Origin of the sequence: Cryobacterium sp. TMB3-10 (assembly GCF_004402305.1) — a bacterium.
GTDB classification, from domain to species: Bacteria; Actinomycetota; Actinomycetes; order Actinomycetales; family Microbacteriaceae; genus Cryobacterium; species Cryobacterium zongtaii.
In genome coordinates this window covers 1-55274 of sequence record NZ_SOGH01000024.1, presented here as the reverse complement: position 1 = coordinate 55274, position 55274 = coordinate 1, and the positions used below count along the sequence as shown (strand labels likewise).

Sequence of the window (55274 nt, the reverse complement as noted above, 5' to 3'; positions counted from 1 at the left end):
CAAGGAATACGACGACAAGCTCACCCCGATGCTGAACGGCGAATAGCCGGCAGCCTGTCGAACCAGACGAATCGAACAACGAAAGGAGGGTCGGCGTGACCACGCAGAACCTCGTGCTCGGCCAGGCCGATCCGCCGCGGCCGGCCAGGCCCCGAAAAAGGGGCAGATCAACGCCGTACCTGCTGGTCATCCCGGCCTGCGCCATCCTGATCCTGGCGCTCGGCTATCCGCTGGTCTGGCAGTTCATCACCTCGATGCAGAGGTTCGGACTCTCCCAGCAGTTCGGCCAACCCCCGGAATTCGTCTGGTTCGACAACTACGTGACCCTGTTCACGGACCCGTACATGTGGACCGTGGTGGCTCGGTCGCTGGCCTTCTGCCTGGTCACCGCCGCGGTCACCATGGCCATCGGCACCCTGATGGCGCTGCTGATGAACGCCGTGCACACCAGCGTGCGCATCACCCTGCAGATCTCGTTGCTGCTGGCCTGGGCGATGCCCGTCGTCGCGGCGATGACGGTCTGGAACTGGCTCATCGACTGGCGCCGGGGGGTGCTGAACTCGGTTCTGACCGGTATGGGCCTGGACTTCCAGAACCACAACTGGCTGGCCAACCCGCTGTCGTTCTTTTTCGTGGCGATGGTCATCGTGGTCTGGATGAGCGTGCCGTTCGTGGCGTTCTCCATCTACGCCGGCCTCACCCAGGTGTCCACAGAGGTGCTCGAGGCCGCCCAGCTGGACGGCGCCACGCTGGCCCAGCGGCTCCGGTACATCATCGTGCCGATCATCCGGCCGGTGCTCGCGATCATCCTGCTGCTGCAGGTGATCTGGGACCTGCGGGTGTTCACCCAGATCCGCCTGCTGCAGGACGTCGGGTCGATCGCCTCGGAGACCAACCTGCTCGGCACCTACATCTACCAACTCGGCGTCGGCTCCAGCGACTTCGCGATGGCCAGCGCCGTCTCGATCTTCGTGCTCGTGCTGACCGTGGCCCTGAGCTGGTTCTACGTACGCAGCATGCTCAAGGAGGACGAATCATGACCTCGACGGTCCAATCCACCGGCGCATCCGCCCCGCCGGCCGGCTCGCGGCCCCGGCCCGACCTCCCGCCGACCGGCCGGAAGGGCGGCGGCGGCAACCGGCGCATCCGCCCTGGCCGGATCGCGCTGGGCGTGATCGGCATCGTGGTCTCCCTGATCTGGGTGTTCCCGGTCTACTGGATGCTCAACTCGTCGCTGCTGCCCAACGTGGTGCTGCAGAGCACCACCCCGACCTGGCTCCCGTTCGGCGGCTCCCTCGACAACTTCGTCGCGGTCTTTTCGGGCGGCACCTTCCTGCCCGCCCTGGGCATGAGCACGGCCATCGCCCTCATCACCGTGGTGTTCTGCCTGCTCTTCGCTTTCCTCGGGGCATTGGCGATCAGCCGGTTCAGATTCCGCGGGCGCAAGGCGTTCGTCCTGGCCGTGCTGCTGATCCAGATGCTCCCAGCCGAGGGGCTCTTCATCGCTCAGTACAAGCTGATGGGCAGCCTGAACATGCTCAATTCGATCGTGGGCGTGAGCATCATCTACATCGCCGCGGTCGTGCCCTTCACGATCTGGATGCTGCGCGGCTTCGTCGCCGGCGTCCCCGCCGACCTCGAGGAGGCGGGCATGATCGACGGCCTGAGCCGCACCCAGGCGTTCATGCGCATCACCTTCCCCCTCCTCGCCCCCGGCCTGGTGGCCTCGGGCGTCTACGCGTTCCTGCAGGCCTGGAACGAGTTCACCGTGGCCCTGGTGCTGTTGCAGGACAACTCCAGCCAGACGCTTCCGCTCTGGCTGCGCGGCTTCATCCAGGCCAGCGCAAGCCGGGCCACCGACTGGGGCCAGGTGATGGCGGCGTCCACCATGGTGGCCATTCCGGTGATCATCTTCTTCCTCTTCGTGCAGGGCAGAATGACCAGCGGACTGGTCAGCGGGGCGGTCAAGGGATGACCGGCGGCCACGGCGACGACTCCCCGGTGCGCAGGAACATCCGGGCGACCCTGATGCCGGGCTTCGTGGGCACCGTGCTGCCGGACTGGTTGCGCCTGCGCCTGCAGGACGGACTCGGAGCCGTGTGCCTGTTCGGGCAGAACATCGTCTCGATCGCCCAGCTGCGGGCGCTGACCGACTCGATCCGCGCCGCGAATCCGCTCGCGGTCATCGCGATCGACGAGGAGGGCGGCGACGTCACCCGGCTCTACTTCTCCTCGGGCTCGCCGTATCCGGGCAACGCCATCCTCGGCCGGATCGACGACCTCGGCTACACCGAGGAAGTCGGCCGGCAGGTCGGCTGGGAGCTGCGGAAGGCCGGCTGCACCCTCACCTTCGCGCCGGACACCGACGTCAACTCCAACCCCGACAACCCGGTGATCGGCGTGCGCAGTTTCGGCGTCGACCCGGTGCGGGTGGGCCTGCACTCCGCCGCCTGGGTGCGCGGGTTGCAGTCCACCGGGGTCGCCGCCTGCCCCAAGCATTTCCCGGGCCACGGTGACACCGCCCTCGACTCCCACCTGGCCATGCCCGTCGTCGACCTGCCGCCGTCGACCCTGCGCGAGCGGGAGCTGGTGCCCTTCAACGCCGCGATCACCGCCGGCGCGAAGACCATCATGACCTCGCACATCCTGCTGCCCCAAATCGATCCGGAGAACCCCGCAACACTCTCGACGCGGGTGCTCGGCGGCCTGCTGCGCACCGAACTGGGCTTCACCGGCGTCATCGTCAGCGACGCCCTGGATATGAAGGGTGCCAGCGGCATCCTGGGCATCCCGGGGGCCGCCGCCGCCGCCCTCGCCGCCGGCTGCGACCTGCTCTGCATCGGCACCGAGAACACCGCCGAGCAGCTCGACCAGATCGAGGCCGCCATCCTGGCCGCCGTCGACGCCGGAACCCTCACCGAGGCCCGTCTCGCCGAGGCGGCCGGCCGGGTGCACCGCCTCGCGGCCGGAATCCGCGACGACACCCTGGACATCCAGCTCCCGGCTGCCGCGCTGACGATGCCGGAACCCAGCTTCGATACCGGGCGGATCCGTGCCTCCTTCGCGATCAACGACCACGCGAAGCGGTGGCTCGCGGCGGTTCCGGAGACCTTCCCCGTGGTTCGCCTCGACACCGTCACGAACATCGCCGTGGGCTTGGCGCCCTGGGGGCCGTTCGCCGAGGTGGCCGCGCATCCGGAGTCGGACCTCGCGACCGTGTGGCTGGCCAGGCCTCTCCTCGCACGCAGCGCAGAGGACAGCGGGGCGCTGGAGCTCTCGGCCGACTCTGCCGTGGTCGTGATCGGCAAGGACAACCACCGGCATCCGTTCATTCGTGACCTGGTGGATACGCTGCGCGCCGACCGCCGTGATGTTCTCGTGGTCGACATGGGCTGGCCGTCGGACGACCTGCGCTACGCCGACATCGCCACCTTCGGTGCGTCGAGGCTGGCCGGGCGGGCGCTGCTGGAGCTGCTGGCGGCGGTGCCCCCGACCGCGGTGCCCCTGACCGCCGAGCCGGTGACCGCCGAGCCGGTCTAGCTCACCAGGTCGCGCGCCCGCAGCGCGCCGCCGAGCAGGCCGGCGTTCTCGCCGATCGACGCCGGTAGGATCACCGGACGCCGGTGGAAGCTGAGCAGGGCGCTCACCCTCTCACGCAGCGGCACGAACAGCTGGTCGCCCGCCTGCGCCAGGCCGCCCCCGATCACGATCGCTTCCGGGGCGAGGATCGCGGCCAGCTGGGCGATGCTCAGGGCGAGCGCATCCAGTGCCTCGCTCCAGATCAGCGCCGCCGCGGGGTCGCCGGTGCGGGCCAGGGCCAGAGCCTCGCGGGCCCCGCTCAACCGGATGCCGGTGACCTCTTCGTAGCGGCGCACTATCGCGCCGGCCGAGGCCACGGTCTCCAGGCAGCCCCGGGAGCCGCAGCCGCAGAGCGGACCGGACGGGTGCACTATCGAGTGGCCGATTTCGCCCGCGTAGCCGCCGCCGGTGTGCGCCCGGCCGTTGATGAACAGCGACCCGGCGATCCCGGTGCCGATGACCAACACCACCACGTTGCGATAGGGGCGGGCGGCGCCGAGCCTGAACTCGGCCTCACCGGCGGCCCGCACATCGTGCGAGAAAGTGGTGGGCAGGTGGATGAGTTCTTCGGTGAGTTGTTTGAAGGGCACGTTGGACCAGTGCAGGTTGGTGGAGAGCACGCCGATGCCCGCGTCGTCGTCGACGAGGCCGGGGGCGAGCAGGCCCACCGCCCGGGGCCGCACCGCGGGAAAATCCGCGGCGAACTGCAGCGTGAGCTCCTGCACCCGGGCGATCACCGAGAAGGCCGTGCGCTCGCCGTCCAGCGGTGTCGGCGTGCGGCTGAGTCCGAGCATCCGGCCGGAGGTGTCGAAGAGCGCGGCCTTGGTGTCGGTGCCGCCCACATCCACGGCGATCACCGGCTCGCCGGCGCCGAGCGGGAGGGCCTGGGCGAGAACCGAAGTGAGGGTCACGGCGGTCATGGCTGGGGCTCCTCAGCGGTCGGCGAGTGTCGCGGGGCAAGAAACCGGCCACGAGGGTGCTCATGCTGTATCAACTGCCTGTGAGGACATTGTCCCACGCGCCGACTCTGTTTGTAAAGGATGGTAACAATTAGCGGGGAGCGGGTGAACAGCCGCGCAGGTTAGGTTTGAAGGACGCGTGCGCGCAAGCGGCGCATTGACAGACATATAGAGGTAGGAACCGAGCAGTGGCTGAAGCAACCGTGACCCCGGGCACCGAGGTGTCCCCGAAAGAGGTCGAGGCTCAGGCCGTGCGCCGGCGTACCTTCGCCGTCATCTCGCACCCCGACGCGGGCAAGTCCACGCTCACCGAGGCGCTGCTGTTGCACGCGCGGGCCATCACCACCGCCGGCGCCACGCACGGCAAGGCCGGCCGGCGCGGCACCGTCTCCGACTGGATGACCATGGAACAGGAGCGTGGCATCTCGATCACCTCCGCCGCCATCCAGTTCGAGTACCGCGACAGCGTGATCAACCTCGTCGACACCCCCGGCCACGCCGACTTCTCCGAGGACACCTTCAGGGTGCTCTCCGCGGTGGATGCCGCCGTGATGCTCGTCGACGCCAGCAAGGGCCTCGAGGTGCAGACCATGAAGCTCTTCGAGGTCTGCAAGCAGCGGGGCCTGCCCGTCATCACCGTGATCAACAAGTGGGACCGGCCGGGCTCCGCCGCCCTCGACCTGATGGACGAGATCCGCACCCGCACCGGCCTGATCCCCACCCCGCTGACCTGGCCGGTGGGCATCGCGGGCGACTTCCGCGGTGTGATCGAGCGGGACAGCAGCGACTTCATCCGCTTCAACCGCACCGCCGGCGGCGCCACCCGCGCCGACTCCGAGCGCACCACCGCCGAAGAGGCCGCCGCAGTCGAGGGTGACGCCTGGGTCGCCGCCGCCGAGGAGTCCGAACTGCTCACCGAGGAAGGCCAGAACCACGACGAGGAACTGTTCCTCGACGGCGTGACCACCCCGGTGCTGTTCTCCGCCGCGGTGCTCAACTTCGGTGTGCAGCACATCCTGGACACCCTGGTGGACTTCGCCCCGCCTGCCGAGGCGCGCCTGGACGCCGACGGCGGCCACCGCCCGGTGACCAGCCCGTTCTCCGGCTTCGTGTTCAAGGTGCAGTCCGGCATGAACTCCTCGCACCGCGACTACGTCGCATTCGTGCGGGTCTGCTCCGGCCAGTTCCGCCGTGGCATGGTCGTCACCCACTCCGCCACCGGCCGGCCGTTCGCCACCAAGTACGCCCAGCAGCTGTTCGGCAAGGACCGCGAAGTGGCCGAGGAGGCCTGGCCCGGCGACATCGTCGGCCTGGTCAACGCCTCCGCTTTGCGGGTCGGCGACTCCATCCACGAGGGCAGCCCCGCGGTCACCTTCCCGCCGCTGCCGATGTTCGCCCCCGCGCACTTCCGCGCCGTGCGCCCCGCCGACACCAGTAAGCACAAGCAGTTCCGCCGCGGTATCGACCAGCTCGACCACGAGGGTGTCATCCAGGTGATGCGCTCGGACCTCCGCGGCGACCAGGCCCCGGTGCTCGGCGCCGTCGGCCCGATGCAGTTCGAGGTCGTCGAAGAGCGGATGTCGCACGACTTCGGCGCCGCCATCCGCAGCGACGTGCTGCCGTACCAGCTGGCCCGGCGCACCGACAAGGAAAGCGCGCTGATCCTGGGCCACGACCGCCAGGTGGAGGTGCTCCGCCGCAGCGACGGCACCTTGCTGGCCCTGTTCAGCACCCCGTGGCGGCTGCGCAACACCGTGCGCGACCACCCCGAGCTGTTGCTCGAGGACCTCGCCGGCGGCGGCCCCATCGACGAGGTGCGGTACTAGCCCAATCCGCACATCACGTCGCGCCGAACTACACTCGGAAGCCTCAGTGACCAGGGAATCGCCCCGGTGGCAGCAACGACAGGGGAAAACGTCATGAAGTCATTCGCGTGCGGAGATGTGGTGCCAGGGTGCACGGCGAGTTGGGTCAGTTCCACCGATGACGAAATTCTCGTTCTCGTCGCCCAGCACGCGAGCGCGGTGCACGGCATCAGCACCGTGAGCCCCGAGCTGGTCCAGAGCGTCACGGACCGGATCGTGGTCGTCTCCTGACGACACCGCTCCCCGCCACCGAGTGGGCCGCCCTGCTGGACGCTGTCAGCGCCGGAACGGGCGTAACGGCGGCGTTCCAGCCGATCGTGGACACCGCCCGCGGGATCGTGGTGGGGTTCGAGGGCCTGGCCCGCTTCGAAATGCCGGCGGGGATCAGCGTCGAGGACCTGTTTGCCCAGGCCCGCGCCGCGAACCGGTCCGCGGAGATCGAGGCGCGCTGTCTGCGGGTCATCCTCGCCGAGCGCGGCTCGGTGCCGACCAACTGCTTCATCACCGTGAACGTGTCACCGCACGTGCTCGGCCATGACGCGATCCGGCAGGTCTGGCGGGACCAGGCCGACCTCACCGGGGTGTTCGTCGAGCTCACCGAACAGTCCGCCATCGACTCCGCGGCCGACCTCGAGCCCGAGCTCGACGCCATCCGTGCTGCCGGCGGCCTGATCGCCGTTGACGACCTCGGCTCGGGCTACGCCGGTCTCAGCCGCCTGCTGGCGCTCAAACCCGCACTGATCAAACTCGACAGGGAACTCATCCAGGGCATCGACACCGACGAGGCGAAACGCGCGCTGGTCGAGATGATCGGCACCTTCGCCAACCGCATCGACTCCTGGGTGCTGGCCGAGGGCATCGAAACAGCGGCGGAGTACGACACCATCACCGCCCTCGGGGTGCCGCTCGCGCAGGGCTACTACCTCGCCCGGCCCGGTCCCGCCTGGCCCGACCTGGCCAGGCCGGTGGTGCCCAGTGCGGAGCGGCAGCCCGTTCCCGTCGTGCGCGATCTGCTCGACATCGCCCCCGGCGCGGAGTCGGTGGCCGCCGCAGCCCGGATCTTCACCGATCACGCGGAGGTGCGCACCGTGGTGCTCATCGACCACCATGGCCGGCCCGTCTCGGTTCTCGACAGTGAGAGCGCCCACCTCGGGGTCACGACCGGCGCCGTGCGGGTGAACCTGGACACCCCGGTTCGGGATGCCCTGCTGCGCGCGATCACCCGTGACAGCACGCATCGCTACGATCCCCTGATCGTCACCGACAACGCCGGCCGCTACGCCGGCATCGTGCGCCTGGAACGCCTCATCACCACCGCTGTTCGGTAGGCCGGTCAGTCGCATCGCCACGACACCAGCGCGCCTGCCCCGTGCCGGTGCGTGCGGGCTCAGGGGTCGAGAAGTTCACGCAGCCGCTCGAGGTCGACGCCGTCGCTGGTGTCGAGGAAGAACGCGCCCTGCCACGCCTGGGTGCGGATGGCCTGGGCGTTGCTGGTGCGCGACCACGGTGGATAGACCCTGAAGCCGCGTTTGCCGCCCTGGCCCGCCACCGACACGATGCCGTGACGCTGCAGCGCGGAGCGCGGGAATACGAACTGACCGGAGTGCAGCCCCTCCCGGGTGAGGATGACCAGGTGGTCGACGTCGTCGACCGGGAAAGGTTCGGTCGAACCGGTGGGCGATCGCTGCCAGACGGCGACGAACAGGCCGACCTTGCGGGGCGTCACCCGGCCTACCCGGAACCGCAGGCGTCGAGTTCCGATCCGGGCAACGGCGCCGCCGTAGTCCACGTTGTCGATGTCGTTCTCGGCGGCCGCAGTCTCCGAATGACCGCACAACGACCCGAACAGGGCCATGGCCCCTGACACGTCCGGGTGGATCACGACGACGTGGTCCGGTCGGAGGGCACGGTGGGGTACAGCGTGGCGGCGGCCGTCGCAAACGAGAACCAGACCGGGGAGCCCACGGCGGCGTCGAGCTGCGCGGCCTCCTTCGGGCTGACGTCCGCGGCCAGCACGGCGCTCCGTGCCCGAACAAAGTCGCCCCGGGGCTCGAGGTCGATCAGTTCGGCTCGCACGCTGCTGAGCTGCGAATCGGCCGGCGGGTCGATCGACACCGACACTGCGCCCGGACGGACCGCCAAAGACAGCGGTGCCCCGTCGGCCACGCCCGGCTCGGGGATGTTCGCGACTGGGGCCGCGGCATCCGCCGTGATCAGGTTGGTGCCCCGGCGCACACCGGTGAGCAGGTTCAGGCCCGCCAGACCGGCCGCGAAGGCGCTGCGCGGCCGGTCGAAGACCTCGGCCGGGGTGCCCTGGTCGACGATCCGGCCGCCCTCGACGATCACCACGCGGTCGGCCAGGGTGTAGGCGTCGAGCACATCGTGGGTCACGATCAGCGCGCTGCGGCCGGCCAGCACGCGGCGCAGCATCCGCCGCACCGCCGGCGCCACCGAGATGTCCAGGGCGGCCAACGGTTCGTCGAGCAGCAACAGGCCGGGGTCGGATGCGAGGGCCCGCGCCACCGCGATCCGCTGAGCTTGCCCGCCGGAGAGCTCGGCCGGGCGCCGGGCGGCCAGCTGTTCGGCATCCACTTCGCGGAGCCAGTGGGTCGCGATCTGGCGAGCCCGGCCCGAGGGCGCTCCCGCGCTGCGGGGGCCGAAGGCGACGTTGTCGAGCACGCTCAGATGCGGGAACAGCAGCGCCTCCTGGGCGAGCAGGGAGACACCGCGCTGGTGTGGGGGCCGCCAGGTGCGGGGGCGACGCCCGGCGCCCGGCAGGTCGAACAAGACGGTGCCGTTCAGCTCGCAACGCCCGGAGTCGGGGGTGACCAGCCCGGCGATGGTGCCCAGCAGGGTGGACTTGCCGGCGCCGTTGGGCCCCAGGATCGCGACGGTCTCGCCGGCCGCCACGTCCAGGTGCAGGCTGACGTCGCGGTCGGCGACGTGCAGGTCGAGGGAGAAGGTCACGAGAGCGCCCGTGCCCGACGGCGGGAGGGCTCACCGGTGCGATGGGCGAGGCTGACGATGATGACGGCCACGACCACCAGCACCAGTGACAGCGCCACGGCGGTGTCCGGGTCGGTCTCCCGCTGCAGGTAGATCTCCAGCGGCAGGGTGCGGGTGGTGCCCTGCAGGCTGCCGGCAAAGGTGAGGGTGGCGCCGAACTCGCCCAGTGCCCTGGCGAACGACAGCACGGCGCCCGACAGCACGGCCGGCAGCACCAGGGGCAGGGTGATGCGGCGCAGCACCGTGGTGGGGCTGGCGCCGAGGGTGGCGCCGACGGCTTCGTACCGGCTGCCCACCGTGCGCAGGGCGCCCTCCAGGCTCAGCACCAGGAACGGCAGGGCGACGAAGGTCTGCGCGATCACGACGGCGGTGGTGGAGAAGGCGATCTCGATGCCCAGGAGTTCGAAGGTCTTGCCCAACAGTCCCCGGCGGCCGAAGGTGTAGAGCAGCGCGATGCCGCCGACGACCGGGGGGAGCACGAGGGGGAGCAACACCAGCGAGCGGAGCACCTTCTGCCCCCAGAAGTCGGTGCGGGCCAGGACCAACGCCATCGGCACGCCGAAGACTACACACAACGCGGTCGCCGCCAGCGAGGTGCGCAGACTGAGAAGCAGCGCGGCGACCGAGGACTCCGAGCTGATCAGCGGAACGAACTCGGTCCAGTTCACCCTGAGCACCATCGCCACGAGCGGCAGTAGCACGAAGACCGCGCCGAGGCCGGCCACGGCGAAGACCCAACGGGGAACCGTCATGAGATCACGCCGCCCCGAAGCCCGCGGCGCGCAGCACGGCGGCGCCGGCGCTGCCGGTGACGTAGTCGACGAACGCCCGGGCCACGTCAACGGATGCCGAGCCGGTCACGGGCACGATCGGGTAGGTGTTGACGGCGCTGGCGGCCTCGGCGAACTCGATGCCCTCGACCGCGGCGCCCGCGGCGGCGACGTCGGTGACGTAGACCAGGCCGGCGTCCGCTTCACCCGAGGTGACCTTGCCGAGCACATCGGTGACGGATGATTCTTCGCTCACCGGGCTGAGCGTGACCCCCGCGCTCGCGGCCACGGTCTCGGCCGCGGCGCCGCAGGGTACCTCGGGGGCGCAGGCGACGAGCCTGACGTCGGGTCTGGTCAGGTCGGTGAGGTCGGTGATACCCGCGGGGTTGCCCGGCGGCACCGCGATGGTCAGGACGTTGGTGGCGAAGTCCACGGGCTCGCCGTCGCCCAGCGCCGCATCCGTGAGCCTGGCCATGTTATCGGTGTCTGCCGAGGCGAAAACGTCGGCCGGGGCGCCCTCGATGATCTGGGTGACGAGGGCGGAGGAGCCGGCGAAGTTCAGCACCACCGTGGTGCCCGGGTTGGCGGCTTCGAAGGACGCGGCCAGCTCGGTGAAGGTGCCCTGCAGCGACGCGGCGGCGTAGACCGTGATGTCGCCCCCGAGCGCGGCGGCGGAGCCGGTCGGTGACGGGGTCGCGGACCCGCATCCGGTGAGGGTCAGGCTGATCACGACTGCGGTCGCGAGGCTGCGGGTGACGCGGGCCACGGTCAGACTCGCCCCTGGGGTGTTTCGACGATGACCGTCGTGGCCTTGACCACGGCGATGGCGACCGAGCCGAGTTCCAGGCCGAGTTCGCGTACGGCTTCACTGCTCATCAGCGAGACCACGCGGTGCGGGCCGCACTGGATCTCAACCTGGGCCATCACGGTGTCCATCACGATGTCGGTCACGAGGCCCACGAACCGGTTGCGGGCGGACCGGCCGATTCCGGACGGATCCTCCGGGAGCACCGCGTTAGTGCGCGCCAGCTGGGCCAGCGCCAGGCCGTCGACCACGGTGCGGGACGAGGCGTCCTTCGAGCTGGGCAGCACGCCGTTGTCGATCCACCGGCGCACGGTATCGTCGCTGACACTCAAGAACGCGGCCGCGTCTTTGATGCGTATCTGAGGCATGAAAAACACTCTAGCTCCGATTTCGCGGAGTGACGTGCGGCTGTGACCCGCATCCGCAATTCGGTGGGGACTAGACGATTCGGCGCGGGGCTGCTGCCTAGTTGGAGCGACGCGGGCGGCGGCGGCGAAAACGCGGCTTCCTGCGGGGCTGGGCGGCGGACGGCTCGTCCCCGCCCGGGCGCGGAAGCAGGACGGGCAGGTGCGCCACCGACGATGTCGCGGAGCCGGGGCCGATGTTCAGCGCGTCGACGATCACCAGAGCCGTTTTGAGGGTCGCCTGGACGATCCTCCGCGCGACGCGGACTGCCACGGCGGTGACGGAGCCGCGGGCACGATTCCCGGTCATGGTCGTGCCGATCTAGCGACCACATCGTAGATGGCCGGCTCGAGTTCAGGCCAGGCAAACCGGTATCCGGCGGCGACCAGGCGTTCCGGTTCCACCCAGCGGCTCTTGAGCACCAGCTCGGGTTCGGTGCGCAGCAGCCACATGGCCGGTTCCAGCATCCAACGGAACGCCGGCAAGCCGAGCCTGGCGCCCACCCGGCGGCGTAGCGTCGCCATGAGCGTGCGGTTGTCGCTGGGGTGCGGCGCGGCCAGGTTGACCGGCCCGGCGAGTCCGTCGTGGGCGACGATGAACCGAATGGATGCCATGACATCGTCGATGTGGATCCAGCTGAAGCGCTGCCGCCCGCGGGAGTGATGGGTCGGCGCCGTGCCGTCTCCGCTCGGCTGAGTGCCGATGCCGCGGTAGCGCCGGTGCGGGAACCACCACCCGTCGACCTGCGGCCCACCCAGCCCGAGGCGTGCCAGGCGCGCGAGAATCGCGGTGGCGGGACCGTCACCGAGCACGATGGCCATCCGCAGCGCCACCCGGCGGGTGCCGGGCAGGACACCGGCGAAGAGCTCGTCCTCCCAGTTGCGGGCGATGTCCGCCGAGAAGCCGGAGCCGATCTCGCCGTGGGTCTCGGTCATCGGGCGGTCCATCGCGTATCTGTAGATGGTGGCGGTGCTCGCGTTCAGCCACACCCGCGGCGGCCGCGCGCTCGTCTGGATGGCCTCGCGGAGCTGCCGGGTGGTGTTGACCCTGGAGTGCAGGATCTCGGTGCGGTTGCGGTCGGTGTACCGGCAGTCGACACTCTTGCCGGCCAGGTTGATGACCAGGGCGGAACCGTCGATCAGCTCCCGCACGGCGGTGTCGTCGTCCCAGCGCCCGTCGGGCCCGGTGCGGCCGATGCGGGCGACCTCGTAGCCCTGGTCGCGGAGCTCGCGAACGAGTCTCTGGCCGATGAACCCGGATGCCCCGGCTACCACTGCGCGTTCTCTGGTGTCCCCCACGGGTTCAGCCTACGAGGTGCGGGTGCGGGCCGGTCGCCACGATCTGCGGGTGCCGCGCCGGTATGCGGGTGGCGCGCCACCCGCATACCGGCGCCTGCCTCGCATAGTTCGGTGGGCACCCGCACGGACCGGTGCGCAAGCCGCGGTGGGTACGATTGCGGCATGACCGAGACCCGTATCCCATCCGTTCTGTTCGTCTGCCAGAAGAACGGTGGGAAGTCGCAGATGGCGGCCGCACTGATGAGGGCAGCGGCGGGGGACGGTGTCGAGGTGTTCTCGGCGGGAACGAAGCCCGCGGCGGCCCTGAACGCTCAGTCCGTGGAGTCACTGGCCGAGCTGGGAATCCGCGTCGGAGACGAGCAGCCGAAGGCCATCACCGCGTCCATGGTGGCTGCTGCCGACGTCGTCGTGATCGTCGGGTCTGAGGCGCAGGTCGATGAGGTGGCCGGAACGAGGTTCGAGACGTGGATCACGGACGAGCCCTCCGAGCGCGGCATCGAGGGCATGGAGCGCATGCGACTGGTCCGTGACGACATCCGCGCCCGCGTCGACGAGCTCCGCGCCCGCCTCTAGCCCTGCGCGTCGGCCTTGGCGAGCAGGACGTCACGTTCCCGCGTGTTCGCGGTGAGGGCGGCGGCCGTGAGGAACTCGGCCCGGGCCTCCTGGGCGCGGCCGAGCCGGGCCAGTAGTTCGCCGCGCACACTCGGCAGCAGGGCCGAACCACGCAGGGCGCCGTCGTCGGCGAGGTCGTCGACGATGCGCAGTGCGGATGCGGGACCGGTCGCCATGGCCACCGCTACCGCCCGGTTGAGCTCAACCACCGGGTTCGGCGCGATCCGGCCGAGTGCCTCGTAGAGCAACACGATCCGGTCCCAGTCGGTGTCCGCCACGCTGGGGGCCCTCGCGTGGCACTGGGCGATCGCGGCCTGCAGGGCGTAGCTGCCCCGGCTGCGGCCCAGCGCGTCGGCGCGGGCGAGGGCGGCCTGCCCACGGGCGATCTGGCCGTGGTCCCAGCGGCGGCGGTCCTGATCGGCCAACAGGATGGGCGTGCCGTCGGCGCGCACCCTGGCGCCGAACCTGGAGGCCTGCAGCTCCATCAGGGCCACCAGCGCGTGCGCCTCGGGCTCCCGCGGGGTGAGACCGGCGAGTACCCGAGCAAGCCGCAGCGCCTCGTTCGCGAGGTCGGCGCGCAGCCAATGGTCGCCGGACGTGGCCGCGTAACCCTCGGTGAAGATCAGGTAGACCACCCCGAGCACGGCGCCGAGCCTGGACCGCCACTCGCTCGGGTCGGGCACCTCGAAAGGCACCCCCGCCGCGGCGAGGGTCTTCTTGGCCCGCAGGATGCGCTGCTGGATGGTAGCCACCGGCACCAGGAACAGCCGGGCGATCTCCTCGGTGGTGAGGCCGCCGATCAGCCGCAGCGTCAGCGCGACCTGAGCCTCGCGGGCGAGCACCGGGTGGCAGGCGATGAATACCAGCCGCAGCACGTCGTCATCGATCGGTTCCCCAGCATCCGCGGCGGTGCCGATGCCCACCAGATCATGGGCCATCGCCCGGTACCTCTCATCGAGGCGTTCGCGTCGCCGCCAGGTGTCGATGGCCTTGCGCTTGGCGACGGCCGTGAGCCAGGCCCCGGGGTTCCGGGGGATGCCCGCCTCCGGCCATTGCCTGAGCGCGTCGACCACCGCTTCCTGGGCGAGATCCTCGGCCAGCACCACATCGTTGGTCATCTTCGCGAGCGTGGCGACGATCCTGGCGCCCTCGATGCGCCAGACCGCGTCCACGGTGCGCCGCGGATCGGCCATGACCCCAGCCTGCCGGCCGAAGCCCGCTAGACCTGGCCGCTCTCGGCGCGCCAGAGCTCCTGCTGCGCAAGGATCGGGTTGTCGGCCGCCTCACCGAAATCGCTCATCTCGGTGACCCGGCGTACCTCGAGCTTCGACCCCGGTCCGAGCGGGCACCGGCTCGCCCACTCGATGGCCTCCTCCTTCGACGCGACCTGGATCATCCAGAAGCCGCTGAACAGCTCGTGGGTTTCGCCGTAGGGGCCGTCGGTCACGATGGGTGGGTCTGCGGCGAAGTCGACCACAAAATTGTCGGCCATCGAGTCGGCCAGACCGTCGCCGGCGAGCATTACGCCGGCCTTGACCAGGGCCTCGTTGTATGCACCCATCTTCTCGATGATCTGATTGATGTCCGCCGTGTCGTAGTCCTGACGGGCCGCTTCGGTTGCTCGCATGATCAGCATGTACTTCATCGGGTTCTCCTCACTCGTGGAGGGCGCCGAGTGCGTCCCTCTACATGATGCGTCGAACGGGGCGGGCCTGGATCGACAGGACGGGAAAGAAATTCAGCTCGACAGCACCTGCCGGGTGATTGAGTGCAGCAGTTCCTCCCCGGCCAGGATGCCCCGCCGGGCGGTCACGGCCAGGTTGTGCCTGGTGAAGGCCGCGTCATGCAGCTCGCCGTGCGCCGGCCGGAAGGCGAAGTGCGCCTCCTCCAGCATCCGCTGGTCGAGGAGCGAGTCGCCGGCGGCCAGCACCGTGGGGGCGCCGAGCCGGCGGTGTACCTCGGCTACGGCGGCGCTCTTGTTCACGGCTTCCGGCACACAGTAAAGCTTGCGTCCCTGCACGGAGACGGTCCAGCCGAGCGCCCGGCACCGCACGTGCAGCCCGGCGATCCAGTCCGCGGGCATCGCCTCCCGATCGATGATCGCGTAGGTGAACAGGTCCTCCGCGGTGTGCACCCGCACAATCCACTCCCCGGCGGCCGGATCCTCGAGCAGGGCCCTGACCTCGGCCAACGGAGCCGCTTCCGCGCCCAACCGGGCCTGCAGTGTGTGCGACCACGCCGGATCGACCTCACCGTCGACCAGGATCGTGCCGCCGTTAGTGGTGATGGCGAAGCGCGGCACCGACCCCGGCAGCTGCACCCGGCTGTACTGGGCGACGGTGCGGGTGGTGACCGGCACGAACGTGGCGGTCGCGGCGAGGTCGAGCAGAAGCTGCTCGGCGGCGCGCGTCATGAACGAGATCGGCACGCCCTGATAGACCTCGGAGACGACGATCGGTGGAGCCTGGGCGTCGGTCGTCTCGAGCCAGAAGGCGCGCGATGAGTAGATGAGGGTGCGGTCGAGATCGCAGGCGACCAGGGGCATGCCGGTCACTGTGCACCCGCAATCCCGCGACCGGGCCGAATGAGCCCGACACAGCTGTACGGCAGGTCGGGAACGACCTCGATCGGGACGCCGCGCTGCTCGGCCAGCAGCAGCACGTGCGCGACATCCGCCACGGCATCCGCCCGCACCAGCACCTTCCAGGGCACCCGGCGCAGCAGGACCCGGGTGGTCTCGCCGACTCCCGGCTTGACCAGGTTCACATCGTTGATGCCGTACTCGGTGCTGATCTTCTCGACAGCCTTCCAGCCGACCCACGACGGGGTGCGGTCCTCGCCGCTCGCCGCCGCGACTCCGGCGGCGACGTCGGCGGCGACATCGGTGAAGTAGCCGCAGACGGTGTCGAGAAAGTCGCCCGAGACGTCGTTGGGGCTCAGCTCGGCGTAGAACTTGGCGCCGTGGAACTCGTCCTCGCCGATCAGATCCCGGTTGAAGACGGTGCGGGACACGAGCCCGGACACCGTGGAGTTCAAGCAGGCGGACGGGATCAGGTAGTCCTCGCGGGTGCCGTGGATGGTGACGCAGTGTCCTGGGTCGGCCAGCACTGCCAGGTCGTCCCTGAAGAACACACCGTCGGTCCGGCCGAACAGGGCGATCGCCGCGGACAGCTCCCGCGCGATGGCGCCCTTGCCGGTCCAGCCGTCGACGAAGATGATCTGCTCCGGATCGTGGTGGGCGGCGAGGTAGCGCAGGGCGGTCTGGTCCAGCCCCACGCCGCGCACGATGCTCATCGTGTAGTGCGGCACGTCGATCCCGCGCGCCTGCTGGGCCCAGCGCCGCATCAGGATGCCGATCGGGGTGCCGGCCCGGGCGAGGGAGACGAACACCGGCCGGTCACCGCGGGCGGCGAGGGCCAGGTCGGTGACGACGCCGACGGCTACAGCGAGCCGGCGGCCGGAACGCTGAAGCGCCTCCCGGTAGAGCGCCTCGTATTCCGGCGACGGCAGGTACTCGATGGGTAACGACTCGGCGTAGTTCGCCGCCCCGGTCTGGATGGCGTGCTCGCGTTCCTCGGCCGGTGCCTCGAGGGCAACGCCCTGCAGGTCCTGCAGCAGCCAGCTCACGTCCTCGGCGGCGTATGAGCCGAAGGCGGGGCCGCTGAGCGGATGCGGCAGCACGGCCGCCGGCGGGAGAGGGCTGGTGGTCACGGGGTGGGTATCCCATCGGTGGGGGCTGAAGCGGTCAGGAGCACGACCACGATGCGGTCGCTCACGCGGCGGAGGGCGTCGATCACGCCGTCGGCACCGGTCAGCCGGGCGGGGTCGGTGCCGGGTTCCGGTATGAACACCACGGTGCCGAACCGGCGATGGCCGGCGGTGAGGTTGTAGGCGAATCGCACGCCGTCGCCGTCGGAGGTGGTGTCGTGGCTGCGGAAACTGATGGCGCTTCTGATCGGGTAGTCGGCCGCATCGAGGGCGGCGATCGGCGATCGGGTGCTGGTGGAGAACCTGACGAACAGCGGCGTGGCGGCGCGTCCGAGCTCGTCCGCGGTCAGCATCGGCAGGGCGATGAACTCTTCCGAGCCCAGGACCAGGACCCCGCGGTCGTCCGCGGTCGCCTCCCCGGCGGGGAGCAGGGCGGCCACACGATCGGCGACCGCCGCGGCGAGGGCGGCGTCCGCGGGCGCCATGGTGCCGAATCGGGCGCTTCGCAGCGGGGCGAGGTCGGTGCAGTCGAGCAGGTGCACCTCGCCGGCAGCGGCGGGCGCCGGGGTGATGACGGGCATCGACTCGATCATCCGGCCGGCACGGGGAAGCACGTCGGCGGGGAGCCCGATCGAGCCGGCGGCCAGGCAGACCACGGAGATGCGGGTGCCGAGCGTGGTCGCCAGCTCGTCGAAACGGCCGAGGTCGGCGGGGGACCGCAGGTCGATCAGCGAGGCGATCACCCAGTGCGATTGCGGGATGAGGGCATGCAGCGCCGTGATCGTGTTGATCACCGTGGTGCCGGTGCTCAGTTCGTCGTCGACCAGAATCGTCGTGCCGCCCGCGCGCAGCCAGTGCGGGTCTGTCGGCAGCAGGGCATGGTCGGTGGCGTGGGAGTGTTCCTCGGCGAAGCCGGCGAACGGGGTCGCCCCGGCCGGCGCGTGCCGGGTCGAGTGCAGGTAGTAGGCGCCGAGGGCGTCCGCGACGAGCTGGCCGAGGCCGGTGGCTGTCTCGGCGTAGCCGAACGTCACGACGTCCGGTTGCGGCGCCGTCGCGGCGCGGATGTCGCGGCGGAGGTCCGTCAGATTGCGGTGGGCCTGGGCCAGGGATTCGGCATCCGTCGACTCGGCCTTCTCGGCCAGCCGGGCCACCAGAACAGCGAATCGGTCGCCCAACTCGTTCGCGGCCGGAGGGTAGCCGCCGGTGATGACCGCGGAGACGAGCAACCCGAGCAGTTCCCCGGCCGCCAGGGCGATGCCGGGCACCGTCGGCACGTGTTTGGCGAGCACCGTGGAGACGAGCAGGTGGGCGCGCTTGGGGTTGTGGCGGAGGGCGATGCCGACGAGTTCGTCGACGCCGAGGATGCTCCGGGTGTGGTCGGTGGCCACGTGGATGTCGAGGGCCGTTGCCACCGTCACCGCATGCTCGCTTCGAGGAGGTCGACGAAGGTGGTGGACTCCGAGGCCACCCCGAAGGCGTCGGCGCGCAGCATCGTCTTGTGCGCCCACGCGGAGTGCGGCTTGGCCTCGTTCATCTTGTTGCCGTACGGGGACGCGCTGGCTCCGCCGCCCACGTTGTCGAGAATGACCGCGGCGTCGAGGAACTCCTCGTGGCTCACGACAGACAGGGCGTGCACGACCGACACGTGGGTGGGGTGGATCACGGTTTTACCGAGGAGCCCGTTGGCCTGGTCGAGGGAGATCTCGCGGATCAGCCCGTCCAGGCCGCCCAGCATCAGCCGGTGCCGGAGTTCTCTCTCGTTGGCTTCGACGAACGGGGTCATACGCAGCTGCGGTCGGAGGATGCGCTCGGTCTCATAGTGCTCCCACACCGTGCCGGTGATCACAAAACTGTCGTCTGACCGGCCCAGCACGTTCACGATGTCGGAGATCATCGAGGCGACCACCTTGACGTCGTACACCGTGAGGTCGCGCGAGCGGCGCAGCCCGAAGGCGCTGGACAGGTCGGTCGCGCCGATGCGCGCGGCCAGCACGTCCTCGCGGTTGTCGTGCAGAATCGTGCGGATCGACGCGAGCGCCGAGGTACGCGTCTCGCTGTGGATCATGTTCGGAGACTCGAGAATGGGCATCAGTCGCAGCCGTTGGCCGCCCCGCGAGCCGTCGGCGCCGCTCTGCCGCTGGATCTCGCGGAGCGCAACAAAGAAGCCCTCGGCATAGCCGGTTTCGTTCTCGAACTTGGGGACCACGAATCCGCTGAGCAGAGCCAGGCCCGCACCGCAGGACTCGGCCACCCGCAACATCTGTTCCGGGGTGCGCACCCGCACGAAGAGCAGGGGGAGGGCGGTATCAGGCTTGTCCGTCGCGGTGCGGTGCAGGGCTCTGATCGCTTCGGCGACGTTGATTTCCGCGGCATCCACTGCGCTGTCGGCAATCGAGTCCTCGAGGCAGAGCACCATGCTGACGCAGCCGCGAGAGGCCTGTTTGATGACGTCGTCGGCGATAGCGGGACGGTCGCCGGGGCAGTAGAGCGTGGCGCCGAGGAACGCGGCGAGCAGCGGGGCGGGCGAGTCGACCGAGATTTCCTGGGGCCGCCGGTGGAACAGCTGGTCGGTCTGGGAGTCATCGAGGAAGGCGAAGTGGCGCATGGGGGATTATCGGCTCCGGGACTCTCGAGTAGCGACGTGGGGGGTGAGGGTGAAACCGAACTGGCTCAGAATCGCTTCGTCAGACGCCGTGCGGTCCACGGGTTCCGCCCGCAATTCGATGAGGTTACCGACCCTCAGCAAACAGAGGATGAACATCCGTGAGTCGTCACCCCGAGCGGTCGTGACCGTGGAGCCGTCGAAGATCTGCACGCCGAGGGTGTGCGGTCCGCGTGCGATGAACAGGGCGCGTCGCAGCCTCTGCAAGTGGCGCAGGGAGACGATCGCATCGGCCTCGTCGAATCCCACCAGCGGCCGATTGCCGGCTGTCGTCACGGGAGTGCCGGCGGTGTCGCCTGCAGCGCTCTCCGAGCCGGTCACCCGGTCGGCGTCCTCCCACGCGGCGAGGTCGGCGCCGCTCACGATGAGGCTGCCCACAGCGGACTCGCGGGCGTTGAGCCGGAGTACCGGCTCGTTCTCGCCCAGCTCGCGAACCTCGTCGATCGAGGGGGCCGGGAAGGGAAGCGAGTCCGGCGAGACGGTGGCCGGCGCCGTCGCGACGGATCCCGGGCGGGCCGGTGAAGCTGCTGTGCCGGTCGTCGCGGGGGCGAGAGACAACCCGGCGGATGCGGCCCGACGAGGTTCCGGCTCGGTGGCGGCGGCATCGCGCGCGACGGCGGTCGGCGCTGCGGGCTTGACGCGGCGGCGCAGGAACCCAATGTCGGTGCGGACCGGGGAGCTGTTCAGTGCCACCGGTCAGAGGTCGATCCGGAAATCGGCGGCGACCCCGCGCAGGCCCGTCGAATAGCCCTGGCCGAGGGCACGGAACTTCCAGTCGTCACGGTGGCGGTAGAGCTCGCCGAACATCAGCACGTCCACGGTGCGGTACTCGCCGGCCGGGAGAACAAAACGCACCAGCTCGCGGTTGTCGCGGGTGGCCACCCGGACGTACGCGGAACGGACCGAGGAGAAGTTGCCGGCGCCCCGCACGTCGGGGTCCACGTAGACGACGAACACGATCTTCGCGACCTCGGCGGGCACCCTGGCGAGGTCGACGTCGATCTCTTCGGTGTCCAGGTCGTCGCGGAAACCGACGGAGCCGTCCTGGCTGACGATCTGGTTGAAGAACACGAGATGGTCGTTGGAGAGCGACTTGCCCTGGGCGTCACACAGGATGGCCAGGGGCACGAGCTCGGACTGCGGACCGCGGCTGGGGATGATCTCCCATCCGAAGCCGATCATCAGCTCGGTGAGCCCCGGGTTCTCGGCGGTCAGGGCGGCGTTGGCCCCCGGAATCAGTGAGGTCATCGTCCGTCCAGCGTGAGGGTGGGAGCCGCGAACTTGTCGGCCAGGAAACGCCCGTGGGTGGAGAGCTCCGCGATGGCGCCGATGCGAATCTGGTTGAGCAGGTCGCCGATGGTTTCTTCGAGGATCCCGAGTTGGGCCGAGAACTGCAGGGTGGCAGCGGAGGTGTTGGTGCGTTCGGGCTCTGGCAGGGCGAGGTAGGCCCGCAGCGGGGTCGGCAGGTAGTCCCGGATCATCGCATCGAGCAACACGCGCTGCTCGGTCGAGGCGTTCTGGGCGGCGACCATTTCGATGACGCGACGGAGCAGGTCGTCGATCTGGGCGAGCCTGGAGGTGAGCAGGGTGGGCAGTTCGCCTCCGGAGCTCCGAACGGCTGCGCGCAGCTGGTCGAGGGCGCGCCGTGTCGCTTCATCCTCGGATTCCACGACGCCGGCCGGCTCCACGGCCGCGGAGGGGGCATCCGTCGTCGCCGGACCCTTGAACAGAGAGTCTACGAACTTGCCGAACGCCATGCCCTCACCGTCCTCGTTACGTTGCCCGATTGTCTAGCGTAGCTCGCGCTGTTCCCCCTGCTTGCTGCGTTCCAGGTACGGCTTCGCCTTCTGCAGTCCTGTTTCGAGAGCCGAGACCGTGCCCTCCATGTTTTTGGCGGCAGCGGCGCGGAAGGTGTCGATCGCGTCCATGGTGGCGAACACGTTGTCGAAGGCCTTCTGCAGCGTCTCGACACTCACTCCGGAGTTCGACGCCTGCTCGTGGATGCGCACGGTCTGGTCCTTGAGCATCTCGCTGGTCTTGAGGATCATGTTGTTGGTGGTGGTGTTGATCGCGTCGATCTGGTCGAGCACCATCTTCTGGTTGGCCAGGGCCTGCGCCACGATGACGGCCGTGCGGAGCGCCGCGATGGTCGTCGTGCGCGCCCGGTCGACACCCTTGATGAGTTCCAGGTTGTTCTTGCGGATGAGGTCCATCGCCAAGTAGCCCTGCACCGACACGGCGAGCTGGGTGAGGATGTCCTGGTGCCGCTGGCGGATCGGGAAGAGCACGTCGGCCTCGAGCTTCTGTGCTTCGTCGATGCGACCGGCGGACCGCGAGGCGTCGATCTTCTCGACGGTGGCGTTGTCCAGGGCTTTGGCGAAGACCGCGTACTCGCTCAGCGTCTGCATGGTCTCCCAGAGCTGTACCTTCTCACCGGCCAGCGACGCGTTGTCCTTGAGGAGTTCGTCCTGCCCGCTCATCAGCGACTTGATGATCGCGTCGAGCTGGGTCTGCGCTGACTCGTACTTCTGGAAGTACTTCGCCAGCTTGTTCCCGCCGGGGATGAAGCCCAGGATCTTGCGTCCCATTCCGAGGTCGGCGTCGTTGGGCGTGAGGTCCTCAACGGTCGAGCGCAGCTCACCGAGAGTGTTCGCCACGGTGATCTGCGCGCTGTTGCCGGTGCGCTTGGCGCCGGCGACCGAAGTCGACGAGCGCTCGAGCATGCGGGTGGAGTAGCCGCTGGACTGCACCATCTCGGCGCTCGCGAGGCCGGAGATGCCCTCGATCTTCGCGCTGAACTCGGGGGTCCGCGGATCCAGGGACGAGACATCCGCCACGAACTCCCGCGCCTGGCGGGCGATCTCCTGCTGCCGCTCGGCCGGAACCGGCACCATGCCGGGCGCGTCGTCCGCCACCACGATGTCCGGTGCATCCGGCGCTTTCAGCACCAGGGCCAGCTCGGAGGCGTCCGGGGGAGAGAGGGGTGAACTCATGCGTGGTCCTGTCTGATTCTGGTGCGGCGGGCGGCGACGAGCGTGGGCCGGTTAGTCGAGGGAGATGCCGAAGTCGGTGGCGATGCCCGCGAGTCCGGTGGTGTAGCCCTGGCCGACGGCCTTGAACTTCCAGTCGGTGCCGTTGCGGTAGACCTCGGCGAACAGCATGGCGGTCTCGGGTGCCGCGTCCTCGCTCAGGTCGAACCGCACGATTTCCTGATCGTCCTGGTCGACGATGCGGCAGTACGCCCCGCGCACCTGGCCGAAGTTCTGGCGGCGTGCGTCGGCCTGGTCGATCGAGACCACGATCACCACGCGGGAGACGTCGCTGGCCACCTGACGCAGGTCGATGTTGATCTGCTCGTCGTCGCCGTCCCCGGCTCCCGACCGGTTGTCACCGAGGTGCACAACCGACTTGTCTGCCGAGGCAGGCTGGTTGTAGAAGATGAAGTCGGCGGAGGAACGCACCTTGCCGTTGTCGCCGATGAGGAGCGCGGAGGCGTCCAGGTCGAAGGCTTCGCCGCTGGTGGTGCGCGGGTCCCAACCCAGGCCGACAGTCGCGACGGTGAGTCCGGGGCTGACCTTGGTCAGCGAGAGGTTGTTGCCTTTTGCGAGTGTCAGACCTGCCATGGGAATTTTCTCCTTGTGTGTATGGGGTGGGTGAACGGCCGTGCGGTGGCGCGGTTAGAGGACCTTCGCCGCCGCGGTGAGCAGGTCCATGGCCGAACGGCCGGTGGCGCGCTCGCCGATGGCCTTGAAGGTCCAGCCGGTGCCGTCGCGGGAGACCTTCGACATGATCATGGCGGTGTGCGGGCCGCTGTCGGTCAGCTGGTAGCGGGCGACCTCGGGGGTGCCGGCGGACGAGTCGTCGACGAGGCGGCTGAACGCGTTCTCGACGAGGTCGAAGGTCTGCTGGCTGTAGCTGCTGATGACGAACACGATCTGCGAGACCGCCGCGGACACCTGGGCGAGGTCGACGAGGATGGTTTCGTCATCGCCGTCGCCGGCCCCGGTCAGGTTGTCGCCGGTGTGGCGGGTCGAGCCGTCCTTGCTGCTGAGCTGCTGGAACCAGACGGTGTCGAGGACCTTGCCGGCGGCGTCGAAGAAGATCGCCGATGCGTCGAGGTCGACCTCTGCGGCCTTGCCGCGACCGAACAGACCGCGCTTGACGGGGGCGGCGCTGTCCCAGCCGAGGCCCATGCGGACCTTCGAGAGGCTGCCGCCATCCGCCTTGGTCAGCGAGAGCGACTGGCCCTTTGACAAGCTCAAACCCATTGTGTACTCCTTCGTATGACGTTTTGTGTTGGTCAGCGCCAGTGCGCGCCCAGTCTAGAGGCCGCCGGCACGGAAAATCCTGTATGGAGCGGGCGGCGAGGCGGCGACAACCGCGCGTCGCCGCCCGCTCCGGGGGTGGTGCTACTGCGCGACGCCGGCGTGGGCGTTGTGCGCCTCGGCCAGCAGCGCCTGCAGCTCTTCGTCTTCGGCGGCACGAGCCCGGTGCTTGGGGGTGAGCAGGCCCAGGGCGCGTTCGTGGGCGACGACGAGAGCGTAGGTTTCGTCGCGCGTCTCACCCTTGCCGCTGAAGTCGCCGGTCAGGTACTTCTTGGCCGAAGCCTTGCTGAGCGCGATCGCGCTGTGCGCGCGGCCGGCCGGGCTGACGAGCGAAGCGATGACCGTGACCGTGAGAACACCGATGATCACGGCGAGCGAGACGCCGGTGCTGATCTCGAAGACCGGGACGTGCTCGCCGCCGTTGATGAACGGCAGTGTGTTCTCGTGCAGGGCGTGCAGCACGAGCTTGATGCCGATGAAGCCGAGGATCGCGGCCAGGCCGTAGCTGAGGTAGATCAGGCGGTCGAGCAGGCCGTCGATGAGGAAGTAGAGCTGGCGGAGGCCCATGAGCGAGAACGCCGTCGCGGTGAAGACGATGTAGACGTTCTGGGTGAGGCCGAAGATCGCGGGCACGGAGTCCAGCGCGAACAGGAGGTCGGTGCCACCGATGGCGACCATGACGAGAAGCATCGGCGTCATGACCTTCTTGCCGTTCTCCATGGTGAAGAGCTTGTCGCCGTCGTACCGCTCGGTGGTGTGGAACAGGCGCTTCGCCAGCCGGATGATGAAGTTGTCGGCCTCGTCGCTCTCGGCTTCGGGCTTCAGCAGCTTGACCGCGGTGTAGATGAGGAATGCGCCGAACAGGTAGAACAGCCAGGCGAACGAGTTGATCAGCGCCGCGCCGAGGAAGATGAACCCGGTGCGGGCGATCAGCGCGAAGACGATGCCGAAAAGGAGCACCTTCTGCTGGTCGGCGCGAGGCACCTTGAAGCTGGCCATGATGATGAGGAAGACGAAGAGGTTGTCGACCGACAGCGCCTTCTCGGTGATGTAACCCGCGAAGTACTCGGTACCGAGCGTGGCGCCGCCGAAGAAGAGAACACCGAGCCCGAAGACGATAGCGATGCCCACATAGATGGCGGACCACTTGGCGGCCTCGGGGAGGGTCGGCTCGTGAGCCTTGCGCACGTGGAAGAAGAAGTCGAAGGTGAGCAGGGCGACGATGCCGAGGATCGTGAGGAGCCAGACGTAGCCGGGTATGTCCATGGGTGGTGTTCTCCGCGGGGGTAGTGGTGTGATTAAGTTGGGGTCGCCCAACCATTCGCATCCCAACCGAAAGGTAAGGTAGCTCCACTATGTTAGTTGGATCCGTCCAACTATTCGCACAGCCTCCGAAAAGTCAGGAAACTTTCAGCCATGGTGTACAGCCGGGAAACCGCTCCAACGGTCGGTGAGGCTCTGGAATCGGCCCTGTCGACCATCCTCCGCTGGTCGACGCGCGCCGACAATAAACGGATGCTGCACGATTCGAGCGGTGCCGCCCTCTCCAGCACGGACTCCTGGTTGCTGGAACGCGTCGTCGTCGCCGGGCCGCTGCGGATGTCGAAGCTCGCGGGCTGGATGGCGGTGGACAAGTCCACCATGACCACCGAGATCCGGCGGCTGGAGAAATCCGGACTGGTGAGTCGGCGATCCGATCCGACCGATCGGCGGGGCGTGCTCATCACCGCGACGGAAGAGGGGCGTACCGCCATCGTCCGGCACCGCCAGCTCGCCCAGGACGTGTACGGAACCCTGGTCGGCAAGTGGACTGAAGAGGACCGCACAGAGTTGGCCCGGTTGCTCGGTCGTTTCGTCGACGAGCTCTCCTGGGTGACCGATGCGGTCGCCAGGCACAACGAGTCGATCTGACCTCGCGCTGGGCTACCCGCCCAGGCCCAGCCAGAGGCCCAGGAAGGCGCAGCCCACCGCGAGCGCGAGCATCCCGAGCCCGTTGACCAGCGCCGGAAGGGACCGCCGGTCCTGCGCCAGCCGCACGTTCTCGTAGCTGGCGGTGCTGAAGGTGGTGAAACCGCCCAGCAGGCCGCCGCCGAGTACCAGGTGCCAGGCCTCCGGCAACCACAGCGCCAGGGTGAGGCCGGTGATGAGTCCAAGCAGCAGGGAGCCGACCACGTTGATGAGCAGGGTGCCGACCGGCAGCGTGGTGCGCACCCTGGACTTCACGACGCCGTCGACGACCAGCCGCAGGGTCGCGCCGAGACCTCCGGCCAGCGCCACGGCGACAAAGAGCAGCGGGGTCATCGGGCCGCCGTCCCGCTAGGATTCGGCCGCCGGCCGTGCAGGGCCCCGGCCGCGCCGATCCCGGCCCACGAGGCGGCCGCGCCGATCAGAACCGTGCCCAGCGCGTAGAGCAGGGCGGCGCCGAGTCGACTGTCGGCCAGCAACAGGCCGGTGTCGGTGGCCAGGGCGCTGTAGGTGGTGAAGCCGCCGAGCACGCCGGTGCCCAGCAGCAGCCGCAGCTGCCGGCGTCGGCCTTCGTCTGGGCCGCGGCGGGCCAGGGTCTCCAGCAGCAGCCCGAGCACGAAGGCGCCGACGATGTTGATGCCCACGATCACGACAGCCACCCCCGCGACCGGCGGCACCGAGATCGCCAAGAGCTCGCGCAGCGCGGTGCCGACGGTACCGCCGGCGAAGACGAGGGCGAGGTGCGGCCAGCGCAGGTGTACGGGGCGCGACGCGCCGGTCGGGACTGCCATCAGGTGCCGCCGTCGAGGGTGAGGGCGAGCGCGGCCGCCTCGGCACGTGGGGCATCGAGGTACCGCCGGCCGCCGGCCTGGTAGACCAGCGGATGCCCGGTGGGCAGATTGAGTCGGTGGATGGCCGATTTGTCGAGGGTCTCGAGCACGGCGCAATACGCGCGGAGGGAGTTGCCGTGCGCCACGACCAGCACGGTGCGCTCATCCGCCAGGAGCGGCAGCACCCGCTCGGTATGGATCTCGGCCACCCGGGACATCACGTCACGTAACGACTCGCTGCGGGTGAGCGCCCGGGCGGGCAGGCCACGGAACAGGGCCGTGTCGGCGAAGCCGCCAAGCTGCTCGTCGGACATGGCCGGCGGCGCGGTGTCGACCGAGCGGCGCCAGGCCAGGAACTGGGCCTCGCCGACCTCGGCGCGCACATCGTCCTTGTACCGTCCGGTGAGGGCGCCGTAGTTGCGTTCGTTCAGGCGCCAGTCGGTGTGGACAGCGTCGACCGGCAACTCCAGCGCGGTGGCCACGATGGCACTGGTCTGCCTGGCGCGCTGCAGCGGGGAGACGAGGACGGCATCCGGGACCAGGTCGTGCGCCGTGAGCAGGTCTGCGGCGGCCAGCGCCTCGTCGGCGCCGGACGGTGACAGCTCGGGGTCGAGGATGCCGGTGAAGAGGCCGGCGGCGTTCGCGGTGCTCTGGCCGTGGCGGAGCAGGACGAGTGAAGCACCGCTCGGCCAGCTCGTCACCGTCACCCACCAGTCTCGTCGGCCGGAACCATCAGCGCAGTCGGCGGTTCGAGCGGGTGCTCAGGTGGGATCCATCACCACGCAAAAGGGTACACCGCTCACTCGGACTCCCACGGCACGTCATCGTCGAACGACACCGGCGACAGGGGGACGACGACGACGGGACGGTGCTGCCGGTGCGCCAGGTGCATCGCGATCGAACCCGCGAAGAACTCCTGCAGGCTGCCGCGCACGGTGCCGTCCCTGGTGCCGACCACGATCATCACGGCCCGGAGCGTCTCGGCGAGCTGCCCGAGCGCCCTGGCCGGGTCGCCGGAGAGCTGGCGGGTGCTCCACTCGATGTCCTGGCCGCCCAGGATGCGGGTCAGGCGGGCGGTGAGGTACGGGTCGATGCCCGCGCCGTTGCCCGGCGCGGGTACGTCGGCGTGGTCGGCCCGCGGATGCCGGCCGGGGTCCACCCAGGCGCACACCAGCTCGGCGTCGAACCGCGCGGCGAACACCGCGGCCTGCAGCACGACGCCGTCGGCCTGACCTGGATAGACGCCCACCACCACTCGGGCTCGGATGCTCATGGCGCCCAGAGTGACAGAAGACCCTGCACCGCGGTAGGCCCCTGTCCAGGTTGGTTACCAGGTGCTGTCGCCGCGCACCACGGCGTCGTAGCCGCCGTCGATGAAGATGACCTGGCCGCACAGGTGCGAGTTCTCTTCGTCGGCGAGCCAGACGAGCAGCCGCGCGGCCACCTCGGCGTCGAACGGTCCGTTCAGCGGCATGGGCACCTGTTCGTTCAGGCGTGCCCGGCCTTCGGGGGTGGCCACCAACTCGGTGGTCATCGGGGTGAGCACGACACCCGGCGCGATCGCGTTGAGGGGAATCCCGTCGCCGGCCCATTCGGCGGTCGTCGCCGTGGTGCGCAGCCATCTGGCCAGGGCCCGCTTGCTGGACGAGTAGATCTGGTGTCCGGTCGCCGGGTCGGTGGCGAGCTCGGCGGCGCGGGCCAGGGCCTCCTCTTCGGTGCCCTCCAGTAGGAGTCGCACCAGCTCCTCGTCGAAGGCCTGCAGCGATGCCATCGAGGCGACGGCCACGGCGCGCGGTGCGGGGGAGCGGGTCAGCAGCGGGCGGAGGCCCGCCAGGGTCGCGACGGTGCCGTAGTAGTTGACCGCGGCGGTGACGGGAATCGGGTGGCTGAGGCCGGCGACGGCGATGACGCCATCCAGCACGCCACCGGAGAGCTCCTCGGCGGCGCGGACCAGCGCCTCGCGTCCCTGCACCGTGGACAGGTCGGCGTTGATGTCGGAGTCCCTGAGGTCGGCGCCGATCACCCGGTGGCCCCTCTCGGTCAGGAGTGCGGCCGTGGCCTTGCCGATGCCGCTGGCGGCGCCGGTCACGAGGTAGGTGCGGGTCATGGGTGTTCTGCTTTCTGGTCGGTGGTGGGTTCGGGTGTTGGCGCCTCGACCCGGATGGCGTGCGCGAGCGCGTCATCCCGGAATCGGCTGAGCAGTCGGGTGAAGTCGGCGCGGTCGTCCTCTGACCAGCGGCGCATCAGGTCCGCCATCATCACGTCGCCGGCCTGGGTCAGCGCGGTCGCGGCGGCTGTTCCGGCGGGCGTCAATCGCAGCAGGGTGGCCCGGGAGTCGTCGGGGTCCTGGCGCTTCTCGATCAGGCCGTGCGCGGCGAGCCGGTTGCTCAGTTTGGAGATCGCGGAGGCACCGACCCGCAGGCGGGAGGCGAGGGCGGACGCGCGCTGTTCGCCGTCACGGGCGAGGACCGTGACGGCCACGATCGAGGTGGCGTCCAGATCGACCCCGGCGCCGACCGCCAGCCCACGGATGAACGTTCCGGAGGACCAGACCGAGAAGACTTCGAGCAGCGCCCCGAGTTGCTCGTGGCGGTACGCCTGGGCGAACTCTCGTGATGATGACGCGTTGTCGGCCTCAGGGGGCACGGTGGCACGTCCTTTCACACGCTCAATTTACTGTCTCTAAGACAGCATATAACAGCCGAGTTTGTTTCGTGGGTGAAAGTAATGCAGTGCAGGCTGCCGAAATCTTCGACACCTCTCGGCGAATTGCGACCCATTGTCACAGTTTGACCAGATCTATTGACGAAGTTACTTGCAACATGCAACGATCTCTCTCAACAACGAAGTTATGGAGGCCGTCCCATGGTGGTGACCGCACTGAAGGAACCCGCGTCGCTTGCGACCCGGAGAACACCCAGAGTGAAGACCGGACGCAGGGACTCGCAAACGCGGGCAGCGATCCTCTTCCTCGTCCCGGCGAGCATCGGCTTCCTGGCCTTCTTCGCCTGGCCCACTCTGCGCGGCCTGTACCTCAGCTTCACGGACTACAACCTGCTGCGGGACCCCGTCTTCATCGGGCTCGACAACTACATCGCGATCGCCGCCGATCCGGTGTTCTGGAATTCGCTCAAGGTCACCCTCGAGTACGTGGTCATCAACGTGGGCGTGCAGACCGTCGCGGCCCTGGCCCTGGCCGTGCTGATGCAACGCTTCACCCGCTCGATGGTGGTGCGCGGCGTGATCATGCTGCCGTACCTGATCGCCAACGTGATCGTGGCGCTGGTCTGGTTTTGGCTGGCCGACTACAACCTCGGTCTCATCAACGCCGCCCTGGACACCCTGGGCCTGGGCAAGATCGGCTTCTTCGGCAACGAGGACCTCGCCATGGGCACCATCGCCATGGTCAACGTCTGGCGGCACCTGGGCTACACGGCCCTGTTGCTCTTCGCCGGGCTACAGGCCATCCCGCGCGACGTCTACGAGGCGGCCGAGGTCGACGGTGCCGGAGAGTGGCGGGTCTTCCGCAGCGTGACGCTGCCGTTGCTGCGGCCGGTGCTCGCGTTCGTCCTCGTCGTCACGGTCGTCGGTTCGTTCCAGATCTTCGACACCATCGCCGTCACCACCGGCGGCGGCCCCGTCGACGCGACCCGCGCGATCAACTACTACATCTACCAACGCGCCTTCGAGCGACTGGACTTCGGCTACGCCTCGGCCCTGGCCGTGATCCTGATGATCCTCCTGGCCACCATCGCCCTGGTGCAGAACAAGCTGCTGCGCGCCAACGAGTCAGACCTGGAGAGATAGCACCATGGCCATCATCGCCTTCAAATCCCCTAAACGCCCGTCCCTCTCCGCAAAGCGCTTGTCAAACGCCGACGACGCCGCCCTGGCCAAGTCCAAGGTCTCGCTGTTCTTCGGCCGGCTCGCCCTGGTCATCGTGATCCTGATCACCCTGTTCCCGATCTACTGGATGTTCCGCACGGCCTTCAGCAACAACCGGGCCATGTTCTCCGAACCGCTCAGCCTGCTGCCGGTGGACTTCACCTTCGGCCCGCTGCAGAGGGTGCTCGGCCTGGCCACGACCGAGGAAGCCCTGGCCGAAGGCGGCTCCGGCGCCTCGATCAACTTCGGCCAATACATGCTCAACTCGGTCCTGGCCTGCACCCTGATCACCGTGCTGCAGGTGACGTTCAGCTCGATGGCCGCCTACGCGTTCGCCCTGCTCAACTGGAAGGGCCGAGACAAGGTCTTCGCGATCTTCCTCATCGCCCTGATGGTGCCCGGCATCTTCACCCTGCTGCCCAACTTCATCCTGGTGAAGGACCTCGGCCTGCTCAACACCATCCTGGGAATCGCCCTGCCGGCGATGTTCATGACCCCGTTCGCGATCTTCTTCCTGCGGCAATTCTTCCTGGGCGTGAACCGCAGCATCATCGAGGCCGCGGTGATCGACGGCGCCAACCACTGGAGAATCTTCAGCCGGATCGTGGTGCCGCTGGCCTGGCCGCAGATCATCACCCTGGGCATCCTGCAGTTCATCCAGTACTGGAACGACTACCTCTGGCCGTTCCTGGTGGGCCAGAGCGAGACCTCCAAACTCCTCACCGTCGGCCTGGGCATCTTCAAGTCCCAGACCCCGCAGGGCAACCCCGACTGGGCGGGCCTGATGGCCGGCGCCCTCGTCGCGGCCGTGCCGATCTTCATCCTGATGCTGGTCTTCGGTCGCAAGATCGTGGGCTCCATCCAGTCTTCCGGCGTCAAGTAACCCCGCCCCTCCCAACCCCAAGAGAAAGAGAACACGACCATGAAGAAGAACCGACTGGCGATCCTGACCCTCGCCGCGATTCCTCTCGTCCTCACCGGATGCTCCGCCCCCGCGGACTCCGATTCGGCCGGCGGAACCACACTGTCCTACGGCCTGTGGGACGCGAACCAGCTGCCCGCCTACGAGCAGTGCGCAGCGGACTTCCACGAGGCCAACCCCACCATCACCGTCGATGTGGAGCAGCTGGGCTGGGACGACTACTGGAACAAGATCAACACCGGCTTCGTTTCCGGCGCGAACTACGACGTCTTCACCGGCCACCTGGCCAACTTCCCCGAATTCATGCTCAACGAGCAGATCCTGCCGCTGGACGACTACATCGAGGCCGACGGCGTCGACCTCTCCATCTACCAGGCCGGCCTCGCCGACCTGTGGAAGGGCTCGGACGATAAGCAGTACGGCCTGCCCAAGGACTTCGACACCGTCGCCCTGTTCTACAACAAGCAGTTCACCGACGCCGCTGGCCTCACCGCCGAGCAGCTGGGCGCCCTGACCTGGAACCCCGAGGACGGCGGCAGCTACGAGGCGACCATCGCCCACCTCACCGTGGACAAGAACGGCGTGCGCGGCGACGAGCCCGGCTTCGACAAGTCGAACGTGGAAACCTACGGCCTGTGGATGGAGAACTCCGGCGGCGCCGACGGCCAGACCCAGTGGGCCTACCTCACCCAGACCAACGGTTGGACGCAGACCAACGGCGCCTGGGGCGACGAGTACAACTTCGACGACCCCGCATTCCAGGACACCATCGACTGGTGGTACTCGCTGGTGGAGAAGGGCTACATGCCCACCTTCGAAGCGCAGACCGGCATCGGCTGGGCCGACCAGCTGTCTGCCGGCAAGGCAGCCCTGGTGGGCAACGGCTCGTGGATGACCGGAGCCGTCTTCGGTTCGGCCAGCGACACCTTCACGCCGGCGATCGCCCCCACCCCGGTGGGCCCGAGCGGCGAGCGCGCGTCGATGCTCAACGGCCTCGCCGACAACATCTGGGCCGGCACCGACCACCCCGACGAGTCCTGGGAATGGGTGAAGTACCTGGGTTCCAGCGCCTGCCAGGACGTCGTCGCCGAAGCTGCCGTCGTCTTCCCCGCCATCACCACGGCGACCGACGCTGCGGTGGAAGCCTTCGCGGCCAAGGACATCGACGTGAGCCCGTTCATCGTGCAGGTCGACGAAGACACGACCTTCCTCTACTCGATCACCGACCACCGCTCCGATGTGCTCGCCCTGGTCACCCCGGTGATGGAGTCGATCATGTCGGGCAAGTCGCCGGCCAGTGCGCTCACCCCCGTGAACGACGAGATCAACGCGCTGTTCAAGTAACACCGTTCGCCCAACTGTTGCCGATGCGGACATCTGCGGCCGGTACGCCGGACGCAGATGTCCGCTCGGGGAACAGTTGGGCGCGCCGCCGCATCCCCCGCAACTCTCGACCACAAGGAAGTGCCGTGACCCAGCCCGCAACCACCGTCAGCCCCGATACCGTGATCGACCTCGTCGCCGACGGCGTGTGCGTCCGGGTCGACCTGTCCACCGGAACCCCGGTGATCCAGCACTGGGGCGCCGAGCTCGGCGCGGGAGAGGCGGGCGAGATCACCGATCTGCTGCACGACGGGGTTCCGCAGTCGAGCATCGACGAGCCGGTCCTGCCCAGCCTCTGGCGGGAGAACGCCCGCGGGTTCCTCGGCCGCCCGTCGGTTCTCGGGCACCGGGCCGGCACCGACTGGTCGCAGCTGTTCGCCATCAACCGGGTCGAAGCCACGCCGGGCACGCTGCTCGTCGAGTCGACGGATGCCGTGGCCTGCCTCAGCGTCTCCGTCACCTTCGACCTGCAGCCGGCCGGTGTGCTCCTGATCAGCCAGACCGTCACCAACAACGGCGCCACCCCGTTCGACCTCACCGAACTCACCACCTGGCTGCCGTTGCCTGACGCCGCCACCGAAACCCTCGACTTCACCGGCCGCTGGTTGAAGGAGCGCCAACCGCAGCGCCGGCCCATCCAGGTGGGCACCTGGGCGCGCGAAATCCGCGAGGGCCGCTCGGGCCACGACTACACGATCGTGCAACTCGCGCTCTCCGACGGCGCCGACTACCAAACCGGTTCGGTGTGGAGCACCGGCCTGCTCTGGAGCGGCAACACCCGGCACCTGGTCGAACGACTCCCGAACGGGCAGACCGCTTTCGGCGCCGGTGAACTCCTGCTGCCCGGCGAATCGATCCTCGCCCCCGGAGCGGGCTACACCGCCCCCACCGTGGCCGCCACGTACTCGGACACGGGCATCGACGGCATGACCGACCGGCTGTACCGCTGGCTGCGGGCGCGGCCGCAGCATCCGACCCGACCGCGCCCGCTGACCCTCAACGTGTGGGAGGCCGTCTACTTCGACCACGACCCGGTCAAGCTCGGCGCCCTTGTCGACGCTGCCGCGGAGGTGGGCGTGGAACGCTTCGTGCTGGACGACGGCTGGTTCCTCGGCCGCCGCAACGACTTCGCCGGTCTCGGCGACTGGATCGTGGACCCCATGGTCTGGCCCGATGGGCTGCGGCCGTTGGCCGACCGGGTGGCCGCGGCGGGCATGGAATTCGGGCTCTGGTTCGAGGGCGAGATGGTCAACGTCGACTCCGACGTCTACCGGGAGCACCCCGAGTGGATCTTCCAGGCCGGCGGGCGGATCCCGCCGGAGGCCCGGCACCAGCAGGTGCTCGACCTCGCTCACCCGGGCGCCTACGCGCACGTGCTCGGCCAGGTCGACGCGATTCTCACCGAGTACGGCATCAGCTACATCAAGTGGGACCACAACCGGGTGCTCACCGAGCCCGCGCACCTCGGCGTGGCCGGCGTGCGCCGCCAGACCGAGGCGATCTACCGGCTCTTCGACGAGCTCAAGCGCCGGCACCCGCGGCTGGAAATCGAGTCCTGCTCCTCCGGCGGCGGGCGGGTCGACCTGGGCATGACCCAGCACGCAGACAGGTTCTGGACCTCGGACTGCAACGACGCCCTCGAACGCCAATACATTCAGCGCTACACCCAGTTCGCGATCCCGCCCGAGCTGCTCGGCACCCACATCGGCCCGACCCACTCGCACACCACCGGCCGGGTGCACGCCCTGTCCTTCCGCGCGATCACGGCCCTCTTCGGCCACGCCGGGATCGAGTGGGACATCACCGAGGCCGCCCCGGCCGAACGCACCGCCCTCGCCTCCTGGGCCGCCTATTACAAGCAGAAGCGCGCCCTGCTGCACACCGGCAGGGTGGTGCGGGTCGAGCAGGCCGACGACACGGCGTTCGTGCACGGCGTCGTGGCGCAGGACGGCGGCGAGGCCGTGTTCGCCTACGTGCAACTGGCCGCGGCCGGCGGCAGCAACCCGCGACGCATCCTGCTGCCCGGACTCGACCCGGCGGCGCGCTACCAGGTGCGGCTGGTGGAACCGGCCGGAGCGGCGGGCACCACCCAGGCCCAGCAGCCGCGCTGGCTGACCGGGCTGGAGAGCACCGGGGCGGCGCTGGCGCAGATCGGGCTTCGGCCGCCGATTCTGTATCCGGAGACCGCCATCCTGATCGAGGTGGACCGGCTCTGACCGGGAGAGCGTGGAGTTGCGCCTATCCGTAGCGTTATGTGGTTCGGTGGACTCACTTCCCGCCCCGCTGAGGAAGGCCCCGCTCATACACTCGTCCCTTATCCCTATTCCACCGCGTCAGGTCACGATCGGTGACGCGGCATCGTTCGTCGGCACCACACCGCGGGCGATCCGTCTCTACCAAGAGATCGGCCTGCTCCCCGAGCCCGAGCGGGGCAGTGACGACCGCCGCTACGGTTACGGAGAGATAATCCGGCTGCTGTGGATCCGCAAAATGGCCGACGCCGGGATCGCCGTGGACGCCATCCGTGACGCCTTTGCTGACCCGGCTCCAACTGGTGCCGACAGCGACTACGACGTCGCCGGCGCCCGGGAACTTGGTCTGCTCCCCGACTTCGTCACCAGCCGCCTCACGAGCCTGCCCGAGGGCTCCCTGCGCCAGGCGGACCTGGACATCCTGCTGGTCACCGAGCGGATCTTCGGCCCGCTCGGTGCGGCCGTCCAAGCCGGCCGATTCATCGCCTTGGCCACCCACCCGGGTCTGCGGGAGGAATCCGACCGCGTTGATACCGCCGAGGAGGCACTCGACGACATGATCGCTGTCGACGACCCCCGCGTGGCACAGGTGGCTGCCGAACGGCACGCCTTCGAACTGGCGCTGCACGCCGTCATCGAAGATTCCGGCCTGGCGCAGGAAGATGACGCGCTCTTCGACTCCTGGGATGCTTTGCACCCCGTAACCGATGAGGACGGGGCGCACGAGTCCATGAGCGCCAACGAAGCCATCGGAATGATGCCCTACGACTGGTCCCCGGCCCGCCTGCGCTGCATGGAATTGGCCGAAGAAATCGCCGCCAACGAGTCATCCGCTTCATAGACCGCCCGGCAGAGCGATCTCGTCGAGGCGTGGACGGTCGTGCGTGACGCCTTCGGCGCGCACGACGCGCCGAGCACCTTGCTGGGCGTGACGGTCCTGGGCTACACCGACCATCTCGTCGAGATCGAAGCTGTCGCCGCGGTGGTCGACTAGCCCTCAGCGGCAGGGGGAGTGCTGAGCTGTTTCACCCGACGGGCGGCGTCATCGACTCAGCGTCGGTGACGGCTCGGGAACGGGGAGGATCTGGCCGACCGGCTCACGCTTCTCGGCCTGGAACCGGTCCTCGGTTCGGCCCTGCGCCCAATACCCCGACAGGGAGAGCTCTGAGCGCTGCACGCCACGCGCCGAGAAGACCTCGCGCAGGCCCTTCATCGCCGAGCGCTCGCCGTGCGCGAATACCTGCGGCCGGCCGGGCAGCCAGGTCGCGGCATCCACCGCGGTGGACAGGTGGCCGGGGTCGGTACCGAACAGCCACTGAATCTGCACCGCGCCGGGAGCGGCCAGGTCCAGGATCTCGCTCGCGCTCGGAACCTGGATGAAGGCCAGTCCCTCAGCCGTGGCGGGCAGCGCTGCCAGGGCGGATGCGATGGCGGGCAGTGCGGACTGGTCGCCGGCGAACAGGTGCCAGGCCGCACCGGGGTCGGGGGCGTAGCCGCCGCCGGGGCCGGAGAAGGACAGGAGGTCACCCGGTTGGGCCGCGTCGGCCCACGGTCCGGCCAGACCCTCAGTGCCGTGCACGACGAAGTCGATGGAGAGGGTGCGCGCGTCGGGGTCCACGTTGCGCACCGTGTAGGTGCGCGTCACCGGAAGGTCCTCCGGGGCGAGGGTTTCGCGCAGGAGGGCGGCATCGAACGGCGGCGTGAGTCCGAGCTCGGGCTTGGCGAAGTGGATCTTCACGTACTTGTCGGTCGCGTCGTTCGTCACGAAGTTCTCGAACTGCTCGCCCGAGAGGACGATTCGCACCAGGTGCGGGCTCAACTGTTCGCGTCGGACGACGGAGAGGGTGATCTGCGGACGGACGGGACGGGCCGGTGCGGCAGTGGGAGTAGACATCGCGGTCCACTCTAAGTTAGGTAACCCTCACTTAGCAATGCCGGGGTGCGTGCTGCTAGCCGAAGCGCAGAATGCGGAATCCCGCAGCGTCCAGGGTTGTGAGGCCGAACCGCTGCCGGAGGGTGCGCTCCTTCTGGCCCGGCACGACGTTCGCGAGCGCCAGGGCCACATGGAACAGGACCTCTGACGCGACCAGGCGCTGCAGCTTCGGGGGCGCGAGCTTGGACCGGCGGCTCTGCACCACGATGATCCGCACGGCGTCCGGCGCGATGTGGTCGTTCAGTTCCCGAAGCAGGGAGGCCGCCTTCACGAGGGAGGACCGCCGGGCATCGCGTTGGATGGCCACCACGACGACACGTGCCGGTTGCGTCGCCGACGCGCGGTCGGTCTCCGGAATCCCCGCTGCGCGTGCGCCGGTCCGCATCACCGTGAGGAGCTCATCGGCATCCCCCTCGAGCAGGATCGGTGCCGTCAGGACGTGTGCTGCAATCGCCCGAAGTTGTTCCGCTCGCCTCTTCCGCGACATGCCGCCCCCTCTGCTGTCCCTCCCATTCTCCGGCACAACAGCCGGGAGCGGCCTGGACAAACGTTTAATGGGAAATAGGCCGCAAATTAGGACCCTGTGGGCAATTCCGTCCTCATGAAGTCACTGTTTCCCACTAAACGTTCGCTCTGGCGGCTACTTCACCGAACCGCGGGTGACGCCGCTGACCACCCACTTCTGGGCGATGACATAGACCACCAGGAGCGGGGCCAGAGCCATCAGGTAGGAGGCGAAGGCCACCGGGTAGTTGGTGTTGAACTGGCCCTGGAAGATGAACTGCGCCAGCGGCAGGGTCTGCGCCGACGGGTCGGAGAGCACCACCAGGGGCAGCAGGAAGTCGTTCCACGCCCACACGCAGGTGAGGATGCCGACCGTGGCGTTCATCGGGGACAGCAGCGGGAAGATCACCTTCCAGAACACCATCCAGGTGCTCGCGCCGTCCAGCCGGGCGGCCTCCTCCAGCTCCACCGGGATGGAGTTGATGTAGGCCACGAACATGAAGATGTTGAACGAGAGCCCGTAGACCGTGTACAGCAGCACCAGGCCCACTGGGGTGTCCAGGCCCAGCATCGCGGTCTCCTTCACCACCGGCAACATGATGATCGGGAACGGCACGAAGATCGCCGCGAGGAAGTAGAAGTACAGCCCCTTGAAGAACTTCTTGTGCATGTTGCGGGCGATCGCGTAGGCCACCAGCGAGTTGGTGAGCAGGGTGAGGAACACCGCGCCCACCGTGATCAGGGCCGTGTTCATCAGCGCCCGCGGAAAGTTCGTCAGCTGGTAGGCATCCGCAAAGTTCTCCCAGCGGATGCTGGTGGGCAGTTCGAACCCGGTGCCGCCGAGCTGGTCGGGCGTCTTGAGCGCGGTGACGATGGTGAAGTACAGCGGGATCAACACGGTGAGCGAGCACACCGCGATCAGGGCGGTGAGCCACCAGTTGGTGCCGCCGTTGCCGCCGTCGAGGCGCCGGCGGGTGCGCGGTGCGCGGGTGGGCGCATCCGGCTCGGCGGGCACGGGCGCGGTGGTCTGGGTGAGGGTGTCGGTCATGAGAAGCTCGCCTCCCGGCGCTGCAGGATGCGCAGCTGGAGAAATGAAACGATGATGATGACGAACAGGTACACCACGGCGTTGGCCATCTGGTACCCGTACTCACCGCCCTGGAAGCCGCCGCGGAAAATCACGAGGGCGATGGATTCGGTGGACGTGCCCGGTCCACCGGCGGTGAGGGCCACGATCTGGTCGAAGACCTGCAGGAACGACTTGAACGAGAGCACCATGTTGATGGTGAAGTACGCGCCGATCAGCGGGAAGGTGATCGACCGGAACCGGCGCCAGCCGGAGGCGCCGTCGATGGCGGCCGCTTCGTAGAGGTCGGCGGAGATGGTCTGCAGCCCGGCCAGGTAGAGGATGACGTTGAACGCCGCCGCCTGCCAGACCGTGGTGATGACGATGCCGATCCAGGCGAAGTCGGGGCTGGCCAGCAGGTTGTCCGAGAGCCCCGGCAGGCCCAGCGCGGTGAAGATGGCCGGGAACGAGTTGGCGAACAGGTAGTTGAACACGTAGCCGATGATCAGGATCGCGAGCACGTAGGGGATGAAGAACACCCCGCGGAACGCGGCCTGGAACTTGATCTTCGAGTTCAGGCCCAGCGCGATGGCCAGGGCGATCACGTTCACCAGAATCGTGGACACGATGGCGAACCCGAAGGTGAAGCCGTAGGAGTTGAGCACCCGGTCGTCCTGGAACAGGTTGATGTAGTTCGAGAAGCCGACCAGGTCCCAGGTGCCGTAGCCGGCGTAGTTGGTCAGGCTGAAGAACATGCCACTGAGGACCGGAATGGTGTGCAGGGCGAAGAAGATCACGACGGCCGGCACCACCATCCAATAGAAGGTGCGGGGCGTCTTGGCGATATTCGAGCGGATGCGTGCCGGTGTGCGCGGCGCCGCGGCGGGCGTCTTCGCCCGCGTCATCGTGGCGGTCATCTCACTTCCCCTGTCTCTGCGTGGTGGTGCGGGCGGCGACCTTGTCCCATTCGGAATCCAGGTCGGCGAGGAAGGTCTCGGTGTCGCCGGTGATCACCAGCGTCTGGAGCAGGTTCGGCAGCGGGACCGCCGCGGGAATCTGGTGGTCGATGAAGCCGATGATCGTGCCGGCGGAGAAGTACGGCTCGAGTCCGGCCAGGGCGGGGTCGTTGTTGGGTGCAGCATCCTTGAGCGGCGAGAAGGTGCTCTGCGCCTCGGAGTATGCGGTCACGACATCGGGCGACATCAGGTAGTCCACAAACTTCTGCGCCTCGGCTGCGTGCGGGGTGTCCCGGCCGATCATGATGCCCACGTCCACCCCGGAGACCACGACGCGGGCGTCGGCGTCGTCGGTGACCGGGTAGGGGAAGGAGCCGATGGCCGCGTCGGGGTTGTTGGCGCGGATGGCGGGGATCGCGTAGGAGCCCTGCAGGTACATCGCCGATTCACCGTCGGCGAAGGCCTTGTTGCCGGCGTTGTAGTCGCGGCTGGCGAAGTTGTCCTGGCAGTAGTCGAACAGCATCGCCTCCTTGTCGGCGGCCTCGGCGAAGTCCTGGGCAAACGAGACGGTGTCGGCCCCGCTGGTGCTCTCCTCGCGGAGGGTGTCGAAGAAGCCGTCGGGCATCAGCGTGCCGCCGAGGTTGACGAAGGCGGGGTTGGCGGTCCAGGAGTCCTTCATCGTGCAGAAGAACGGGGAGACCCCGTTGGCCTGGAAGGTGTCGGCGGCCGCGACGAGCTCGGTCCAGGTGGTGGGCACCTCCACGCCGTTCGCGGCGAAGATGTCGGGGTTGTAGAGAATGCCGGAGGCGTTGCTGGCGAACGGCAGCGCGTTGACCTCGCCGGTGCCGTCGGCGCCGCAGGTGCCGAGCGACTGCACGATGTCCTGCACGGCCGGGTTGACCGTTTTGGCGACCGGGTTCTCGCCGAGGTCGGCGAAGATGCAGGCCCGAGCCAGCTCGCCGTAGTTGCCGTTCACGTTGAGCGTGAGCACGTCGGGCACCTTGTCTTTCACGAGCAGGGTGCGGATGGCGGTGTCCGGGTCTGGCACGGAGTTCTGGGAGACCCTGATGCCTGGGTTCTCGGCCTCGAAGTCCTTGATGATGGCGGTGAAGTTGCCCACGGCCTCCGGCTTGAACTGGAAGAAGTTGAGCGTGACGACGTCGCCGGCGCCGGCCGAGGCGGAGCATCCGCTCAGGGCGACGAGGGCCGCGGCCGCGACGACCATGGCGGTGGCCCGCCGGCGACGAGGTCTGGGGTGGAATGTGGTGCGGGGTGTCGTCATGGCGCCTCCTTGCGCTCGGTCCGCTTACGCGGACGTGATCTGGAAAACTGCGAGGTGTTCGGGGAAGAGCACCGGCCCCTGCAGGCCGATGGTTCGCAGTGCCCGGCCGGTGAGGGTCAGTGGCCGCTCGGCCCAGACCAGCGGGGACTGGCCGTTGCCCACGCCGGTGTGTTCCCGGTTGACCAGACGCACGCTGTAGCGGGTGTCGTCGGCCAGGCCGGTGAAACGCAGCGGCCCGACCGGGTAGGCCGCGCTACTGGCCACCAGGCTGAAGACGAACATCGCCTCGCTCTGGTCGGCGGCGACCACGCCGCGCAGGTCGACGGCAGGGTCGGGGTGGTCGACGTGTACCGAGGTTCCGGTGTGGAAGAGGGCGCGGTTGGCCTTATAGAGGTCGATCCAGCTGATCAGCTCGGCCTCGTCGGCCGCGGACAGCGCGCTGATGTCCCACTCGATGCCGAGGTGGCCGAACAGGGCGACGCCCGCGCGCAGCGACAGGTCGTGGCGTCGCCCGGTGGAGTGCGATTCGGGGCCGCTGATGTGCGCCCCCATCAGTTCGTAGGGAACCAGCAGGCCGGTGTACTTCTGGATGGTGAGGCGTTCGATCGGGTCGATGCAGTCGCTGGTCCAGATGCGGTCGGTGTGGTCGAGGATGCCGAGGTCGACGCGGGCGCCGCCGGAGGCGCAGCTCTCGATCTCCAGGCCGGGGTGGCGGGCCTTGAGCTCGTCGAGCAGGGCGTACAGGGCCACGACGTTCTCGTGCACGGCGGCGGTGCCGGTGCGGGTGCTGCCGGCGTCGACGAGGTCGCGGTTGTGGTCCCACTTGAGGTAGTCAATGGGGTATTCCACGAGCAGGGCATCGAGGCTCTCGAGGATGTAGGCGTAGGCATCGGGGTGCGAGAGGTCGAGGACCTGCTGCTGGCGGCCCTCGACGGGCAGCCGTTCGGCGGCCTGCAACAACCAGTCGGGGTGCGCGCGGGCCAGGTCGGAGTTCGGGTTGACCATCTCGGGTTCGACCCAGAGGCCGAACTGCATGCCGAGGCCGGTTACGGTGTCGATCAGCGGGCCGAGGCCGTCGGGCCAGACATCGGCGTCGACGACCCAGTCGCCGAGGCCGGCGGTGTCGTCGCGGCGGCCGTGGAACCAGCCGTCGTCGAGCACGTACCGTTCAACACCGACGCGGGCGGCGGCCTGCGCCAGCGCGGTGAGCCGGCCGAGGTCGTGGTCGAAGTAGACCGCCTCCCAGGTGTTGAGGGTGACCGGGCGCGGGGTGCGCGGGTGCACGTCGCGGGAGCGCAGACGGGTGTGGATGCGGGCGGAGAGCTCGTTGAGCCCGTCACCCCAGGAGGCGATCACGGTGGGGGTGCTGTAGCCGGCGCCGAGGGCGAGGCGGATCTCACCGGCGGCGAGCAGCTCGCCGGCCTGCAGGAACGCCGACCCGGTAACGAGTTTCTCGGCGGCCAGTCGGTGGTTGCCGCTGAACGCCAGGTGCGCGGCGTGCACGAGGCCGCTCTCGAAGCCGAAGCCAGGGGTCCCGGCGGCCAGCAGCAGGGTCGCATCCGCGCCAGGACGGCCCTTGCGGCTGTCGCGCTGGTGCCGGCCCTGGGTGAAGGCGTGCCGCTGCGGGGAGCGTTCGCGCAGGTGCCGGCCGGTGGTGTCCAGGATCTCGGTGGCGCTGGCGGGCAGCGGCAGGGTGACGCAGAGGTCGACCAGGTCGTAGTCGTCGTCGCCGGTGTTGGTGAGCGTGAGGCTCGAGCTCAGCACGCCGGCCGCGTCGACGGCCAGGTCGATCCGGAGGGCCAGACGGTTGATGTCATCGGTGGCGTGCACGGTGAGGGTGTCGCCGGTGTGCTCGATGGCGGTGGTGAGCAGCGCGGGGGAGAAGAACCGGCCGGCGCGGCTGCCGGTCAGGCCCGGGGTGCCCTGCCAGCCGGTGGTCTCCTGGGGCAGCAGGCCGAGGCGGGCCGGCACGTCGAGACCGCCGGAGACGCGCTGGGGCAGGGTGGCCAGCACGATGGCGTCGAGGTCGGCGGCGTCGGGGGAGCCCAGGTCGGCGCCCCAGTGCACGATCACGGGCAGGGCGGGGCCGCTCGTATCGACGAGGACGCTGGTGCCGCCGTTGCGGAGATGGACGACGGCCCTGTTGTTCACGACGACACTGTTATTCACGACACTGTGGTGGGACATGTATATATTTCTATATTGCAAGTAAAGCAAAGTCAAGTTGGCCGGATCCGCCCGCAAACCCACAGATCGGCGGAAATGACGGCTTCGTTTTCTTGCGTTTTGCAACATAACCGGGCGGGCGGAACCGGTATTCTGATCGTACTCACCGGCCCGTGAGCGCCGATGGCGCCGGGGCGCCGTGCCGGCACTGTCGATCGAAAGTTGCCCACCCATGTCATCCGCCGATGCCGCCGAGCGCCGCTACCGCGCACCGTCCAGCGAGTTGGCCCGGGAGGTCCTGATCCACGGGCCGATCCTGCGCAGCGTGCTGGCCCAACGGCTCGGCCTCTCACTGGCCACGCTCACCCGTCTGGCACGGCCCCTGCTCGATGGCGGCCTGCTGGTGGAGGTGACCGAGCAGCTCGAGGGCGCCATGGGCCGCCCGGCGAAGCCGCTGGATGTGGTCGCGGACGCCCGACAGTTCCTGGGCGTGAAGCTCACCGGCGACACCGCCGTCGCCGTCACCACCGACCTGCGCGCCACGGAGGGGAGCAGGGCCACCCGCCCGCTGCCCAGCCACGAGCTGGCCGACGTCGTCGCGGTGATCGTGGACCTGGCCCGGGAGCTCGCGAACGAGCAGGAGTTCTCCGCCATCGGCATCAGCGTCGGCGGCCAGGTCTCCGACAACCGGGTGGTGGACCGCGCACCGTTCCTGGGCTGGCGCGGGGTGCCGCTGGCGGATGCCGTAGAGGCGCAGCTGAAAGTGCCGGTCATGGTCGAGAACGACGTCGTGGCGCTGGCGGCGGCGGAACACTGGTTCGGCCTGGGCCGCGGGTTCTCCAACTTCGCCGTGCTCACCGTCGGCGCCGGCGTGGGCTACGGCCTTGTCATGCATGACCAGGTGGTCAGCACCTCGCAGGCCGGCCTCGGTCTCGGCGGGCACTTCCCGCTCGACCCGGCGGGCCCGCTGTGCTTCCTGGGCCATCGCGGCTGCTCCACGGCGATGCTCACGATCCCGAGCATCCGGGGGCAGGTGGAGGTGGCCCTGGGGCGCCCGGTCAGCTACGCCGAGGTGCTCGACCTGGCGCAGAACGACAACCCGGTGGCGCTCGCCGTGCTGCGCGCCGCCGGCACCGCACTGGGCCGGCTGATCGCCGCGGTGGCCAACCTCGCCATGGTCGAACACGTCGTGCTCGCGGGCGAAGGGCTGGGCTTTCTCGAGATCGCCCGCGCCGAGATGGATGCCGCGATCCTGGCCGACCGCGACCCCGAGGCCGTCGAGGTCGACGTGCTCCTGGAAGCCAGCGGATTCATCTCCTGGGCGCAGGGCGCCGCGGCCGTCGCCATCCAGCGCACCATGGACACCCTGACGTCCCGCGAACCGTGAGCTAAGCCCCAAAAATCGCGGATTTTCGGGGCTTAAGTCACGGTTCGCGGAAGGGCTAGTAGAACTCGACGGTGTCGACCTCGTTGCGCAGGGGCCTGCCGTCGAGCAGAGCGGTGGCGTTCTCGGCGAACAGCTCGGCGATGCGGCGTTCCTCGCCGGGGTCGAGCGCGGCGGTGTGCGGGCTGACGAGGACGTTCGGCAGGTCCCACAGCGCGCTGTCGGCGGCGAGGGGCTCGGTGGCGAACACGTCGAGCGCGGCGAAACCGACCTGGCCGTTCTGCAGGGCGAGAGTGAGGGCATCCTCGTCGATGACGGTGCCGCGGCCCACGTTCACGACAGTGACGCCGGGCCGGGCGGCGGCGAAGACCGCCGCGCCCACGATGCCCGCGGTGGCGTCGGTGCCGGGCAGCGAGACGACGATGGCGTCCGCGCGGGCGGCATGCTCGGCGAGGTCGTCGATCGACACGTACTCGTCGACGTGGTCGACGGTGCTGGTGCTGCCCGCACGGCGGGCGCCGATCACGTGCATGCCGAGGGCGTGGGTGAGCCTGGCGATTTCCCGGCCGATGCCGCCCAGGCCCACGAGGAGCACGGTCTGGTCGCGCACCTGGCCGAGCGGCCGGCGGGCCGGCCAGTCGTGCTCGCGCTGCTGCTGCTGCAGTTGGGGCAACCGCTTGGCGCCGGCCAGGATGCCGAACAGGGCGAACTCCGCCAGCGGGCCACCGTGCACCCCAGCCGAGGTGGTGAATGCCACCCGCGCCAGGTCGTCGTCGCCGAGACCGGCCGACTTCACCTGGGCGCCGCCGCCGGCGGCCATGAGCTGCACCCAGCGCAGCTTCGGGTTGGCCTGCGCCGTGCGCCGGAGCGCGTCAGGGTCCACATCGGGGATGCCGTAGAGCACGTCGGCGGAGTCGACCAGAGCCTCGAACGCCGTCTGCTGGGCGGGTGTGCGGCGGAAGGCCGGGTCGCCGCGGTAGTCGGCGGGGTGCCGCATGGGCGGGAGCAGGCTTTGGTCCCGGACGAGGTCGAGGCGCGGTTCGGCCCGCTCGATGAGACGGCAGAGCTCTTCCGAGAGCGGGGAGGCCACGACGACGCGAAGTGTTGACGGGCGGAGTGTGGACGGGCGGGTGGCGCTGGTGGTCATGCGAAGGCTCTTTCTGCGGGGGTGGAGGCGTGCCTCTGAGTCTGGTGTGTGGCGGCTTCGAGGAAGGCCTCGAGGCCGGCGCGGTCTGGCAGGCCTTCCTGGTCGCCGTGGCTGGTGGTGGCGATGGCGCCCACCGCGGCGGCTCGGCTGAGCCACTCGTGCACGGGGCGGCCGTCGAGGGCGGCGCTGATGAACCCGGCCGCGAAGCCGTCGCCGGCTCCGACGGTGTCGACCGGGGACACCCTGAACGGTGGGCAGACGACGTGCAGGCCGTCGCGGGTGAAGAGTTCGGCGCCCGCCGCGCCGGTCTTGACGGCGACGACCTTCACGCCGCGGTCGAGGTACCAGCCGGCGACGCCCTCCGGCGTGCCGTGCCCGGTGAGGATGCGCCCCTCGGGCAGACCGGGCAGCACCCAGTCGGCCTGCACGGCGAGCTCGTTGACCGTCTGCACCATGGTCGCGGTGTCGGGCCAGAGCGCGGGACGCAGATTGGGATCGACGCTTACCGTGGCGCCGGAGCGCCGGGCGGCGGCCATCGCCTGGCCGGCGAGGGCGCGCGGGCCCTCGCCGAGGGCGAGCGGGATGCCGGTGAGATGCAGGTGCCTGGCGCGGCGCAGATAGGCATCCGTCGCCGCGGTGGGGGCCAGCCGGCGGGCGGCGGAATGCGCCCTGAAGTACACGACGGTGGGGTCGTCGCCGGGGCCGGCCCGGTTCTTCAGCTGGAATCCGGTGGGAGCGCCAGGGTCCATGCAGACCTCCGCGGCGTCGATGCCGAGTTCTGCCAGCCGGGCGAGTGCGAACTCGCCGAACGGGTCGGCGCCCAGCCGGGTGAGATAGCCCACCCGGTGGCCGAGCCTGGTCAGGCCTACCGCCACGTTGAACTCCGCCCCGGCCAGCCGGCGGGTGAAGTGATCGACGCCGGCCAGGATGCCGGCCTCGTCGGCCACGAACATCGCCATGATCTCGCCGAGGGTGACGACGTCGAGAGTGGCGCTCTGGTGCGTGTCGGGGGTCATGCGATGGCCTTCCGGTAGTGCTCGAGCAGGCCGACGGGTGCGGCGGCGCCGACGACGGGGTTCACCAGGGTGAGCCCGCCCACGGTGACGGCCACCCGGCCGCCGGGCAGCAGCTCGGCGTCGGCTCCCGGGGCGCCGGTGAGGATGACGTCACCCGGCTGCAGGGTGGTGATGCTGCTGAGGTAGACGATGATCTCGGCGAAACCGCGTGCCAGTGCGGTGGTCGCCGACTGCGAGACCGTCGTGCCGTCTACGGCCAGGCGGATGCCGGCCTCGATGGGCAACTCGGTGTCGATCACCGGGCCGAGCGGGGTGAACCCGTCGAAGCCCTTGCCGGCCAGCCACAGCGAATCCTGGGCCTGCAGCGCGCGAGCGGTGACATCGTTCACGGCGGTATAGCCGAGCACCACCTCGAGCGCGTCGGCCAGGCTGCGGTGCCGGGCCGGGCTGCCGATCACGAGGGCCAGCTCGGCCTCGGCGACGACAGGACCTATGCCGTGCGGTACGGGGATGGGGTCGCCGGGGCCGATGGCGCCGTGCCGCGGCTTGAGGAACGCCTGCGGTGCCAACTCCCGGTCGCCGGGCCCGCTGTTGTGGGCCATGCCGTAGATGGTGCCGGGCAGCACCGGGGCGAGCAGGGTGTGCGGCGCGAAGGGCACCTGCTCTCCGGTGCGGCGCAGGTCGGTCAGGCCGTGCACCAGCTCCACCCTGTCGCCGTGCACGATGCCGTGCCGGGGCCCGGCGCCGGTGGCCACCCGTGCGATCAGCACGGTGCGCCCGCCGTAGCGGATGCCGGTACGATCGACGCGTGAGAACCGGGGACACCGAAACGGTGGGCAAGGACATGGTGGGCAAGGCGCTGAGCCTGCTGACCGTGCTCGGCCCGCATCCCGACGGGGCCACCCTCTCGGACCTGGCCCGCTGGACCGGGTACCCGGTGACCACGACGCACCGGCTGCTCGGCTCGCTGGTGCGCGACGACTTCGTGAGCTTCAATCCGGAGACCAAGCTCTACAGCCTGGGGTTGCGCCTGTTCCAGCTCGGCGCTGCAGTGTCCAGCGCCCACGGCTTCCAGGGCGTTGCCCTGCCCGTGCTGCGCACGCTGTCGCGCGCCACCGGCGAGGCCAGCCTGATGTCGGTCCTCGACGGCGAGCACCAGCTCTACATCCACCACATCGAGGCGCGCCACCACGTGGGCGTTCGCGGCGAGACCGGCAAGCTCGGCCCGCTGCACTGCACGTCGATGGGCAAGGTGCTCGTAGCCTTCGCCGACTGGGAGACTCGTGACCACCTGGTGACGGCGCTGCCGCTGGAGCGGTTCACCAGCCGCACGATCACCGACCGGGCGGCGTTCGCGGCCGAGATCGCCCGGGTGCGCTCGCAGGGCTTCGCGGTCTCGAACGAGGAGCACGAGGAGGGCATCGTCACCGTCGGCGTTCCCGTGCTCGATGCGATGGGCATCGCGGTGGCCGCCCTCTCCGTTCCGTCGCCGGCCTACCGCACCACGGTGGAGCAGGCCCTGCAGTTCCTCGGTCCGTTGCGCGATGCCGCAGCCGAGCTGGCCGTGCTGCTGCCCCGACGCTGAGGTCGGCGCGTCGGCCGCAGCCAGGTCAGGCACGAGGGGTACCCACCGCGACGGCGACCGGCGCGGATGCGGGTGCCGCAGCCGGCAGGGAGGCGTCGTCGACGGCATCCGTCTCGAGGTCGAGGTCGCGGCCCCTGGTCTCCGGCGTGATGAAGGTGACGGCGATCGTGACACCGGTCAGCAGGAGCAGGTAGAGCGCCAGCGGCACCCAGCTGTCGCTGAACCAGGCCAGCAGCAGCGCACCGACCAGGGGCACCAGGCCGCCGGCGATGACCGCGGAGAATTCGCGGGCCACCGACACGCCGGTGTAGCGGTGCCGGGAGCCGAACAGTTCGGGCATCAGGGCGCCCTGGGCGCCGAACATGCCCCAGGTGCCGATGCCGAGGGCCACCGAGATGGCCGCGACGGTCGCCACGACGTTGCCGGTGCTGAGGATCCACCAGACCGGCACGGCGATCACGAACTGGAAGATGGCGAACCCGCGGTAGACCCGCACGCGACCGAACCTGTCGCTGAGCAGCCCGGCGACGGGCACCGTGATCGCACCGACGGCGGCGGCGAAGACCAGCGAGATGGCGCCGATCGGGCCGGCGGTGACCGACGAGCCCAGCGCGACGGTGACGACGTAGCTGATGGCCAGCACCTGGTAGATCGACGAACCGCCGTTTTCGGCCATGCGCAGGCCCATGCCGATCAGCACGGTCTTGCGCGAGGTGCGCAGGAGGTTGCGCAACGGCTTCGCCTGCACCTGTTCGTGGGCCTCGAGCTTCACGAACGAGGGCGATTCCTTGAGCTTGAGCCTGATGTACACGGCGACGCCGATCAGCACGGCGCTGGCCAGGAACGGGATGCGCCACAGGCCATCCAGGACGACCTGCTGGCTCGGGATGAGCAGCAGGAAGAAGACCAGGGCCGCGATGACGGTGCCGATCTGGATGCCCATGAATGGCAGTGACGCGAAGAACCCGCGGCGGTGGCGGGGCGTGTACTCGGTCATCAGGGTGGCGGCGCCCGCCTGTTCGGCGCCGGCGCCGAAGCCCTGCAGGATGCGGAGGACGATGAGCAGGATCGGTGCCAGGATGCCGACCTGGTCGTAGGTGGGCAGCAAGCCCATCGCGGTGCTGGCGCCGCCCATCAGGAGCACGGTGAGCAGCAGTACCGACTTGCGGCCGATGCGGTCGCCGAGCGACCCGAAGAACAGGCCGCCGAGGGGCCGCACCGCGAAACCGATGAAGTAGGTGGCGAAGGCCAGGATGCGCCCGGTGGTGGGGTCGCTGTCGGTGAAGAACAGTTCGCTGAAGATGAGCGCCGACGCCAGGCTGTAGAGCGCGAAGTCGTAGTACTCCAGTGCGCTGCCCAGCGAGCTGGCCCAGCCGGCCCGGCGCAGGTCCGCCTCGGAGATGCTCGAGTCTGCGGTGCGAGGCGGTGCGGCCGGGACGGGGGTTGACGATGACATGGAGACCTCTCTGTCTTTTGTCTGAATCCAGTGTGCATGAGCGTGCGACCGGTGACCGGCGCGGGATCAGAATTCCACAGTGTTTCCACTATGTGGGTGCCCTTTCCGCGATGCGGAAAGCAATGTCTCGCGAACTGTGAGATAAGCCCCACAAACTTCGGGTTTTGGGTGCTTTGCTCACGGTTCGCGGAAGGTCGGTAGCCTTGGGAAATGGCGACCCTGGGCAGATACCCGAAAGGCGTCGCGAAGCGTGCCGAGATCCTCGAGACCGCCCTGGCGCTCGTGGCTCGGCAGGGCTTCCACCAGACCTCGGTGCGGGACATCGCCGCCGCGGTGGGGCTCACGCAGGCCGGCCTGTTGCACTACTTCGAGTCCAAGGACGACCTCTGGGTGGCCATCCTCCGCACCCGGGACGAGATCGACGCGTCGAAGGATCCCCAGGACCCGGACCCGGCGGCCACCTTCGCGGCCCTGATCCGGCACAACGCCGAGGTGCCCGGGCTCGTGCAGATGTTCGCCAACCTGTCCGCCGCGGCGGCGACCGACCCTGAGCATCCGGCGCACGAGTACTTTCGGGAACGCTACGCGCACTCGCGCAGCACGATCACGGCCGGGCTGCGCCGCATGCAGGCATCCGGGCGGCTCGACGACTCGGTCGACCCTGAGATGTTGGCGTCGATCCTGATGGCGGTCAGCGACGGTATGCAGGTGCAGTGGATGTTCGACGACAGCCGCGACATGGGTGCACACGTCGAGGCCGTGATAGCCCTGGCCCGCACGCGAACTGTGAGCTGAACCCGAAAAACCCGCGTTTCTGGGGCTTAGGTCACAGTTCGCGGTGCGGAGCGCGCTACAGGGTGGCCGCCGCGGGATCCCAGTCTTCGGCGAGCGGCGTGGGCTGGGTGACGCTTGACGCCACATCGACCGTGGTGCCGGTCTCTGCGGCCTCGGACACAGCCAGGAGCACATCGAGCACGTGCGCCGCGACCGCGCCGCTGGCCCGCTCGGGAACGCCGGCCCGGATCGACCGCGCCAGGTCGAGCACGCCGGACCCGCGACCATAGGTGGACCCGACCGCGGCGATCGTGGTCGGCTCCTCGTGGCCGAACCGCCACAGGGTGGACTCGCCCTCGAAGGTATTCGGGTCCGGCAGCACCAGGGTGCCCTCGGTGCCGCTGATCTCCACGAAGCCCATCCGCGGCAGGGCGTTCTGGAAGCTGAAGGTGGACTGCGCGGACTGGCCGCCCGCGAACGAGATGACCGCCGCGTGATGGGTCGGCACTTCAACCGGGAACTCGGTGCCCGCGCGGGGCCCGCTGCCGATGGTGCGGACCGCGCTGGAGGTGGACGACACCGCGCCGACCCGGCTGGCGGCGCCGAACGCGTGCACCAGCGTCGTGACGTAGTACGGACCCATGTCGAAGAGCGGCCCGGCGCCGTACGCGAACAGGAACTCGGGGTTCGGGTGCCAGGCGTCGGGGCCGGGAACGTGGAACATCGTGGTTGCCGTCAGCGGCTCGCCGATGTCGCCGCGGTTGATGGCCCGCATGGCGGTCTGGATGCCCGCACCCAGCACGGTGTCCGGTGCGCAGGCGACGCGGAGTCCCGCGGCGTCCGCCGCGGCGAGCAGTGCCGCGCCGGAGTCGTGGTCAAGGGCGAGAGGCTTCTCGCTCCAGACGTGCTTGCCGGCAGCGATGATCCGCTCGCCCACCGCGGTGTGCACGGCGGGGATGGTGAGGTTCACGACGATCTCGATGTCATCCCTGGCCAGCAGCTCCTCGACGGAACCGTGGCCGGGCACCCCGTAGGCCTCGGCCTGCGCCTGGGCGCGATCGAGGTCGAGGTCGGCGACGAACAGCACGTCGAGGTCGGCGAACGCCGTCATGTTCTCCAGGTAGGTGCCGCTGATGACGCCGGCGCCGATGACACCGACGCCGACGCGTCCGGTGCGGCTCACTTGTCGTTCTCCGCGAGCCAGGCGAACGACGCCGCGATGCCCTCGAAGACATCGCCCGCGTAGCCGTCGAACTCCACCACGCGCAGGGCGTGCGGCGCGGCCTCGAGGATGGCGGCGACTCCGACGTCGCCGCTGCCGGCCGGCAGCTGGCTGCTGAAGGCGGTGACGAGCGCATCGGACACGTTCAGGGCGCTGTCGCTGCCGGGCAGCGTCGTGACGATGTCGCCCTGGACCGGGCCGTCCTTGATGTGCAGGAACTGCACTCGGTCGCCCAGGCGGCGTAGCAGCTCCGGGGTGTCCGCGCCTCCGACGGTCGACCAGTAGGTGTCGAGTTCGAGGACCACGTCGGGGGAGAGGCCGTCGAGGAACAGCTCGTAGATGCTGCGGCCGTCGACCTTGTTCGCGAACTCCCACTGGTGGTTGTGGTAGCCGAAGCCCAGGCCGACAGCGGCCGCCTGCACCTGGAGCTCGTTCACGCGGTCGGCGATCCTGGCGGCGTCGTCAGCGGTCTGCCACCGATCGCTCGGAATGAACGGGTCGATGACCGTGCCGATGCCGAGCTGTGCGGCGGCGTCGAAGGTGCGGGCCGGGTCGTCGGAATCGATGACGGGTGCGTGTCCGGACGGCGCCGAGATGCCGGATGCCGCGAACGCCTTCTCGAACTCATCCGCGCGGTCGACGAACGCGTACGGCTCCACCTTGGTGAAGCCGATGTCGGCGACGCGGGCGATGGCCCCCTGGAGGTCGGCGGAGATGGCATCCCTCACGGTGTAGAGCTGGACCGAGGGCGTGCTGGACATACGTGCTCCTTTGGAAGTAAGTGCCTGATTCTTCTGCTGGAACAAACCTAACGGTGCAAGGTTTTATCCGCCAGACCCGGCGGCGGGTGATCCTGTGCGTTTGTACAGGGAGCGGCCCTAGGCTCGAGTGACTATGGATGACCCTCCCACGCACAAACCCTTGCTCCCTGCCCGCCCCGAAGCTTTTCGGACACAGAACTTCCGGGCACAGGGAGCCACCTCGTGAACGAATGGATCATGCTGGGCCTCGGGCTCATCCTGACGTTCGGCACCGGCGTGTTCGTCGCAGCCGAGTTCGCCCTCGTCACACTCGACCGCAATGAGCTCGAGGCCCGAGCGGCCCGCGGCGAGAGACGTCTCGGCCCCACCATCAAGGCCTTGCGGATCACCTCGACGCACCTCTCCAGTGCACAGCTGGGCATCACGTTGACGACCCTGCTCACCGGATACACCTTCGAGCCGGCCATCAGCTCGCTGTTACGCGGCCCGATGACGGACCTCGGGGTGCCGGAGGGCGTCGTGCCCGTGCTCGGCACCGTGATCGGCATCTCGCTGGCCACCCTGTTCTCCATGGTGATCGGCGAGCTCGTGCCCAAGAACTTCGCCCTGGCCGTTCCCCTGGCCACGGCCAAGTTCGTCGTGCCGATGCAGGCCGCGTTCACGGCGGTGTTCAAGCCCGTGATCCTGCTGTTCAACAACACCGCCAACGCCCTCATCCGCCTGGTCGGCATCGAGCCCAAGGAGGAACTCTCCGGCGCGCGCAGCGCCGAGGAGCTCGGCTTCCTGGTGCGCCGGTCGGCCCTGGAGGGGCTGCTGGACGCCGACCACGCCGAAATGCTGGGCCGCACGCTACGGTTCGCCGAGCTCTCGGCCGCCGACGTGATGACCCCGCGGGTGCAGATGTCGTCGGTGCAGGCCGGCGACACCGCCGAGAACGTCGTGACCCTGGCCAGCGCCACCGGCTTCTCCAGGTTTCCGGTGATCGGCCGGGACACCGACGACATCCTGGGCGTGCTGCACGTCAAGCAGGCCTTCGCGGTGGCCCTGGGTCGCCGCACCCTGGTGCGGGCCGACGAGCTCATGCTGCCCGCCCTGCGGGTACCGGAGTCGATGGGCGTCGACCGGCTGCTCTGCACCCTGCGCCAGCAGGGCCTGCAGATCGCCGTGGTGTCCGACGAGTACGGCGGCACCGCCGGCATCGTCACTCTCGAGGACCTCGTGGAGGAACTCGTCGGCGAACTCGAGGATGAGCACGACAGGGCCAAGCCCGGCATCGTGCGCACCGGCCGCTCCATCGTCTTCGACGCGGGCCTCCGCCCCGACGAACTGCTCGAGCGGATCGGCGTCACCGTTCCCGAGGACGGCGACTACGACACCATCGCCGGATTCGTGACCGACCGGCTCGACCGGATGCCCGAGCTGGGCGACACCGTGCCCATCGACGTGGGCACCCTGCGGGTCGAGCGGATGGACGGCGCCCGCGTCTCGCGCATCCGTCTCACCCCCACCGCAACCACGGCCGACCTCGACCCGGTGACCGCTGCTAGTGAAGGGAGGCCGACCCATGAGTGAGTACCTTCCCGGGCTGCTCTGGCTCGTTGTGCTGCTGGCCGTCAACGCCTTCTTCGTCGGCGCCGAGTTCGCCGTGATCTCGGCCCGACGCTCGCAGATCGAGCCGTTGGCCGCGCAGGGCAGCAAGGCCGCCAAGACCACCCTGTGGGCCATGGAACACGCCACGCTCATGCTGGCGACCTCACAGCTGGGCATCACGGTGTGCTCGCTGGTGATCCTCAACGTGTCCGAACCGGCGATCCACCACCTGCTCGAGATCCCGCTGGGCCTCACGTCGCTCTCCGCAGAGGCCATCGGTGTGATCGCGTTCGCGGTGGCGCTGGGCCTGGTCACCTTCCTGCACGTGGTGCTGGGCGAGATGGTGCCCAAGAACATCTCGTTCTCGGTGCCCGACCGTGCCGCGCTGATCCTGGCGCCGCCGCTGGTGTTCGTGGCCACGGTGTTCAAACCGGTGATCTTCAGCCTGAACTGGCTGGCGAACGGGGTGCTGCGGCTGTTCAGGGTGACCCCCAAGGACGAAGCCACCAGCGCGTTCACGCTCGACGAGGTCGCCGGCATCGTGCGGCAGTCCACCCGTGAGGGCATGCTGATGGATGCCTCCGGCACGCTCTCGGCGGCGTTCGAGTTCACCACCAAGCGGGTCCTGGACGTGGAGGTGCCACTGTCCGGCATCGTATTCCTGCCCGAGCATGCATCGCCGGCGGACCTGCAACGGGCGGTGGCCGAGCACGGTTTCTCCCGCTACATCCTCACCGACGGGGCCGGGTTGCCCGCCGGCTACCTGCACCTCAAGGACGTGATGGACCTCACCGGACCGGACGCCTTCGCGCAGCCGGTGCCCGTCAAGCGGGTGCGCAAGCTGGCGACAGTGCTGCGAGACAGCGACCTCGAGGACGCCCTCGCGGCCATGCGCCGCACCGGCTCGCACGTGGCGTGTTCGTTCGACACGAGCGGGGTCGCCACCGGGGTGCTGTTCCTCGAGGACATCATCGAGGAGCTCGTCGGTGAGGTGGAGGACGTCACCAGCGTGTAGCCGGCGTGGTGGGTGTGCCCCGGAGGCAATCGCACCGTTTTATTAGGAAATAGTGCGTTTATTAGGACCGAATCGGGCTTGGGCTCAAGGGGTCAGCGCAACACTCTGACTTCTTGGAGTGATGATGCGTATTCCTGTTTCCCGTGCTGTGCGTCGGGTGTTCTGGACAGCGATTCGGGACGGAGC

The 55274-nt window shown here is 69.0% G+C and carries 58 protein-coding genes and 1 pseudogene (1 of these 59 running past the window's edge); 20 read left to right on the top strand and 39 right to left on the bottom strand.

The genetic code is table 11. The annotated features are described in order from the left end of the window. The 4 genes in view from E3T22_RS13030 to E3T22_RS13015 are tightly spaced (at most 49 nt apart) and all read left to right on the top strand, a layout consistent with a single transcriptional unit that may run on beyond the window. A protein-coding gene (locus E3T22_RS13030; protein ID WP_134479547.1) for an extracellular solute-binding protein crosses the window boundary here: on the top strand, positions 1–46 show its 3' portion. Its footprint begins 1307 nt before the window's first position; the window shows 46 of its 1353 coding nt (coding positions 1308–1353); its start codon lies beyond the left edge, outside the window; its stop codon occupies positions 44–46. Between the two features lie 49 nt (positions 47–95). After that, positions 96–1040, top strand: coding sequence for a carbohydrate ABC transporter permease (locus E3T22_RS13025; RefSeq protein WP_088457547.1), 945 nt, complete (start codon positions 96–98; stop codon positions 1038–1040). Further along, a complete protein-coding gene (locus E3T22_RS13020; RefSeq protein ID WP_088457546.1) occupies positions 1037–1975 on the top strand; it encodes a carbohydrate ABC transporter permease in 939 nt (312 codons plus the stop codon). Before E3T22_RS13025 ends, E3T22_RS13020 begins: the two co-directional genes overlap by 4 nt. Further along, a complete protein-coding gene (locus E3T22_RS13015) occupies positions 1972–3540 on the top strand; it encodes a glycoside hydrolase family 3 protein (RefSeq protein ID WP_088457545.1) in 1569 nt (522 codons plus the stop codon). Before E3T22_RS13020 ends, E3T22_RS13015 begins: the two co-directional genes overlap by 4 nt. Here the strand turns inward: E3T22_RS13015 and E3T22_RS13010 are convergent. Further along, the gene (locus E3T22_RS13010; protein WP_088457544.1) at positions 3537–4499 is read right to left on the bottom strand and encodes an ROK family protein; all 963 of its coding nucleotides are present in this window, start codon (positions 4497–4499) and stop codon (positions 3537–3539) included. The genes E3T22_RS13015 and E3T22_RS13010 overlap by 4 nt on opposite strands. A gap of 227 nt (positions 4500–4726) precedes the next feature. On the opposite strand from E3T22_RS13010, the gene E3T22_RS13005 reads away from it, so the two are divergent. The 3 genes from E3T22_RS13005 to E3T22_RS12995 all read left to right on the top strand — a co-directional run bounded on the left by E3T22_RS13005 (position 4727) and on the right by E3T22_RS12995 (position 7731). After that, positions 4727–6364 carry a peptide chain release factor 3 gene (locus E3T22_RS13005; protein ID WP_241980076.1) on the top strand — a complete coding sequence of 546 codons (1638 nt, stop codon included), beginning with the start codon at positions 4727–4729 and terminating at the stop codon, positions 6362–6364. A 93-nt stretch (positions 6365–6457) separates the two neighbouring features. Next, the gene (locus tag E3T22_RS13000; RefSeq protein WP_088457543.1) at positions 6458–6634 is read left to right on the top strand and encodes a DUF1059 domain-containing protein; all 177 of its coding nucleotides are present in this window, start codon (positions 6458–6460) and stop codon (positions 6632–6634) included. Next, positions 6631–7731, top strand: a complete 1101-nt coding sequence (locus E3T22_RS12995; protein ID WP_370291261.1) for an EAL domain-containing protein — start codon at positions 6631–6633, stop codon at positions 7729–7731. The genes E3T22_RS13000 and E3T22_RS12995 overlap by 4 nt, the downstream gene beginning before the upstream one ends. Positions 7732–7790: 59 nt before the next feature. Here the strand turns inward: E3T22_RS12995 and E3T22_RS12990 are convergent, their stop codons facing one another. The 7 genes from E3T22_RS12990 to E3T22_RS12960 all read right to left on the bottom strand — a co-directional run bounded on the left by E3T22_RS12990 (position 7791) and on the right by E3T22_RS12960 (position 12687). Continuing rightward, positions 7791–8285: a MepB family protein gene (locus E3T22_RS12990; RefSeq protein ID WP_240632289.1), complete on the bottom strand. Its 495-nt coding sequence runs from the start codon at positions 8283–8285 to the stop codon at positions 7791–7793. Beyond that, positions 8282–9370 carry a sulfate/molybdate ABC transporter ATP-binding protein gene (locus tag E3T22_RS12985; protein WP_134408510.1) on the bottom strand — a complete coding sequence of 363 codons (1089 nt, stop codon included), beginning with the start codon at positions 9368–9370 and terminating at the stop codon, positions 8282–8284. The genes E3T22_RS12990 and E3T22_RS12985 overlap by 4 nt, the downstream gene beginning before the upstream one ends. After that, positions 9367–10161: an ABC transporter permease gene (locus E3T22_RS12980; protein WP_088457539.1), complete on the bottom strand. Its 795-nt coding sequence runs from the start codon at positions 10159–10161 to the stop codon at positions 9367–9369. Before E3T22_RS12980 ends, E3T22_RS12985 begins: the two co-directional genes overlap by 4 nt. Before the next feature lie 4 nt (positions 10162–10165). After that, complete coding sequence (gene modA / locus E3T22_RS12975) at positions 10166–10951, bottom strand: molybdate ABC transporter substrate-binding protein (RefSeq protein WP_088457538.1); 786 nt, start codon at positions 10949–10951, stop codon at positions 10166–10168. Beyond that, positions 10948–11352, bottom strand: coding sequence for a molybdopterin-binding protein (locus E3T22_RS12970; RefSeq protein WP_088458155.1), 405 nt, complete (start codon positions 11350–11352; stop codon positions 10948–10950). Before E3T22_RS12970 ends, modA begins: the two co-directional genes overlap by 4 nt. A 97-nt stretch (positions 11353–11449) precedes the next feature. Beyond that, positions 11450–11698 (bottom strand): hypothetical protein, encoded by a 249-nt coding sequence (locus tag E3T22_RS12965; protein WP_088457537.1) that lies wholly within the window; start codon positions 11696–11698, stop codon positions 11450–11452. Next, positions 11695–12687, bottom strand: coding sequence for an epimerase (locus E3T22_RS12960; RefSeq protein ID WP_134479545.1), 993 nt, complete (start codon positions 12685–12687; stop codon positions 11695–11697). The genes E3T22_RS12965 and E3T22_RS12960 overlap by 4 nt, the downstream gene beginning before the upstream one ends. A 162-nt stretch (positions 12688–12849) precedes the next feature. On the opposite strand from E3T22_RS12960, the gene E3T22_RS12955 reads away from it, so the two are divergent. Continuing rightward, a complete protein-coding gene (locus E3T22_RS12955; protein ID WP_134479544.1) occupies positions 12850–13260 on the top strand; it encodes a low molecular weight phosphatase family protein in 411 nt (136 codons plus the stop codon). Here the strand turns inward: E3T22_RS12955 and E3T22_RS12950 are convergent. From E3T22_RS12950 to E3T22_RS12890, 13 genes are all read right to left on the bottom strand, one after another. Beyond that, entirely contained in the window at positions 13257–14492 is a 1236-nt protein-coding gene (locus E3T22_RS12950) for an RNA polymerase sigma factor (protein ID WP_134479543.1), read from the bottom strand. The two genes, E3T22_RS12955 and E3T22_RS12950, sit on opposite strands and share 4 nt — an antisense overlap. Positions 14493–14518: 26 nt before the next feature. Next, positions 14519–14944 (bottom strand): YciI family protein, encoded by a 426-nt coding sequence (locus tag E3T22_RS12945; RefSeq protein WP_088457533.1) that lies wholly within the window; start codon positions 14942–14944, stop codon positions 14519–14521. Between the two features lie 93 nt (positions 14945–15037). Continuing rightward, positions 15038–15844, bottom strand: coding sequence for an HAD family hydrolase (locus E3T22_RS12940; protein ID WP_088458154.1), 807 nt, complete (start codon positions 15842–15844; stop codon positions 15038–15040). 5 nt (positions 15845–15849) lie between these two features. Next, on the bottom strand, positions 15850–17010 hold the full coding sequence (locus E3T22_RS12935) for a cysteine protease StiP family protein (RefSeq protein ID WP_166788826.1): 1161 nt from the start codon (positions 17008–17010) through the stop codon (positions 15850–15852). Continuing rightward, a complete protein-coding gene (locus E3T22_RS12930) occupies positions 17007–18425 on the bottom strand; it encodes a phosphoribosyltransferase domain-containing protein (protein WP_134479541.1) in 1419 nt (472 codons plus the stop codon). Before E3T22_RS12930 ends, E3T22_RS12935 begins: the two co-directional genes overlap by 4 nt. Then, positions 18422–19612, bottom strand: a complete 1191-nt coding sequence (locus E3T22_RS12925; RefSeq protein ID WP_088457530.1) for an HpcH/HpaI aldolase/citrate lyase family protein — start codon at positions 19610–19612, stop codon at positions 18422–18424. The genes E3T22_RS12930 and E3T22_RS12925 overlap by 4 nt, the downstream gene beginning before the upstream one ends. A 6-nt stretch (positions 19613–19618) precedes the next feature. Further along, complete coding sequence (locus tag E3T22_RS12920) at positions 19619–20362, bottom strand: hypothetical protein (RefSeq protein ID WP_088457529.1); 744 nt, start codon at positions 20360–20362, stop codon at positions 19619–19621. Positions 20363–20365: 3 nt separating this feature from the next. After that, positions 20366–20917, bottom strand: coding sequence for a TerD family protein (locus E3T22_RS12915; protein ID WP_103431390.1), 552 nt, complete (start codon positions 20915–20917; stop codon positions 20366–20368). After that, on the bottom strand, positions 20914–21426 hold the full coding sequence (locus tag E3T22_RS12910; RefSeq protein ID WP_088457527.1) for a hypothetical protein: 513 nt from the start codon (positions 21424–21426) through the stop codon (positions 20914–20916). Before E3T22_RS12910 ends, E3T22_RS12915 begins: the two co-directional genes overlap by 4 nt. Before the next feature lie 33 nt (positions 21427–21459). Continuing rightward, on the bottom strand, positions 21460–22662 hold the full coding sequence (locus E3T22_RS12905; RefSeq protein WP_088457526.1) for a toxic anion resistance protein: 1203 nt from the start codon (positions 22660–22662) through the stop codon (positions 21460–21462). Positions 22663–22713: 51 nt separating this feature from the next. Further along, positions 22714–23292: a TerD family protein gene (locus E3T22_RS12900; RefSeq protein WP_088457525.1), complete on the bottom strand. Its 579-nt coding sequence runs from the start codon at positions 23290–23292 to the stop codon at positions 22714–22716. 54 nt (positions 23293–23346) lie between these two features. Next, the gene (locus E3T22_RS12895; RefSeq protein WP_088457524.1) at positions 23347–23937 is read right to left on the bottom strand and encodes a TerD family protein; all 591 of its coding nucleotides are present in this window, start codon (positions 23935–23937) and stop codon (positions 23347–23349) included. A 141-nt stretch (positions 23938–24078) separates the two neighbouring features. Further along, the gene (locus E3T22_RS12890) at positions 24079–25260 is read right to left on the bottom strand and encodes a TerC family protein (protein WP_134408517.1); all 1182 of its coding nucleotides are present in this window, start codon (positions 25258–25260) and stop codon (positions 24079–24081) included. 150 nt (positions 25261–25410) lie between these two features. Here E3T22_RS12890 and E3T22_RS12885 point away from each other — a divergent pair, with 150 nt between their 5' ends. Next, positions 25411–25905 (top strand): MarR family winged helix-turn-helix transcriptional regulator, encoded by a 495-nt coding sequence (locus E3T22_RS12885; RefSeq protein WP_134479540.1) that lies wholly within the window; start codon positions 25411–25413, stop codon positions 25903–25905. Between the two features lie 12 nt (positions 25906–25917). Here the strand turns inward: E3T22_RS12885 and E3T22_RS12880 are convergent, their stop codons facing one another. The 6 genes from E3T22_RS12880 to E3T22_RS12855 all read right to left on the bottom strand — a co-directional run bounded on the left by E3T22_RS12880 (position 25918) and on the right by E3T22_RS12855 (position 29453). Continuing rightward, on the bottom strand, positions 25918–26295 hold the full coding sequence (locus tag E3T22_RS12880; RefSeq protein WP_134479539.1) for a CrcB family protein: 378 nt from the start codon (positions 26293–26295) through the stop codon (positions 25918–25920). Continuing rightward, complete coding sequence (locus E3T22_RS12875) at positions 26292–26750, bottom strand: CrcB family protein (RefSeq protein ID WP_134479538.1); 459 nt, start codon at positions 26748–26750, stop codon at positions 26292–26294. The genes E3T22_RS12880 and E3T22_RS12875 overlap by 4 nt, the downstream gene beginning before the upstream one ends. Then, entirely contained in the window at positions 26750–27496 is a 747-nt protein-coding gene (locus tag E3T22_RS12870) for a 2,3-bisphosphoglycerate-dependent phosphoglycerate mutase (protein WP_134479537.1), read from the bottom strand. Before E3T22_RS12870 ends, E3T22_RS12875 begins: the two co-directional genes overlap by 1 nt. A gap of 92 nt (positions 27497–27588) precedes the next feature. Continuing rightward, on the bottom strand, positions 27589–28062 hold the full coding sequence (locus E3T22_RS12865) for a universal stress protein (protein WP_088457518.1): 474 nt from the start codon (positions 28060–28062) through the stop codon (positions 27589–27591). A gap of 54 nt (positions 28063–28116) precedes the next feature. Then, positions 28117–28896 carry an SDR family oxidoreductase gene (locus tag E3T22_RS12860; RefSeq protein ID WP_134479536.1) on the bottom strand — a complete coding sequence of 260 codons (780 nt, stop codon included), beginning with the start codon at positions 28894–28896 and terminating at the stop codon, positions 28117–28119. Next, positions 28893–29453 carry a MarR family winged helix-turn-helix transcriptional regulator gene (locus E3T22_RS12855; RefSeq protein WP_166789300.1) on the bottom strand — a complete coding sequence of 187 codons (561 nt, stop codon included), beginning with the start codon at positions 29451–29453 and terminating at the stop codon, positions 28893–28895. The genes E3T22_RS12860 and E3T22_RS12855 overlap by 4 nt, the downstream gene beginning before the upstream one ends. Before the next feature lie 201 nt (positions 29454–29654). On the opposite strand from E3T22_RS12855, the gene E3T22_RS12850 reads away from it, so the two are divergent. The 6 genes and pseudogenes from E3T22_RS12850 to E3T22_RS12825 form a co-directional block, all read left to right on the top strand. After that, positions 29655–30596 carry a carbohydrate ABC transporter permease gene (locus tag E3T22_RS12850; RefSeq protein ID WP_134479534.1) on the top strand — a complete coding sequence of 314 codons (942 nt, stop codon included), beginning with the start codon at positions 29655–29657 and terminating at the stop codon, positions 30594–30596. 58 nt (positions 30597–30654) lie between these two features. Next, positions 30655–31557, top strand: coding sequence for a carbohydrate ABC transporter permease (locus E3T22_RS12845; protein WP_241983682.1), 903 nt, complete (start codon positions 30655–30657; stop codon positions 31555–31557). A gap of 39 nt (positions 31558–31596) precedes the next feature. Continuing rightward, complete coding sequence (locus tag E3T22_RS12840; RefSeq protein ID WP_134479532.1) at positions 31597–32940, top strand: sugar ABC transporter substrate-binding protein; 1344 nt, start codon at positions 31597–31599, stop codon at positions 32938–32940. A gap of 125 nt (positions 32941–33065) precedes the next feature. Beyond that, positions 33066–35195: an alpha-galactosidase gene (locus E3T22_RS12835; protein ID WP_241983681.1), complete on the top strand. Its 2130-nt coding sequence runs from the start codon at positions 33066–33068 to the stop codon at positions 35193–35195. Positions 35196–35241: 46 nt separating this feature from the next. Further along, the gene (locus E3T22_RS12830; protein WP_241983680.1) at positions 35242–36072 is read left to right on the top strand and encodes a MerR family transcriptional regulator; all 831 of its coding nucleotides are present in this window, start codon (positions 35242–35244) and stop codon (positions 36070–36072) included. Beyond that, a pseudogene (locus tag E3T22_RS12825) lies at positions 36073–36225 on the top strand (RidA family protein); the annotation flags it as partial. Between the two features lie 48 nt (positions 36226–36273). Here E3T22_RS12825 and E3T22_RS12820 read toward each other — a convergent pair. The 6 genes from E3T22_RS12820 to E3T22_RS12795 all read right to left on the bottom strand — a co-directional run bounded on the left by E3T22_RS12820 (position 36274) and on the right by E3T22_RS12795 (position 43159). Beyond that, on the bottom strand, positions 36274–37125 hold the full coding sequence (locus tag E3T22_RS12820) for a siderophore-interacting protein (protein ID WP_134479530.1): 852 nt from the start codon (positions 37123–37125) through the stop codon (positions 36274–36276). A 55-nt stretch (positions 37126–37180) separates the two neighbouring features. Continuing rightward, complete coding sequence (locus tag E3T22_RS12815) at positions 37181–37651, bottom strand: hypothetical protein (protein WP_134479529.1); 471 nt, start codon at positions 37649–37651, stop codon at positions 37181–37183. Between the two features lie 153 nt (positions 37652–37804). Beyond that, positions 37805–38716, bottom strand: a complete 912-nt coding sequence (locus E3T22_RS12810; RefSeq protein WP_134479528.1) for a carbohydrate ABC transporter permease — start codon at positions 38714–38716, stop codon at positions 37805–37807. Further along, positions 38713–39651, bottom strand: a complete 939-nt coding sequence (locus E3T22_RS12805; protein ID WP_134479527.1) for a carbohydrate ABC transporter permease — start codon at positions 39649–39651, stop codon at positions 38713–38715. Before E3T22_RS12805 ends, E3T22_RS12810 begins: the two co-directional genes overlap by 4 nt. Position 39652: 1 nt before the next feature. Continuing rightward, positions 39653–40972, bottom strand: coding sequence for an ABC transporter substrate-binding protein (locus tag E3T22_RS12800; protein ID WP_134479526.1), 1320 nt, complete (start codon positions 40970–40972; stop codon positions 39653–39655). 24 nt (positions 40973–40996) lie between these two features. After that, the gene (locus E3T22_RS12795) at positions 40997–43159 is read right to left on the bottom strand and encodes an alpha-galactosidase (RefSeq protein WP_134479525.1); all 2163 of its coding nucleotides are present in this window, start codon (positions 43157–43159) and stop codon (positions 40997–40999) included. 211 nt (positions 43160–43370) lie between these two features. Here E3T22_RS12795 and E3T22_RS12790 point away from each other — a divergent pair, with 211 nt between their 5' ends. After that, a complete protein-coding gene (locus E3T22_RS12790; protein WP_134479524.1) occupies positions 43371–44525 on the top strand; it encodes an ROK family protein in 1155 nt (384 codons plus the stop codon). A gap of 55 nt (positions 44526–44580) precedes the next feature. Here E3T22_RS12790 and E3T22_RS12785 read toward each other — a convergent pair whose 3' ends face one another. The 3 genes from E3T22_RS12785 to E3T22_RS12775 are packed head-to-tail and all read right to left on the bottom strand — an operon-like array spanning position 44581 to position 47455. Further along, positions 44581–45669 carry a D-2-hydroxyacid dehydrogenase gene (locus tag E3T22_RS12785; RefSeq protein ID WP_134479523.1) on the bottom strand — a complete coding sequence of 363 codons (1089 nt, stop codon included), beginning with the start codon at positions 45667–45669 and terminating at the stop codon, positions 44581–44583. Beyond that, on the bottom strand, positions 45666–46685 hold the full coding sequence (locus tag E3T22_RS12780) for a sugar kinase (protein ID WP_134479522.1): 1020 nt from the start codon (positions 46683–46685) through the stop codon (positions 45666–45668). Before E3T22_RS12780 ends, E3T22_RS12785 begins: the two co-directional genes overlap by 4 nt. Beyond that, positions 46682–47455 carry a fumarylacetoacetate hydrolase family protein gene (locus E3T22_RS12775; RefSeq protein WP_134479521.1) on the bottom strand — a complete coding sequence of 258 codons (774 nt, stop codon included), beginning with the start codon at positions 47453–47455 and terminating at the stop codon, positions 46682–46684. Before E3T22_RS12775 ends, E3T22_RS12780 begins: the two co-directional genes overlap by 4 nt. A 38-nt stretch (positions 47456–47493) precedes the next feature. On the opposite strand from E3T22_RS12775, the gene E3T22_RS12770 reads away from it, so the two are divergent. Beyond that, a complete protein-coding gene (locus E3T22_RS12770; protein ID WP_241983679.1) occupies positions 47494–48270 on the top strand; it encodes an IclR family transcriptional regulator in 777 nt (258 codons plus the stop codon). 25 nt (positions 48271–48295) lie between these two features. On the opposite strand, the gene E3T22_RS12765 is transcribed toward E3T22_RS12770, so the two are convergent. Beyond that, positions 48296–49726 carry an MFS transporter gene (locus E3T22_RS12765; protein WP_134479520.1) on the bottom strand — a complete coding sequence of 477 codons (1431 nt, stop codon included), beginning with the start codon at positions 49724–49726 and terminating at the stop codon, positions 48296–48298. A gap of 210 nt (positions 49727–49936) precedes the next feature. Here E3T22_RS12765 and E3T22_RS12760 point away from each other — a divergent pair, with 210 nt between their 5' ends. Beyond that, positions 49937–50521, top strand: a complete 585-nt coding sequence (locus E3T22_RS12760; protein ID WP_134479519.1) for a TetR/AcrR family transcriptional regulator — start codon at positions 49937–49939, stop codon at positions 50519–50521. A 55-nt stretch (positions 50522–50576) separates the two neighbouring features. Here the strand turns inward: E3T22_RS12760 and E3T22_RS12755 are convergent, their stop codons facing one another. Beyond that, on the bottom strand, positions 50577–51683 hold the full coding sequence (locus E3T22_RS12755; protein ID WP_134479518.1) for a Gfo/Idh/MocA family protein: 1107 nt from the start codon (positions 51681–51683) through the stop codon (positions 50577–50579). Continuing rightward, positions 51680–52483: a sugar phosphate isomerase/epimerase gene (locus tag E3T22_RS12750; RefSeq protein ID WP_088457511.1), complete on the bottom strand. Its 804-nt coding sequence runs from the start codon at positions 52481–52483 to the stop codon at positions 51680–51682. The genes E3T22_RS12755 and E3T22_RS12750 overlap by 4 nt, the downstream gene beginning before the upstream one ends. A 222-nt stretch (positions 52484–52705) precedes the next feature. On the opposite strand from E3T22_RS12750, the gene E3T22_RS12745 reads away from it, so the two are divergent. Further along, positions 52706–54055 carry a hemolysin family protein gene (locus E3T22_RS12745; RefSeq protein WP_134479517.1) on the top strand — a complete coding sequence of 450 codons (1350 nt, stop codon included), beginning with the start codon at positions 52706–52708 and terminating at the stop codon, positions 54053–54055. Continuing rightward, entirely contained in the window at positions 54048–55088 is a 1041-nt protein-coding gene (locus tag E3T22_RS12740; RefSeq protein ID WP_088457509.1) for a hemolysin family protein, read from the top strand. The genes E3T22_RS12745 and E3T22_RS12740 overlap by 8 nt, the downstream gene beginning before the upstream one ends. Positions 55089–55274 lie beyond the last annotated feature (186 nt).

Excerpts from the sequence above, each read along its gene's own strand:
- E3T22_RS12925 (WP_088457530.1), bottom strand. The coding sequence starts at position 19,612 with ATGCGCCACTTCGCCTTCCTCGATGACTCCCAGACCGACCAGCTGTTC.
- E3T22_RS12895 (WP_088457524.1), bottom strand. The coding sequence starts at position 23,937 with ATGGGTTTGAGCTTGTCAAAGGGCCAGTCGCTCTCGCTGACCAAGGCG.
- E3T22_RS12900 (WP_088457525.1), bottom strand. The coding sequence starts at position 23,292 with ATGGCAGGTCTGACACTCGCAAAAGGCAACAACCTCTCGCTGACCAAG.
- E3T22_RS12885 (WP_134479540.1), top strand. The coding sequence starts at position 25,411 with ATGGTGTACAGCCGGGAAACCGCTCCAACGGTCGGTGAGGCTCTGGAA.
- E3T22_RS12905 (WP_088457526.1), bottom strand. The coding sequence starts at position 22,662 with ATGAGTTCACCCCTCTCTCCCCCGGACGCCTCCGAGCTGGCCCTGGTG.
- E3T22_RS12800 (WP_134479526.1), bottom strand. The coding sequence starts at position 40,972 with ATGACGACACCCCGCACCACATTCCACCCCAGACCTCGTCGCCGGCGG.
- E3T22_RS12780 (WP_134479522.1), bottom strand. The coding sequence starts at position 46,685 with ATGACCCCCGACACGCACCAGAGCGCCACTCTCGACGTCGTCACCCTC.
- E3T22_RS12840 (WP_134479532.1), top strand. The coding sequence starts at position 31,597 with ATGAAGAAGAACCGACTGGCGATCCTGACCCTCGCCGCGATTCCTCTC.
- E3T22_RS12820 (WP_134479530.1), bottom strand. The coding sequence starts at position 37,125 with ATGTCTACTCCCACTGCCGCACCGGCCCGTCCCGTCCGTCCGCAGATC.
- E3T22_RS12910 (WP_088457527.1), bottom strand. The coding sequence starts at position 21,426 with ATGGCGTTCGGCAAGTTCGTAGACTCTCTGTTCAAGGGTCCGGCGACG.
- E3T22_RS12965 (WP_088457537.1), bottom strand. The coding sequence starts at position 11,698 with ATGACCGGGAATCGTGCCCGCGGCTCCGTCACCGCCGTGGCAGTCCGC.
- E3T22_RS12955 (WP_134479544.1), top strand. The coding sequence starts at position 12,850 with ATGACCGAGACCCGTATCCCATCCGTTCTGTTCGTCTGCCAGAAGAAC.
- E3T22_RS13015 (WP_088457545.1), top strand. The coding sequence starts at position 1,972 with ATGACCGGCGGCCACGGCGACGACTCCCCGGTGCGCAGGAACATCCGG.
- E3T22_RS12880 (WP_134479539.1), bottom strand. The coding sequence starts at position 26,295 with ATGACCCCGCTGCTCTTTGTCGCCGTGGCGCTGGCCGGAGGTCTCGGC.
- E3T22_RS12915 (WP_103431390.1), bottom strand. The coding sequence starts at position 20,917 with ATGACCTCACTGATTCCGGGGGCCAACGCCGCCCTGACCGCCGAGAAC.
- E3T22_RS13020 (WP_088457546.1), top strand. The coding sequence starts at position 1,037 with ATGACCTCGACGGTCCAATCCACCGGCGCATCCGCCCCGCCGGCCGGC.
- E3T22_RS12795 (WP_134479525.1), bottom strand. The coding sequence starts at position 43,159 with ATGTCCCACCACAGTGTCGTGAATAACAGTGTCGTCGTGAACAACAGG.
- E3T22_RS12785 (WP_134479523.1), bottom strand. The coding sequence starts at position 45,669 with ATGACCACCAGCGCCACCCGCCCGTCCACACTCCGCCCGTCAACACTT.
- E3T22_RS12750 (WP_088457511.1), bottom strand. The coding sequence starts at position 52,483 with ATGTCCAGCACGCCCTCGGTCCAGCTCTACACCGTGAGGGATGCCATC.
- E3T22_RS12765 (WP_134479520.1), bottom strand. The coding sequence starts at position 49,726 with ATGTCATCGTCAACCCCCGTCCCGGCCGCACCGCCTCGCACCGCAGAC.
- E3T22_RS12810 (WP_134479528.1), bottom strand. The coding sequence starts at position 38,716 with ATGACCGACACCCTCACCCAGACCACCGCGCCCGTGCCCGCCGAGCCG.
- E3T22_RS12860 (WP_134479536.1), bottom strand. The coding sequence starts at position 28,896 with ATGACCCGCACCTACCTCGTGACCGGCGCCGCCAGCGGCATCGGCAAG.
- E3T22_RS12890 (WP_134408517.1), bottom strand. The coding sequence starts at position 25,260 with ATGGACATACCCGGCTACGTCTGGCTCCTCACGATCCTCGGCATCGTC.
- E3T22_RS12805 (WP_134479527.1), bottom strand. The coding sequence starts at position 39,651 with ATGACCGCCACGATGACGCGGGCGAAGACGCCCGCCGCGGCGCCGCGC.
- E3T22_RS12940 (WP_088458154.1), bottom strand. The coding sequence starts at position 15,844 with ATGCCCCTGGTCGCCTGCGATCTCGACCGCACCCTCATCTACTCATCG.
- E3T22_RS12790 (WP_134479524.1), top strand. The coding sequence starts at position 43,371 with ATGTCATCCGCCGATGCCGCCGAGCGCCGCTACCGCGCACCGTCCAGC.
- E3T22_RS13010 (WP_088457544.1), bottom strand. The coding sequence starts at position 4,499 with ATGACCGCCGTGACCCTCACTTCGGTTCTCGCCCAGGCCCTCCCGCTC.
- E3T22_RS12760 (WP_134479519.1), top strand. The coding sequence starts at position 49,937 with ATGGCGACCCTGGGCAGATACCCGAAAGGCGTCGCGAAGCGTGCCGAG.
- E3T22_RS13000 (WP_088457543.1), top strand. The coding sequence starts at position 6,458 with ATGAAGTCATTCGCGTGCGGAGATGTGGTGCCAGGGTGCACGGCGAGT.
- E3T22_RS12945 (WP_088457533.1), bottom strand. The coding sequence starts at position 14,944 with ATGAAGTACATGCTGATCATGCGAGCAACCGAAGCGGCCCGTCAGGAC.
- E3T22_RS12875 (WP_134479538.1), bottom strand. The coding sequence starts at position 26,750 with ATGGCAGTCCCGACCGGCGCGTCGCGCCCCGTACACCTGCGCTGGCCG.
- E3T22_RS12950 (WP_134479543.1), bottom strand. The coding sequence starts at position 14,492 with ATGGCCGATCCGCGGCGCACCGTGGACGCGGTCTGGCGCATCGAGGGC.
- E3T22_RS12815 (WP_134479529.1), bottom strand. The coding sequence starts at position 37,651 with ATGTCGCGGAAGAGGCGAGCGGAACAACTTCGGGCGATTGCAGCACAC.
- E3T22_RS12970 (WP_088458155.1), bottom strand. The coding sequence starts at position 11,352 with ATGCCTCAGATACGCATCAAAGACGCGGCCGCGTTCTTGAGTGTCAGC.
- E3T22_RS12740 (WP_088457509.1), top strand. The coding sequence starts at position 54,048 with ATGAGTGAGTACCTTCCCGGGCTGCTCTGGCTCGTTGTGCTGCTGGCC.
- E3T22_RS12980 (WP_088457539.1), bottom strand. The coding sequence starts at position 10,161 with ATGACGGTTCCCCGTTGGGTCTTCGCCGTGGCCGGCCTCGGCGCGGTC.
- E3T22_RS12865 (WP_088457518.1), bottom strand. The coding sequence starts at position 28,062 with ATGAGCATCCGAGCCCGAGTGGTGGTGGGCGTCTATCCAGGTCAGGCC.
- E3T22_RS12850 (WP_134479534.1), top strand. The coding sequence starts at position 29,655 with ATGGTGGTGACCGCACTGAAGGAACCCGCGTCGCTTGCGACCCGGAGA.